Here is a 57413-nt window from a genome sequence, read left to right as displayed (position 1 = left end):
ATAGTTTGACCCCATCGATTTGAAGTGAGCCATATGTCAGCCGAGCTGTCCGCTCATTAACCTATGACATCGCGAGGCTGGAAATTTTGAAGTGTCGAACGGCTTCGCAGCACAAAGGAGATTGCTCGGATTCAGGTTTTAGCCGACGGAACACAGCCGCTCCGCTGCCGTTCTGGCAGTGATCGCAAGGTGCGCCAATGAACAGACCCATCCCCAAGAGAGAAGCTGCTGGGCAAACTTGCCCATCCAACGACCGCGTGGCGGAGGGAGAAGATGACGGCTCTCCGCCGGCAGCTGCGGTTGCGGCAGCCCTAGTCAGCGTTCTTGAAAACAAGGGGATCGAAGACTTGCTCCATATAGCCGGTTCGAACCGCGAGGCCGAGGATGTTGCGCAGGCCCTGCGGCAGTTCCTGCCTCAAGCAGAAATTCTCTTGCTACCGTCTTGGGATTGCCTGCCCTATGACAAGGTTTGGCCAACACGCGACAACATGGGAAGGCGGCTCCGCGTCCTGCACGCGATCACGCAAGCCTCCAAGCTCCGGCGCATTACCGTCACGTCGATCGAATCCGCCCTCCAGCGGGTGCCGCCGCCTTTAGCCATTGCCCGAGCCTTCACCACTTTGCAGGTGGGACAAACGCTTGACAGAGAGCTCTTCAAAACCACGGCAGAGCGAATTGGATACGTGGTCGACGATCGGGTAGACGAACCGGGCGAAATCGCCCTGCGGGGCGACCTCATCGATGTTTTTCCCGCCGGCGATGTCAGCCCGGTTCGCATCGTTCTGGATGCCCAGACCTCCATCTCTGAGCTCAAGACCTATGACCCGATCAGCCAAAGGAGCGAGCGATCTCATGACCTGGTCCTGCTCGGGCCGGCATCCGAGCTCATCTTTCAGGCCGGCAATCACCCTGAGGTAGCTGCGATGCGCACGACCTCGATGGAGGAGCGCCTCGTCTCCCTTTATGGCAGCCTGCCATCACTGTTCGATGTCGCGTGGGGTGCTTCGATCTCCTTCCTGGCAGGCCTTGAGGGCTCTCCACTGGCCCGCATTCTGGATCTGGTGGAGGACGCGAGCCGTGCCCGGCGGGAGATCGCTGGATCGGCGAAACCCTTGCCGGACCAATTCTATCTCTCGCGTGACGATTGGAAGGAGGCGGTTCGAAATCGGCAGTGTTTGAGGCTTTCGGCTGCTACGGCTCGAACTCCCAAATTTTTCCAGGCGTCGCGGTCAGGGCATGAATTCACTGAATATGTGAAGACTCAAACGAGCTCGGGCGTCAGCGTGGTGGTCACAGGACGCGCGTCGGAGCTGCAACGGGCAGACAAGCTGCTCGTGCGAAAGCTTGGCACACGGATGGAAAAAGTCGCCGACTGGGCGCAAATCCGTTCGGCTGCCGGAGGCTCCCTTCTCAAGGCCGAATTCAACATCGAGGAGGGATTCGCCGACCCGAAGTCGCGCCTTGCCGTGATTGCGGCGGCGGACATATTCGGGCCGGTCTTGAGAGCGCAAGGCAACTCGCCTCAGAGTGTGCTCGACCCCGAGCTGCGAATTGGCGATGTCGTTGTACATGAAGAACACGGTCTCGGCGTGCTTGCTGCGGTCGAGCAGGTCGATTTGGCCGGCCAGCGACAAGACATTGTCAGGCTGGAATACCGCGACGGCGCGTCCCTGCTAGTCCCGGTCAGTGACTTCTGCCGCATATGGCGCTACGGTTCAGATCCGGGTGCAGTACCGCTCGACCGGCTCGACGGCGATGGCTGGTCGAAACGGCACCGGGCTGCGCTCCTCGAGATCGGCAGACTTGGCAGGCGCCTAGTTGCCCTGTCGAACGCCAGGTCGAATGAGCCGGCCGAGATTATCAGGCCGCCGCGTGCCGACCTTGCTCGTTTTGCGGCGCGATTTCCCTATGCCGAGACCCCCGACCAGGCCGAAGCCATCCGCGCGGTGCTCGACGATCTGTCGTCAGGCAGAACGATGAACCGGCTGATCTGCGGCGACGTCGGATTTGGCAAGACAGAGATAGCGCTACGTGCATGCGCAGCCGTCGCGTTGTCGGGCAAGCAGGTTGCCGTCGTAACCCCGACCACGGTGCTGGCACGCCAACACTACGAGACGTTCAGCCGCCGCTTCGCGGGAACGGGTCTCCAGGTAGCCCATCTTTCGCGAGTGGTGGGAGCTTCAGAAGCAAGAAAGGTGAAAGAAGGTCTGCGCGACGGCCGCATCGCTGTGGTCGTGGCCACGCACGCCGTTGCCGCCAAGGGCGTCACCTTCGCAGATCTTGGACTGCTTGTGATCGATGAGGAGCATCGTTTCGGCGTCAAGTTGAAGCAGGCCTTGCGAAACCTGGCGCCTCGCCTTCACACATTGAGCATGAGTGCTACGCCCATACCTCGCACGCTCCAATCCGCTATGGCCGGCATACAGGAAGTCAGCGTGCTGAACACGCCGCCCGCCAGGAGGCGCCCCGTTCGCACGATGCTGGCGCCTTTCGATGCGGGATCGGCGCGGGCTGCCCTTTTGCGCGAGTACCGCCGCAGCGGGCAAAGCTTCTTCGTCGTTCCGCGGATCGAGGACATCGAACCGATCGCTCATCTGCTTGACAGTTTGGTCCCTGAACTCACGGTCAAGACGGCACATGGCAAAATGAAGGTGCGCGTGCTGGACGAAATCGTCGTGCGTTTCGCCGACGGTGATGGCGACGTGTTGCTCAGCACCGACATTGTCGAAAGCGGTCTCGATGTGCCTCGGGCGAACACCATCGTGATCTGGCGTGCGGATCGGTTCGGTCTTGCTCAACTGCACCAGCTGCGCGGTCGTGTGGGAAGAGGGCGGGTTCAGGGCGTTGCATTTCTTCTGACGGAGCCCGATGCCGTCCTGGCCGACGAGACGAGGGCCCGACTCTCGACGATGCTTGCGTTGGACCGGCTAGGTTCCGGTTTGTCCATCAGCCAAAGGGACCTTGACCTCCGCGGTGCCGGGGACATTTTCGGTGAGGAGCAGGCGGGCCACATGAAGCTGATTGGCGCAGGCCTGTATCTCCACCTCCTGGAGCGAGCAGTCTCGCGTGCTGCTGGTGCGCCCAACCCCGACAAGCAACTTGCCGAATTCAATGTGCAGGTCACGGCTGCATTTTCCGAGAGCTATGTGCCCGAGCCCGCGGTTCGTCTCAGCCTTTACACGAGGTTGTGCCGGATGAGCTCGGAGGCAGACATCAGCGCATTCGCCGATGAGCTCGAAGACCGCTTCGGGACCATGCCTGGTGAAGTGGCAACTTTGCTGAAACTGACCGCGTTACGAATAGCAGCGGCGGAAATGGGCGTCAGCAAGGTTGATGTCGGGCCGGAATCGATCGCAATGAGCTTTCGTACAAAATCGACGGCATCGCAGTGGCGCGGCATCAAAGCGGCCGAAGGGTTCGGCTTTCGGAACGGCCGCTTGATCTTCAGGCGATCTCAGTCCGCCGCTCCAGAGCTCGGGGCTGTTCGCTCGGCGCTGGACGCCCTGCGTTCCGCAAAGTCGAGCCATGACAGGTGATCCCTCCAACCCGCGTGATCGCGGGATGAGGAGAGTATGCGTGCTGCAGTGGCATTCGCGCTGGCCTTGTCGCCCGGTTATGGCTCGCACACATCGGCAATCCAGCCGGCCTTTCGCCGGATACGAAGATGGAGAAGCCGGGCGTTCCCGCGGGACGAATTACCAGGATCGGTGTTTGCCATGCTGGTCGCCGCCGGCGGAGTGTCGGAGGTGGAACTCGGCCGGTTCGCCGACGGCAGGCCGAGCCGGCGAGGACGCCGAAGGGTTTCCCCACCGCCAAGGTCCGCTCCTCGCCAGTGCCGAGGTGCCGAAACCCGCGACGTCAACGCTCATTTGAGAACGGATGCCTCCACGGCGGCCAACGGCGCTTCCAGCGTCCAGGTGATCCCATGCGAGGCGTTCTCAAGAGTCCCCTTGCCCCCAACTGCCTGGGGCGCAACTCGCTTCAGCACCACTGTTCCAAAGCCGCCTTCTCCGACGGTCTGCACCTGCGGCCCGTCTGTTTCGGCCCAAGTGAGATGAAAGAACCTCTCTGCTCTGGAACCCGTGATATCCCACGTGACGGAAATGTTGCCTTCATCTCCTGACAGCACCCCGTATTTGGCTGAGTTGGTCGCGAGTTCGTGAAAGGCAATTCCGAGATACTGGACCGCGTTGGGGCTGAGGACAATGGACGGTCCGGACATGGAAATGCGCCCCTCATTGCCGAACGGTTTGGTTTGCGACAGCAACAGTTCGAAAAGGGTGACGCCTCTCCAATCGCCCAACACGAGCAAGTCATGCGAGAGTGAAAGAGCCATGATCCGCTCGCGAACCTGCCGTTCGAAGGCCGAGGGATTTTCGGCGCGCTTGTTGGTTTCCCGGATCATTGAAAGGATGACAGAATACTGGTTCTTGACCCTGTGGTTGACCTCCCGCATCAGCAACCGGATACGATGCTCGTTTTCCCGCGCCGATGAGATGTCGCGTGCGATCTTCGATGCGCCGATGATGTGCCCGGCAGCATTGCGCACGGGCGATACCGTTAGCGAGACCGGAACCAGAGTGCCATCTTTGCGCTGGCGGATCGTTTCGTAGGTCTCGACCCGTTCGCCACGGCGGATGCGTTCCAGGATACGCGGCTCTTCGTCCTGATTGTCATCCGGGATCAGCATGGTCACCGACCGACCTATGGCCTCCTCGGCGGTGTACCCGAACAGCCGTTCGGCGCCCCGATTCCAACTCTTGATGATGGCATTCAGATCTTTGCTGACGATTGCATCGAACGAGGATTCCACGATGGCGGACAAATGGTGCCTGGCTTCCTCCGAAACCTGGCGTTCGGTCAGGTCAAACAGCATGTTAACGGCACCGATCAAATTGCCGTTCTCGTCCCGGATCGGAGTGGGATAAGGCTGGAACGGGAAGAAGGACCCGTCCGGACGCTGCGCTATGGCGTGCTCATTGCGCACAGCGCGGTTTTCTCTGAGCGTGATCGCCATTGGGCACTCGTCATGTGGCAATTCCTTGCCGTCAGGAGTGAAGAGCTTGAATGTCACGCACCATTTGTCCTTGCCGATCTCGGGCTCTCTACCTGCAAGCTCAGCGGCGGCGCGGTTGTAATAGGTGATCGTCCCGTCCTGGTCCGTCGTGTAGATGGCGACGGGGAGGTTATCGAGGATCTGGTGATAGGTGCTGTCTTGCCGCCTGAGCTCTGCCCGCGTCCGCTCGAGGTCGGTCACATCCATGGTGAAACATCGGATGTTGATCAGCTTGCCATCCCGGAAATGGCCGCTCGACGTGATTTCGACATGTTTGATTGAGCCATCGCAGGCCCTAAGTCGCGCCGGGTATCTCGCGATCTTCTCGCCACGGTTGAGGCGCCCCAAGATATCGTCGATCACCTCCCGGTCGGGATAGAAGTCGGCAATGTGGCGACCGACATAGGCTTCTGCGGAATAACCGAGAAGGTCGAGCTCAGCTTTGTTGGCACGCAGAATGACACCATCTGCGCTCAACAGATGAAGCGCAGCGGCACCATTCTCGAAGAAATCCTGGTAGTCGAATTCGCGACCATCCTCACGGGAGGTTTCCGGGTTCTTGTAGGCGATTACATTCGCCCGCGGTACTTCATTCATCCCAAGGCCTCAACTCGACCGCCCTCAACGCGGCCAAGGACGATTCGTTCCAGCCACTCGTCCCCGAAGCCCAGCAGAGGCTATCGGAGAAGCTGACGGTGGGCTCGCACCGAAGGCCGTGCGGCAAGCAGAGCAAACCGAGTGCCAGCGTCAGCGGATGGCTGCTGCGCAAAACACAGGAGCTGTTGGCAAAGCGCCGCGAGCGCGAGCGCAATGGCGCGACCGGCCAGCGCACGTAATGGACCACTCCACGCCGTTCGTACCAGCGGAACGGGTGGGAGCAAAGGCGAAGGCAGTTTGGGGGGTGTCGCATGGGCGACGATCCACCCGCCCAAAACGAAGGCGCAGTGAGTGCTCCCGGTATTCCGCCACCAGTTGGGACAGCCGTTCCTGCCAATACTCCCGAGCATGCGATCGTGGTACCACCGGTCCTTGGGCCATCCGAAGCCGGGATAATGACCCCACAAGGGACATCGCTTTGGATCTCCGGGACCCCTGAAAGCGAAGGCGGTCCGCCAGCCGCAGTCGTGCGAGCCTGCCGCGCGGCGATACCATCGGCTGCGGCGCCATTCGGCCCTGTGCGTTTACACGCATCGAGCGCAGGGCCCTTGCATCGAAGCGGGGTATACTGCACGGCGAAGATCGAGATGCGAACAGCTACGCAGGACAGAGTGGGATCGACGTTAGGCAATCGGTTGCCGCCTCGACCGCGCGGGCAGGGTCACTGGAGTAATTAGAGCTGTCCGTTGAGAGGGACACAGCGCCATCCGTCTGGGGTTGAGCGGACATTGCGGCGCGGCAGGCGCTCAAAGGCACACACGTCGACCAGAACATCCCCACAGGACAACTGGCAGTTCGATGATTGCATCGCTCCACCCAACTGGCCGGACGATTTTGCTTCGACTCGAAATCATTAATCCAAGTGGCGCTTGAGAGCCTAAATCAACCCGTTGCGCACGTTCAGGTGGGTGAACGCTGTCAGCAGAATGGCGCCGATCATAAAATACAGGGTTGATTCAATGTGGCCGCATTGGAACTGAATCCCAGCGCACAGCAGGGCCAGCACAACGGCAAGGAAAGCGATGATGCGCGAGAAGTCGTCGGACATGGGCGACCTTTGTGATTTGGCGGCCACCCTCAATCGGCCCGCGCGCTCAATATGACAAACTTTTCCTTTTTGCAACCTCGGCCCGTACAGACTCTTGGCCGGATGAACCCGCCGCTCCTAACTTTTCCAGCGCGCCTTGATCGCGGCAGGTGTGGCGTGGAAAGGAATCAGCGCTCAAAACGGGGACCTTCTGCTTCCTGCACATTCCTGCCGATTCTCAAGCAGCACAAACACTGCCGCAATTTTTCCCGAGACAAGGGCAGGGCTTCCGGGGAAATAGCCGCCCTAAGATGCGCTCAGCAGAGCGAAGCACTGCGGTGGCTGGACCACCTGCAGTCGTGTAGTCACATCATTTGGCCAACTGGCGCCAGGTACCTTGGGCGCCTGGCGTGGGACGGAAACTTCTGCTTGTCGCCGGTCTTATTGGACGAGACCGTGTTTGGAGACAGACTGTCGATGAGCCAATCAACTTGCGATGTGTTGCGAGGCGGGGCTGACGCTCTCGGGGAAACGAAGTGGGGAATTGCTACACAACATGCTCGTCTTCGCAGTGCTCATTTTGTGCAGCGCGATCTACCGGTTTCGAAAGTGCTTGGTAGGAGTACCACTCCGCGCTGGTGGACTGACAACTACAACAATACCAAATGATGGTGACGGCCAGCCACATCCAAAAGGCGGGCCGTCGAGGCTTACCCGGTTTGTCGAATGCGCTCGGTCACTTATTGCAGTGCTGCGTGTTCGATGTGACCGCACCGCTTGCAGTGTTGTTGTCTAGGTCATTGCCGGCCGAGTCCTTGCAACGGTCGCTCGCGCCGTTCGGTTTTCCAGTGGTCGAATTTGTCGTCGTAGAGTTGGTCGAATTCGGATCAGTTGTGATGGCGTGTCTTGTGCCTCAAAGCCGAGACGAACGGCTCTAGCCACCGCTCCAGACCGAGTTCGAAAGCTGACATTCGGGCCACCGCGCCAGAGAGCCGCCAATCACTCAATTGTCTGGGAATTACCAAGCCTCGGCTATCCGGAACAAATTACCCTACAGCAGCTTTGGGCAATCGAGTTAACGCTCGTGCGGCGGGTTCACCAATCGATGTATGCCGCCGCGAACGAATGCGGCCTCGGCCGGCAGGAGAAACCCGATGTTTGCAGATGAAATTGCAACAAGACGCCTGAAAATGCTGGTCGAGCAATATGTCGAAACCAGAAAAAGGCGACATGACGTCATTTCTACCTCGACGGCAGAATCTGCAATTCGGGAGGTACTCCCGAACTGCCCGATTTCCGGAAAAGCCTTTGATGACCTGATCGCAGCCAGCGCCATCGCACATGGTCTAGGCGTACGGTTTGACAGATCGATCTCAACGGAGAGCCCTGGCTGAGTAAGCTATTGAGGGGTTCACGCGGCCGCGTGGATATCCACGTTTGGTACGTTTCCGACGCTATTCAACATGCGTGCCGCATTTAAAAGTCGAGCAACGCGGAGCAGCCATGCCGAGATTCTTCTTTCACATTCGGACCCGGGACGGCCAGCTCCTCAAGGATCCAGAGGGGCAGGAGTGCGCAAATTTGCAAGTGGTAGAAGACGATGCCATGGCGTCCGCCAAGGAAATCCTGGCCGAAGGACTGTTGGCCGGGAAGCCGCTCCTCACCGGCAATTCGTTCGAAATCTTCGATGAGCGCGACGTCCTGGTCTTGGAATTCCCCTTTTCACGCGCGGCGGAGAAGCCGGGTGCCCGTCCGTAAATGCCTAACGTGATTAGGCGTTGTTGCCCGCAGAACCTATATGTGACCTATCGTTCGCACGTTTTCACGGGCGCGAACGGCTGGGAGATCACTGAGCTCTTGCCCTATGAAGGGTGGAGTCATGTCTAACCAGCCAAACATCACCTATCGCAATGCCCTGTTGAAGCGACTTTCTCGCGCAGACCTCGACCTACTCGAGCCACATCTGAAACGGGTGGATCTGCCGTTGCGCACTCCCCTTGAAACCGCCAAGTTCCCGATCGAATACGTCTATTTCCTGGAAAGCGGCATCGCCTCCGTCGTTGCTAAGATTCCGAAAGGCCGCGATACGGAAGTCGGCCTGATAGGTCTGGAAGGCATGACCGGCGCACTGGTGGTGCTTGGCGGCGATCTAGCCGCACATGACACCTACATGCAGATTGTCGGGGAGGGCTTCCAGGTGCCTGCGTCAGCGTTGTCGGCAGCCATGTCCGAAAGCGGGACCCTTAAAGCCCTGCTGCTTCTCTACGTCCAAACGCTCTTTATTCAGACCAGCTACACCGCCCTGGTGAATGCCCGGTCGAAATTGGACGAACGGTTAGCGCGCTGGCTGCTGATGTGCCAGGACCGGGTGAGGGATCACAGATTTGCTATCACCCACGAGTTCATTTCCGTCATGCTCGGCGTGCGGCGCCCCGGCGTGACCGTCGCCATCCAGGAACTTGAAGGCAAGGGGCTGATCAGAGCGAACCGTGGTGAAATTCTTATCCGGGATCGTGATGGCCTCTTTCAGATTGCAGACGGCACCTATAGCGAGCCGGAACATGAATACGAGCGGCTGCTCGGCAAAATCTAGCCATAGTCGGCAGCAGCGGCGAAGGTGACGATCGCAACGACCGTCCCGTCGTCGAGCGCGACCTCATACAGCATCACGTATCAAAGGTTTCCCCGCGCGCAACTGCTCCGCCATCAGGTCCTTGGCAGCCCAGCTTGTCCCTAGTACTAATAAGCTGTGCGAGCAGCTTTTTGAGCTCCGGCTTTGGGTCGGGAACTCTACCGCCGTGGTGTGGGGTATCACTTATGGAAGAGAACGCTATCAGGCTCGAAACGTACAAGTCCTTATCGCATGTTCTGATTACCGCGGCTGCGACGTCATCTCACGGCCCTAATTGTTGCCGACACTCGAAATCGGCTCCCTACCTGCGGGCGCAGCGATGAAGAGCTGATTTACAAGAAGACAGGCAACAGCCGCCGCGCAGCTGCTCCTCGGGCACAATAAGCTTGACAGCACCGTCCGCTATCTTGGCATTGAAGTGGACGACGCATTGGCTATTTCCGAACAGGTCGAATTGTAAGCCGTCGCGGAGCGGCGCTCCGTGACCGATCCAGACGCTACAGATCCGTTCGTGAACGTCCGGAACGGTGATGGATAGCAAGCGTTCGCGCCGAACGAGCGCTTCTGCAAACGCTGCGCTGGCACTTGGCTATCTCAACGCATGGAAGTTGGGCAACGGATATGGTAGCCTGATCTCGTGTCCAAAAAACCGTCATACTGGTGGACGGGGACATTGCTATGTGGCCAAACCGACGCATCCTTGATCTTTTCGGCATCGAGCTGCCGATCCTGCAGGCGCCGATGGCGGGTTCGTCCGGGCCTGAACTGGCGATCGCGGTCTGCGAAGCGGGCGGGCTCGGCTCGCTGCCATGCGCCATGCTGGCCGACGACAAGATACGCGCTGACTTCGGTATCGTCCGGCAACGCACCAGCCGGCCGCTAAACCTCAACTTCATGTGCCACGTGCAGCCGGTTGTCCATGCGGATAGCGAAGCGGCCTGGCGCAAGCGCCTCGCGCCTTATTACAGCGAGTTCGGCATCGACGCCGATGCGATTCCCTCCGGTCCAGCCCCTATTACCTTCAACGAATCGGGATGCGCCATCGTCGAGGAACTTTCACCGAAAGTGGTTAGCTTCCACTTCGGCCTGCCGGAACTGCACCTGTTGGAGCGGGTGAAGGCCACCGGCGCGAAACTGATTGCCTCGGCGACGACCGTCGAAGAGGCGCGATGGCTCGAAGTGCGCGGCTGCGACGCAATCATCGCGCAAGGCGCGGAGGCAGGAGGCCATCGCGGGGTCTTTCTTGGCTCGGATATTTTGAGTCAGCCTGGCACATTCGCGCTGGTGCCGCAGATCGCCGATGCAGTCGCAGTGCCGGTGATCGCGGCGGGCGGCATTGCCGACGGGCGCGGCATCGCCGCCGCCTTCATGCTCGGCGCGTCGGCAGTGCAGATCGGCACCGCCTACCTGCGCTGTCCAGAATCTCTGGCCAGCGCGGTCCATAAAAGCGCGCTGGCATATGCGCACGATGACGGGACGACACTTACCAACGTGTTCACCGGGCGTCCGGCACGGGCTATCGTCAACCGCTTCATGCGTGAAATGGGACCGATGGGCGCCAGCATCCCGGACTTCCCGCTCGCAACCTCCGCCGTGATGCCCCTCAGGACCAAGGCCGAGGCATCGGGGTCAGGGGATTTCTCGCCGCTGTGGGCCGGACAGTCGGCCGCGCTTGGCAAACAGTTGCCGGCGAGAGAACTGACGCTGAAATGGACCGCGGATGCAACACAACTGATGGGGCTGCAGGTGCCCGATCGGCTTGGCTGACCAGGCAGTCTCTAGGTTAGAATTCGGGGGGTCGCCATTGGTCAGATGGTGTGGCGTCTAGCGGCTGTGAGTAAGCTCCTGGCGCACTCAATCAGAGCAGTTAGAGCTACCACACCTGAGCGATATTCCTCGCCCTGACCCGAACTCACCACTGCGTTCCGACAGCCGACTGCGACCCCCGAATTCATGAACGCGCTCGAAATTACCCGATCTCAGGTCAACGCGACCGTGACAGGATCATCCGCTGGGCCAACATCGAGTGCACTACCGAGTGCTTGGCTGGGTGGGGAATTTCCTTCGGTCGATGAAGCCGCGCGGACGGGCGGCTGACAGCACTGCGGGGCACGTCGGGCCGCATAGGCGCGGTTTTAGCTCACGGGATTGGCTGCTCCCCATTTGTGCGACGTCCGGAAGCATCCACAGCGTATTTCCGGCTCAAGTTCACCGCATCGATGAGGCGAAGGCGGCTGACCAAGGGCGGCATAGGGCGGCATCACGCGTTTCGTAACGGTAACCCAAATAGCGCCGAGAGCGGCGTAAAGAGTGTCTCCGGGGTATCAAAGTTTGATTTCGCTCCCGCCGATCAAGCTCGCACCTCACGGTGTGATCAGCCTGCCACGGTTGGCGTTTGCTCAGCGCGCCGCTCTCCTGATTGTCGCCACATCTCGTAGGCCAGCGGCCACAGCGCCAGCATCGTCTGCGCTCCCGATGTAGAATAGGACCGCGCCGAGCGGCACAAAGCGCACGGCGGCCATAACAACAAGCGCTCCGAGCACCAGAGCACGCAGACGCTTAACCAGAATCCCGCTGTGAACGATCCCCAGCACAAATGCCAAGGCTGCAAAGCGGCTGATGCGCAAACTGCTGAAAAAGCAGAGTCATGCACCGCGCGTGATGATCACCGACAAGCTCGGCTCTTACGTGAAAGAGCGTGGCGGGGAAAGTGAAACAGGTGGCAAACGGATCGTGGATGGAAACGAACCGCTTAAGTTGGCCGGATGACTTGAAGCGCTTCATGATCCGCTGTGGCTGGTCGAGAGATCATGCCGCAGGTCGAACATCGCCGGCACAAGGGATTGAACAACCGAGCGGAGAACTCGCACCAGCCGATACGACGACGAGAACGATCCGCCGACCATCGTGAACTGCGCTTCGCTGCCACGGAAACTTGGCGCGAAATCACTCACGTCACTGCTGGCATGAAACTTGGATGAGGACGCCACCACTTTACCCTGCAAGCGATAACTTTACGGTGCCGTCGCATGCGTGAAATACTGGCGGGGTTCGAGCACCGTCACACGGGCGACACGCAGATGCTTTTTTCGTGTTATGATGGGCTTGCAACGCGCGTAATTTCGACCTCGGCGTTATGGCAGAGGCCGAACGCCATTTTGCCCGGCGCAGGAAGGTTTGCGCCCCCAGCACGGACTCAACACCGAAGCGCTGGGCGTGTTGCCTCTTCTTGACTGATCCGGGCGAGGAGGTTGTCCATGTCCACGAGTAATGTCGACCGCCCGCTGCAGCCGGGCGACCGGGCACCGAATATTATGCTCGACGCGATCTCGCGCGAAGGCAAGATCGCGCTCGATGATTTTCGAGGCCGTAGCCCGTTACTGATCGGATTGTTTCGAGGCCTGCACTGTCCGTTCTGCCGGCGCCATGTCGCGGCGATGGCGCAGCTCAACCCGGCCCTGAAGGAGAAGGGCGTCGAATGTCTCGCAGTGGTCAAGACGCCGGTCGAACGTGCGCGGCTTTACTTCCGTTACCATCCGCTACCCAATCTTCTTAGCGCATCCGATCCGGAGGGGACTTCGCATCGCGCCTTCGGTTTACCCATCGTCGAGTTGACGGAGAATGAAACCGAATGGCCGCACAAAGTCGGAATGGACCTGGTCACGACACTGCGGATCGATCTGCCGGGGGAGTTGCCCGAACCGATGAACCCGGCTGCGGCGGGCGACTTTCTCGAAAAAAAGGACGGGTATGAAATTACGGAGGCCGACCAGCAGATTATGATCGCCGGTCACATGCCGCTTATCGGCGAGTTCCTGCTCGATCGGGAAGGCGTTGTGCGCTGGAGCTTCACAGAAGCCGAAGAGGGAGGTCAAAATGTATGCCGGGCGCCGAATCCCGCGGAATTGATATCAGCAGCTTCCCAACTCACACATTAATCAGCTGCTGAAATGGGCTGCTGAAAACTCGTGTCGCTTGGCACTTAATTGTAAGAATGCGCCGGTTTGGTTCAGGATTGGCATTTAATCGTGAGAATATTGGACGCCAGATTCTCAAGTTAACTGCAATCGCATCAGCGGAAAGATCATTAATCCTTTGACCTTTATACACTGTCTTCTGGAAATTCGATCCCGTTACGCTGCAGACGCTGGTCAAATCAAATGCCGACGGCCGGCATGATTATCAACTCAAGTGCACGTTCTCAAATTAAGTGCACAGCTGACCAACTGAATTGATTGAAAAGCGATTCTCATAATTACTGTAAAGCGACACTATCCTCCAACTTTCGCCGAGGTGGCCTCGGCCGGACTGATCGCGGCCGAGCTGAAAATCAGCCAGCGCGCCCGCTCGACCTGGTCGCCGAACTCGGCATCCGGGAGGTGACGGGCCGGGGGCGCTACCGGGCGTGGGGGATCATGTAGGATCGCCCGAACTTGCTCCTCGGCAAATCCAAAATCATACACCATCATGCCATTGATGCTGCACGGCTTTCTCAAATCGGGATTTCGTCCGCGGACTCATCGTCTGTTCCATGCACCCTCGACGGTGGCGCCGGTGATCGGACTGGCGCTGGCTGGTTCGAAGCTGTGCAGGAATGTCCTCGTTATAGCGTCAGCGCCCGTTTGAGATCGTCGTGTTCGAAGGCGCTGGCCATGCGGTTGATCTCGGCTGGGCGGGCGCCGACCTCCTTGGCGGTATCGCGCCAGGTTGCGGTCACGGTCGCGACTTCTTTGATTATTGCGCGGGCTTGCGGCAGTGTGAGCGCGAAAAACTCCGACGCGGCTTCCAGCAGATCGAGCGAACAGGTGCCCTCATCGAGATCGATGTTCGTCGTCAGTACCCGGGCCTTGAGATCAGTCGGAACGGGATTGAGGTCGTATGCCGGCGAGAGAGACCAACCCGCCTTTCCAAGCCACAGGAAACCGTGATTACGGAGGTGGTCGTCGACATTGGAGATCAGCACGTTGAAGACGACACGCCGATATAAGGCATGGGCGTCCGTCTTTCCCTGAGCGCCGTGTTGAGCGAGAGCATCGACGATCTCCGGATAGCTGCCGCGCTCGCCGTCCCAGGCGCCCGTCATCGCCATCGCCGACAGGAACGGGGTGCGGATCGCCCCGTCACGATCGAAGCGTCGCGACAGCATGACCGCCTTGCCGGCGACGTCGATCAGCTCGTGCTGAGGGGTGGCGATACCTGCCTGTCCGGCCAGCCGCAGCGCGATCTCTTCCCAGGTCTCCATGCTGTAGTCGTCGGTCTCCTTCGGGAATTTCGCGATGGAGAGGTGACCATGTTGGTCGATGACCGACGCCTTCGGGCGGGCACCGCCAAGGGAGGAGCCTGGGGCAAAGATGAGCTGCAGGTCTTCATCCGTTTCTTCGTCCCGGAGAACCCGTTCGGCGATCTGGAGCAATCGGCCAAGCTCGATCAGGGCAGGAACGCCGGCACGGATCGGCGCTTGGAAAATCTCTTCGCCGACCCAGCGGAATCGGAGTGCGCCAAGCCGGGTCTCATCGGCCACTCCAAGGAGGTAGTCGCTTTCTACAAGCGTGCGAACCGCGCGGCCTTCCCGATCGGCGAGACGGCGTTCGGCGCGCTGCATGAGGCGCCGGCCCCAGGTGTCAGGCGCTGAGTCACCGATGGAGCCGAATGTCGCAAGACCGGCAGGAGGGGCGAAGGCGCCACGGGTCAGAGCAAGGGCTGGCTCCAGGGAGAAGCGGTCCGGGTCCTCAAGCCATGCGCCGTCATACTCGAAGAGGATGGTCTCGATGCCCCGGACGCGATTGCTCCTCGCCAGTCCGACCGGGCGTGTGCGGCCGTCCAAATCGACATGGACCTCGAAGTCAGTCATCGCGGGACGATCCGGTTGGCCGCCTGAGGTGGACATGCTTAGGCAGGTCGGCACTGGCGAGCGCCTGACCGACGCTGTCGTTGCTGATGTCGGCGACCTGGCTCAGGCCGTCGAGCAGGCCGAGCGCCTGCAGGACGCCGGCATAAATGCCGACGCTGACGTTGGGGTCGCCAGCTTCGACTCTTTGCAGTGTCGAGCGAGACGTGAAGGCGCGCTCGGCTACGACCGCCATCGGCAGCCGTCGGCGTCGACGGGCATCATGGATGTCCGCCCCAAGTTTGCGCAGCGCGCGCCGCACTGCAGCAGGAGGGTTGTGTGGAGTGGGCATTTGACACCTTCGCACTACAGATCGAGCGAATATGTAGCACGAAGATTACAATCTTTCTATACCCCAGTAGAGAGCGAAGGTTCGATCGTCATGACGGCATCCACCGGGGACCCCCCGAACGTCGGCGATCGCGGCGACCGTGGTTTTCACGTCCGCGGGCTCGCTGGGCGACCGTCAACGCGGAAGGCAGCGTTATAAGATTTCGGCAATTTTCTTATAACGTCGCTTGCATCGCTTGAGCTCATGCCGTTATAAGAGAAACTCATTTTTCTTATAACGGAGCCGACGCATGAAGACGGTCGATCTCGTTTATCGCACGATGTATGCGGAACTTGTTCAGCGCTGCCTTGATGCATCGTTCGAAACCGACTTCTCCACGGCGGGAAATTTTGTCCGGGTGCCGGTGAAGGGGCGGGGCTATTGGTATTTTGAGGAAACCCAACCCAAGAAAACGCGGAAGTATGTCGGCCCGTCCGACGACCCCGAGATCGCGAAACGCGTTGAAACCTTCCAAGAGATTAAGGAAGACCTCCGCGGCCGACGGAAACTCGTCTCCACGCTGACTCGCGAAGCAATGCTGACTGCTCCGGACCGGTTCACTGGCGATGTCGTTGAAGCCATGGGAGCAGCAGGAATCTTCCGCCTAAGAGGCGTGCTCGTTGGTACGGTTGCCTTCCAGACGTATGCAGGACATCTCGGTGTAAGGTTGCCAGGCGCTTCATTGCAAACCGGCGATGCCGATTTCGCGCAGCACTACTCGATCTCGTCGTCAGTCGAAGACAGCCTGCCGCCGATCCTGGAAATCTTGAGAGAGATTGACCCAACCTTCAGGGAAATCCCCCACAGATCGGATCCCGGACACACGACGCAATTCGAGAATGCAACGCGATACAAGGTCGAGTTCCTTACGCCGAACCGGGGATCCGATGACTTCACCGACCATGCCAGTCCGATGCCAGCACTAGGGGGAGCTTCGGCGCAGCCCTTGCGTTTCCTCGATTTCCTGATCCACGAGCCCATCCGGACCGTGATGCTGCATCGGTCAGGGGTGCCTGTAACCGTGCCGTCGCCGGAACGATATGCAGTTCACAAGCTCATCGTCGCCTCTCGCAGGCAATCAGATGCAAATGGCGTCGCCAAGCGCGAAAAAGACGTCTATCAGGCCAGCCTCCTTGTCGAGGCACTGGAGGCGACCCGGCGCAAGGACGACCTTGCAACAGTGTTCTCGGAAGCGTGGGGCAGGGGGCAGCACTGGCGCGAGGCGATGCTGAAGGGGCTGGGCCTGATGCCGCCGAAGAAACGACAGGAAGTTGAGGACACAGTCAGAAAGGCCCTTTTCGAGATCGGCGAGGAGCTGGACGGCTTCGACCCGGCCGCCGTGAAGTCGTAGCCGGAAAAAGGGCGAGGCCCGAAAGCCGCCCTTATCACTTGGGATTGAGGACGACCCTCGTGGATCAGCATCGGGTACGAGGGAGTATACCGTAGCTGTTAAGGTCTGTTCGCCGTGTGTCGGTCCAAAATCGCATAAAAGGCAGACTGGCGTGATGTCCGGAAACATTAGGCATTTCACGGGGTCGCCTGCGCTGAACGCACCGTCGAGCCGTTGGCCTTGTCAAGACGTCGGGATAATTGCCAAGCCGATTGCGGATGCGATCCTGGATGAGAGGCAGGCGTTGCGCCGCCCAAGGCTTGTCGCCTTCAAGGAACTTGGCGGTTACAAGTCTAAGGATCGGCGGCTCCAACGTGTTGAGCGCGGCGAATATCCAGGTGATGGCGCGCGCCCGGGCATTTACATCGTCCGGCAACAGGCCCGGATGGCGTTTCCGCGATATGGAACACGATCGACCCGGTCCCGAACAACCGGAGATCGCCTTCTTCGTAGGCCGGAATTTGCCCGAAAGGTTGAAGCGCCAGATGCGCCGGTTCCTTCATCGCCTTGAACGAATCGAGGCGAACCTCGTAAGGTTGGCCCACTTCGTCCAGCGCCCAGCGAACGCGCGTATCACGCGCCAGTCCCTTGCCGCCATCGGGCGACCGCTCAAAGACGGTAATGATGGCGGTCATCGCTTCTCTTGATATCTTTGTTTCGGTCCCAAGGACGAACGATGGCGCGTTTCACGATACTGACCCCCGAAACTTTGCGGCTCGCTGCGCCAAGCCTCCACCAGCATTTCATGGTGTGTCCTGTTCCAATACGTTTGGGAGGGCGACTTTGGGATGACCGCCCATCAACAGCTAAGACGGACCAGTCCAGCGAAAGGATACGTCGCCGGCATCAGGATCTGCGCCGCGTGCCTAGGCCCGAGGCGGACGGGAGCCGAAATTCCGGCGAGCACGGTTATGACCGAATTGCGGACGGATCCGATTTAATTACATTCAACTTGCCCCGAACGTGGTCCGGCATTTGGCAGTGGCCTCCTCGAGCCAGTTCTCCCGTTGCTCCTCGGAACTGCCGACAACTGGCCTGAACACATGTCGTTCATGTTCCAGAACCCCGCAATATGGGAGGACGCATCGTCCCCAGATCAGTCCGAGCGGATCACCGAGGTCATTCACCTCTCTCGTCGCATCGGTATCGGAAGTATTGAAAATAATGGCTTTCTTGATCGAGAGGAGGCCTTCGGGCAACCCATCCGCGGTTTTCAGGCGATAGGCAACACCAGGAACCAGAACGCGATCGAGCCATCCCGCCAGAATTGCAGGTGGCTTCCCCCACCAGTTCGGGTGGACGATCAGTAAACCATCCGCATTCGCGACTTGCGTCCGGTGCTGGAGCAAAACGCGATCTTCGGCGCGTGAAAGCGCTTCTTCCAGCGTGTCGCCGACCGTGTAGGCCTCTTCCGCGGTTAGGCACGGATCGAAGCCTTCCATATAGAGATCGTGATGTTCGATTGCGTGGCCGTCGCCGATCAGCGCGTTGCGAACGCGTGCAGAAATTGCGTGGCAAAAGCTGTTGGCACGCGGGTGGGCTATGACGGAGAAGATGCGCACCGTTTACTCCTCGGCTGAGAGGCGCAGGAATTGAAGGACGGGCAACCCGAGCTACCTCGCCTTGGTTGGCGTGCCGACATTGTCGATACCACGAGAGAACGACAGATAAATGTTCGTTGATGGCCGATGACGGCAAGGGTCAAGGTAGCGCTGCCGTTGTCGCCAGGATCGGATCGGTGCAGATCAGCGCATCTGCCGGCGACGTATCCTTTCGCTGGGTTCATCCGTCGGGCGATCTGGCGCCAGGCATAATCCCATTTCCTCCAGGCGCTGTCCCAGACATTTGGGTCGAACCGGTGCGATAGGTCGGCGACCTCGGAAAGCGTGATCTTGTAGGCGGCAAGGGTGGCGGGCGGGGTGATGCTGGCGCCCTGCTTGTATTCCTCCAACGCCGTCTGAGGCGCGCGGGACAGGTTAAGTGCTTCGACGCCGGGCCGATTGAATCGCCCGCCGTCGATCGCTGCTCCTGCCCCGCTTGTGGGCAGGAAAGCCCATTTGGGTGTCAGATAGCGATGGAATATCTCGTCCGGCCCGACTCGGGTGACTTTCACCCGCGCGCCCCATTCTCGAGATCCCGAATGAAGGCCAGGACTGCTTCGACCTGGCCGCCGGCGACGAGCTCGGCCGCCGTGCGATGGCCATAGTCGGCGATCGGTTCATTGCGATACCAGTAGATCGCCTTGTTGACGTCGCCGGTGAGCTCCGTCGCGGCTGAAATCACCTTCACCATCTCACGCAGCCGACCCTGCAGTCGCTCCGATGATGGATTGCGGAGCGTGTTACGGTGGACGCCGGTCAACTGCGCCAGGTTGGCTACCTTGACGCCCAGCGCCTGCGACAGGCGCCTCGGCGAGATATATGGGGTGCGCGGTTCCTGCAGGCTGTCGACAAAGCCCGAGATCATTGTGGAATGTGCTAGCTGTGCATGGGCCATGACAATTCTCCGACCTCTCATTGCACAATATATGCACATTTTAACGCATAGCAAATGAACGGAGGCCTGACCCCTTGCAGCGCACTGCTGTCCTTCCCCATTATTCAGCGGTTGCTAACCGCAGTAACGCTCCATCTCGGTCACTTTACTAGCGCTTTCCGTCTACCAGACGCGGATATGGCCGGGTCAACACCTACCCGACATTCACGGCACTCGGCACTGACTCCTTGCTGACCTTCTCCAAGACGAGCCCAAGGGCAAGTCGTAGCCCAAGTGGGGACAATCGACAGCTGCGATGACCGTATGTAGCTGCTTGGCGATCGAGCCTCGAAGTCAACCTGATAGACTTTTGAAATGGTCGGCATAAAATTCGCTTTTCTGCTTTCAATGAAAGCAACGCGAAATGGCCGAAGAACGCCCCCAACGCCGCCTTGCCGCCATATTGGCTGCCGACGTGGTGGGCTACAGTCGACTTCTGGACGTGGACGAGCAAGGAACGTTGGCCGCGTTAAGGAGGAGGAGGAAGGAAATTCTCGAACCGCTCGTGCGCGACCGTAAAGGCCGTATTGTAAAAGTGATGGGTGATGGCGTTCTGGTCGAGTTCGGAAGCGCCGTGAACGCCGTGTCATGCGCCGTGGACCTTCAGAAGCGGATGGCGGCCGCAAACGAGGGTGTGACCGCCGACCGGAGAATCAACCTGCATATCGGCATCAATCTGGGCGATGTCGTCGTCGAGGACGGCGATCTGTTCGGCGACGGCGTCATTGTCGCAGTGCGGCTCCAGGCAATGGCCGGGGCAGGAGATGTCTTTGTGTCCGGCAGCGTCTACGACCAAGTCAAGCGGAAGCTCGATTGCGGCTTCGACGAACTTGGTCCGCAAGCGATCAAGAACGTCACCGAACCGGTGTCAGTCTACCGGATCTCGTTGTCGACCGCGTCGGACGATGGCGGGCTCGCAGAGAAAGCGCCTCTGCAGCTCCCCGCCAAGCCGTCCATTGCCGTCCTCCCCTTTACGAACATGAGCAATGATCCGGAGCAGGAGGCATTTGTCGATGGCCTCACCGAAGACTTGATCACGGATCTGTCGAGGACAAGCGAGTTGTTCGTCATCGCCAGCAACTCGGCATTTGCATACAAAGGCAGGCACGTTGATGTGCGTCGCATCGCACGCGAATTGGGCGTTCGCCATCTTCTTGAAGGTAGTGCACGGCGGGCCGCTGGACGGGTGCGTATCAACGCCCAACTGATCGACGCGATCGCGGGTGACCACCTTTGGGCCGAAAGATTCGACCGCAGCCTAGAAGATATCTTCGCTGTTCAGGATGAGGTGACCGGCAAGATTGTCGAGGCTCTGGTTGGCCGCCTGACCACAGCGCCGGCGCGCAGCAGACCGAGCAACCTGGAGGCTTATGATATCTGTGTGCGTGCCCGGGCCCTTGGTCTGCAAACGGCGCTTACCGCGAAAGAGGCCATTTTGCTGCTGGACCGCGCAATCGCGCTCGACCCGGAATACGCGGAGGCGCACCGTTGGCTGGCACTCAACCTCTGGCTGGGCTGGGAGTTCTGGGATGAACCGATGGACCCCAACCGCGCAAGAGCGCTCGCCGAAGCGCAGCTGGCGGTCGAACTCGATCCGAACGACGCCGGGAACAGATGGGTATTGGGCGTCATATTGGGACATGAGAGTCGCTGGGCGGAATCGGATGCCGAATTCAATGCTGCCCACGAGCTGGATCCCAACCACGCCGATGCTTGGGCTATGCGGGCCGAATTGACGACGCAAAAGGGCCGACCTGCCGAAGCCATAGACCAGGTCCGCAGGGCACTGCGACTCAACCCTCACCCGCCCGGTTGGTATTATTGGATGTTGGGTCAGTCCCAATATGCCATGGGCGACTACGAATCCGCGATCCAAACGCTGCGCAGGCCCGAAACCTATCGCACGACTTCACGGCGCCTGCTTGCAGCAAGCCTTGCGCAACTTGGCCGTTTGGAGGAAGCGCGCTGGGAGGCGAAAATGTTCATGATGAGCAATCCGCACTTCACTATCCGGCACTGGTCGGAATCGCAGCCATTCCCGGCCGAAGACGTGCGACGGCACATCGAGGAAGGTTATCGCATGGCGGGCCTGCCAGCATGACTGTCATTAGTTATAGCTTCGGCCTGCTGTCGACAGGCGTCCCAAGCCTGTCGCAGCAGCGAACATTTGGTCTTCTGACGGAACGAAATTCGCCATATCAGCGTTTGTTTCGCCTCACGGGGGGCTTGAACATGGCTAGTGAAGACTTTCGGCACCGGATAGCACGACGCGAGGACCTCGCCTCCATGATTGCGCTCATGGACGCAGCGATCTCCGAACTCCAGAAACCGTTTCTCGACGATGACCAGATCCGATCCAGCCGCGCAATCATGGGGCTGGACACGCAGCTTATCGATGATGGCACCTATTTCGTCGTGAAGCACGACGGCGTCCTGGCAGGGTGCGGTGGCTGGAGCCGGCGCACGACCATGTATGGTGGCGATCAGTTACCGGTACGCAACGCGGCACTGCTTGATCCAGCCACGGACGCGGCACGTATCAGAGCCATGTATACGCATCCGGACTTTGTCCGGCGAGGCGTCGGCCGTCTTATCCTTTCACTTTGTGAACGTGCCGCTAAGGCTGAGGGCTTCCGCCGTGCCGATCTGGCAGCCACGATGGCAGGAGAGCCGCTCTATCGAGCCTGCGGCTACCAACCCGCCGAGAAATTCGTCGATGACCGTGGCGGCGCTCCGGTTCCAATCCTGATGATGAGCAAGACGCTCTGAGCCACGGCTCAAAGGTCACTCGCTCGCGGCCGGCACTCGCTCCGGCCAGTATGGCAGCAGGAGAATGCTGGAGATTGAACCAGGCCATCTCGAACGAAAGAGAACTTCGTCCGTGAACTATCCGCAAGCCATTGATGGCATCCTGATTTTCATTTTGGACACGGGCTCGCGAGGCGGGCCTGATCGCCAGCCAGGCAGTGCTGGTGGCGATCGGCGTGGATTGGGAGGGCCGGCGCCAGGTTTTGGGCGTTGAGCTGGCCAACCGGGAGAGCCATGGGCGTCGGAGACGACGAGCTTGACGCCGCGCAGGCCCGTCGGCTTGCGCAGGAACTCCGTCCAGGTCGGCTCGGCCTCAGACGTGCCGATCTCCATGCCCAGCACCTCGCGTCGGCCGTCCGCATTGACGCCGACAGCGATAATGACGGTGACCGAGACGATGCGGCCGCCGCAGCGCACCTTCAGGTAGGCGGCGTCGATCCACAGATATACCAGTCGCCGTCGATGGGTCTTTCGAGGAACGCTTTGACCTTGCCGTCGATCTCTTCGCACAGCCGGCTGCCTTGCCTCTTGGAGATGCCGCTCATGCCCATGGCCTTGACCAGGTCATCGACCGAGCGGGTCGAGAGACCTAGGTGTGAGCTTTCAGAGGGTTGTCCATTCGGACCGGACCGAGGAGACTGGAGTTACCAAGCTGCAGCACTCACCGGAAGGTCCGAATGAACATCCACAAGAATGCCCGTCTCACGCTTGAACATGCCGCAGCGGCCGGACGCCATGATGATCGCCGACGCGAAGGGCGCAACGCCCTATTCCGGCGTTCTGGCCCGACGCCATGAGTGCCGTAGCGACGAAACCGACCGGCAGCGCAACGCCGCCGGGCTTGCGGTCTGGGAAATGAGGGCGGGACATCGGGACGCGACTTCGCGGCTTCGAGCTTCTCGGTCGGATTGAACGTCGGTATAGCCTCCCAGAGGGGTACTTCAAAGGAAAGCTCCCGCATTGGGCACGATCAGCGACCGGACATATGGCTCGACGATATCGGTCCGGCTGAACGCAGACGTCTGGCGTGGCATCTTCCCGAAGATTTCAACTCGCGTCCGACTGTCGAACAGGAACAAATCTTGGAATGGGTGCGTCGCGTGATCATTTCGGGCTCAACCGACTAACGACGTTTTCAGGCGGCAGCCATTTCCAGGCGTGTCTTATGGCCAAACCGAATTAGCCGATCGCGATAACACTGAAAATTCGAGATTCGCGAGTTGGGCGAAGGAACCTTCGCAGATCCAGACTTGTTCGCGGTGTGATCGATGCGCCGCCTACGCCGGCAATGGAAATGGCGAGCTGATCCGCTTCAAGACGTCAACGCCTTACGGCGGAAGTCAAACAGCGTTTTCCGAGGAGCGGAATGCATAGCAGGAGCGAAGGAGAGATGGCTAATATACCATTGAGTTTCGCCGGAACAACGGCGCTGTCCCAACGTTGTGAATCGTGAAGTGCCGCGCCCGATGTCCCGCAGGGCCGCGCGGCCTATACGAAATCAGGCACAGGAGAGACTATCATGATTCGCACCCTTTTAGCCACCACCGCCCTCGCGACATTGATCGCGACAGGCGCGTATGCGCAGAGCACGAGCACCCCGACGCCTGCCGCCCCACCATCCGCGCAGGAGCCCGCGGTCACCGCTCCGGTACCCCGCGCCGAGGGCAGCATCGTCACCAACATCATCGGCGAAACCGTCTACAACGGCACCGGTGACAATGCCGAGAATATCGGCAAGGTCAGCGACGTCGTCTTCGACAAGAACGGCCAGGCGAAATCCGTCGTCATCGGCGTCGGCGGCTTCCTGGGTGTAGGGACGAAGAATGTCGCCTTCGATTTCGACAAGCTGCAGTGGGCCGAGAAGAACGGCGACCGCTGGCTGGTCGCCCAAACGACCAAGGACGAACTGAAGGCACGGCCGGACTTCGACAGCAACGCCTATGCCCCGCCGCCCGCACCATTGACGACCACGCAAGCTCCGTCGGCGTCCGCGCCGACCACCACCGCGCAGGCCCCCGCCACGAACACCGCCCCGGCAGAGCCGGTGAAGCGGGCCGATGGCAACCTTGCCACCAACATTCTCGGCGAGACCGTCTACAACGGTACGGGCGATGACGCGCAGAATATCGGCAAGGTCGAGGACATCGTTCTGTCCAAGGAAGGCAAGGCGCAGTCCCTGGTCATCGGCGTGGGTGGTTTCCTTGGTCTGGGCACCAAGAACGTCACCTATGATTTCGACAAGGCACAGTGGGCGGAGAAGAACGGCAACCGCTGGCTGGTGGCGCAGACCACCAAGGAGGAGTTGCAGGCGCAGCCGGATTTCAATCGCAAGGCCTACGACCCTGCACCGGCCACAACGGCATCCAATCAGCCGGCTGCAACCGCCCCAGCCGTGACCACGGCCCCTGCCGCCGCTCCCGCCAACAAGACGGCCGCGGCCCCTGCGGCCACTACGGCACCGGACCAGACAACGACCGGGGCAATCGACAAGTCCACGCTCAAGCAGATGCCGATTGGGGAAATCCGAGGTGACGATCTGAAGGGCACGACGGTCTACGGTGCCAATGATGCCAAGGTCGGCCAGATCGGCGATGTCGTGCTGACGCCGGACAAGAAGCCCGACGCGGTGATCGTCGATGTCGGCGGCTTCCTTGGCATAGGTTCGAAGGAAGTGGCGGTCGGCATGGACAATTTGAAATTCATGACCGACAAGAATGGCAAGAAGTATCTGTACACGACATTCACCAAGGAACAGCTCCAGGCACAGGCCGCCTATGACAAGGGCAGCTATGCACAGAAGCGTGACCAGCAGCGAATGGTCGTGCGGTAGCTAGAATAGGCGCCCCGGCGAGTACAGCCGCTATTTGGCTCCGCTCGCCGGATCTCTTACGCCAAGAGGGGTAGCAGTGCCGTGACTTTTCCACCGTCGTAGCACTTGCGGCATCCATTGTCCGACTTCTGCCAAGGACGGACGCGCGCGGCGACATTCACGGTCTGGCCGAAATAGTCGAGGTTGTCGTTGAGTGTCACGGCGATCGACCGTCCACGGTGGGCCCCGATCTTGAGGATGAACCCTGGCCCGTCATGCTCGTCGAACTAAACTTCGGGTCAGGGCCTGCCGCGCGGGATATATCCGGCGTTGCGTAAAGCGCCGATGAAGAGGCTTGCCGGGCCGGTGATACTCGTCCTGGCCTGCATGGGCAACGGCAGAGTGTTCCAGTCCGCCAACGGAGCGATAAAGGTGGAGAAAGTCCCATTGACCATGCAATGGCTGATCACCGAGCCCTGCTTGTCCAGCGCCAGGATGCCTGTCTGATTGCTCGGATATTCGATGGCGGCGATCCGTTGCATTTCCAAGTCGCCATCGATGCGCAAATCGAAAAGCAGGACGCCGTGGCTTCTGCTGGCGATTTCTGCGACTTTTTCGGTGAAGCCAACGGGAAGCGCACGAACGCCGTCGACCGCCATCCCGAAAACAAGCGCGTCCAGCTCTTCCGCCGCCATGCCAAGATTTGCTCCCAAGAAGATCAGGATTGCAATTGATCAGTTGGTTTGTGCACAACCATCCCACTCGCCTCTTTTCGACCAAACATGATCAAAGAATTACTCGATCGGCGGCGAGTCTCGACACCGGCTTGGGGCCAAGTTTAATACAGAGCGACCGCATTTGGCCGGTGCCGAATGTCGAGCGGACCCGCAAAACCGCCTGATCCAGTCGGCCCTCCGACCCCGACGTCCAGGCCGAACAGTCTTGCAAATCCATCGGCCGCAGTGCATTCCGGCTATCTGTCGACCGGAGTGGAACTGCTGACACAACTGCCTCGCATGCCGCGTCGGAGTGCTAACCGCCTTCGCCCTCGACCAGATCTCGCAAACCGATTGTGTTGGGGAATTGCAGCGGTCTTTCGGAACGATTCGGGCTTTCGTTCGTTGTTTCGGCGCCGACCGGCCAGTGCGCCACCTCCATCGCTTGGAAGGAGAAAGGGCAGCCGCAACGCTGGGAGAACAGCCGCCGGTCGGTAGGTCTGCGTAATCTTAGGGGCCGTTGTCGGCCGGCGAGGAAATCACCTTCACCATCCTGGTGGTATGGGTTCGTCTTCACAGTGGCAGTGGAGGCCTTTGTCGCCCGCCGCAGTGCTAGTGGGTGGGGAATTTCCACGAGAGCCAATCGCCGCCACAGTGCCAGTGGAAGCCCTTGTGAACTGTGGGGTAGATGCTAGTGGGCAACCTAACCCCATCCGCCCCTCACTGCGGACCAAATCGCCTGCGTAGTGCTAGTGGAGATGTTATTAAGCGGTTCTAATGTTCGACCGTCACAGCACTGGTGTCCCTATCGGAAAGAGCAGGCAGCGGCCAGGATTTGTGATAGTTGAGTCACCGATTGTGGCTAAGTTGGCTAGCAAAATCAGCAGGTTACTGCGAACCGCCAGGTCGATCGATTGCAGCAGCGCATCGGATGCGGACTGCGTCCTTCATCTACGACCTTACAGATTGTCAACAATCTGTAAAACTTTTGTTGACAAATAATAGATTCGAGCCTTCACTCACAAAAGTCGCGTATCGGTCGAGTTCTGTCGCAACAATGCGCGGCCTCCAAAGGGGAAAGAACAATGATCAATAGACGTTCAATAATCACATTCGCCGCGCTCGGCGCCGTCTCTGCGCTGGCAATCATGGCCGGCGGCACAATCACGGTGCACGCCGCCAACAAGGAACTCAAGATCGGCTTTGTCGGCGTCACGAGTGGCGCGGCCGCTGCGTGGGGCACATCCAACGTCCGCTCGATGCAGACGCGCGCCGCCTGGATCAACGAAACCGGCGGTGTGAAGATTGGTGACGAGACCTATGACATCAAAATTGTTACCTTCGACGATCAGAAGGACCCGAAGCGGGCGATCGCCGGCATGGAGAAGATGGCCCAGGAGGGCATCCACTATGTCGTCGGTCCGAATGTCGACGACGGCGCGGCGGCGGTGCGCCCCGTGGCAGAATCCAAGGGCATCATCTATTTTCCCTACGCATTCCCGAAGGAACTCTATACCCCGCCGGCGTCCAATGCCGTGCTCGGCATGATCGCCAACTACCAGTCAGCTCCGGCGGTCTACAAATATCTCAAGGAAAACAGGGGCGTGAAAAAAGTTGCCTTTGTCGCCGCCAACGAATCCGATCCGCTGAGCCAGCGGGATGGCGGTGTTGCCGCGGCAAAGGCGCTCGGGCTTGAGGTTGTGGCTGCCACGGACGTCTACCAAAACGATACCCGCGATTTCACCCCGGTACTGACGCCGATCGTTTTGCAAAAACCGGACCTGCTGGTGCTTTCGGGTGTCGCGCCCGGCAATGCGCCGCTGCTGATCCGCGCCGCGCGCGAGCTCGGCTACGAAGGTCTGATCTCCACCGAAACGGCGCAGGATGCCAAGGTGCTGGAAGAGGGCGCGGGCGAGTTGGCCAACGGCTTCATCTCAGTCGGCGGCGCATCGACCCCCGAAATCGCGTCCGACATGATGAAGGAGTTCGTCGACCGCTATACGAAAATGTTCGGCGAATACAATGACGAGTCCAACACCAAGGTCTACGCGCTCGAATACATCATCGAGACGCTGAAGGCGAACCCGGCCGCGATCAACAATGTCGAAGAGTTCAAGAAGACGATCGACACTTTCTCGGCACCCAATCCCTATCTGAAGGGCGATGCCAAGCTGACCTATGTCGGAATGACGTCGTTTGGCCAGAAGCGCCAGCTTTCGGTCCCGATGGTGGTCACGGAATACCGCGACGGCAAGTTCGAGACGCTCTTCGTCGCTCAAGTCGATTGACGCAACTGCACTGAAGCGGATTGCCGCAGAGGCTCGTGCATTCGCCTTGAGCCTCTGAATGGCCGGGAACCATCCTGATGGAACAAGTCATCGCCAACGGGCTTTATCTTGGCGCGCAATACGCCTTGATCGCGCTCGGTCTGACCCTGATCTTCGCTCTGATGAACGTGCTGAACTTTGCCCATGGGCAGATGTACGTTCTCGGTGGCTTCGTCACCTACACCGTCTATGGCCAGCTCGGCATGCCTTTCGTCGTCGCCCTCGTCGCGTCCGGGATCACGCTGCTGGTCATTGGAGCGCTGGTCGAGAAATTCCTTTTCAGAACGGTGATTAGGCGAAGCGTGCGGGAGGAAAGTACGATGCTTCTCGCGGCGGCAGTCGCATTCTTCCTCGACGCTGTGATCCTCCTGCTGTTCGGTGAAAAGCAGCGCGGCGTGCCGAAGATCGTCAGCGGCGTCTTCGTCTCCGACGGCCTCATAATGCCTTACGACCGGCTGCTGGTCGGCGCACTCGCCATACTGTTCATCGCCTCCTTCGTGCTTTTCATGCAGTATAGCAAGCCGGGACGCGCCATGCGGGCGCTGGCGCAGGACCGGATCGCGGCGCAGCTTATGGGCGTCGACGTCGACCGCTATTCGATGATCGGCTTTGCGCTTGGCGCCATGCTTGCCGGCATAGTCGGCGGGCTGCTGGTCGCCATCACCGGCGTCAATTCGGGCATTGGCGGGCCGATCTCGATCAAGGCGTTCTTGATGGTGATGATCGGTGGAGCCGGCGTCGTCAGCGGAGCGATCGCCGGCGGCTTGATCCTCGGCATGATGGAATCGGTCGGCCTGACGGTGCTACGCCACTATGGCGACGTCACCTATCTCGTCATCTTCGCCGCGCTGATGGTCTTTCTCAGCATCCGCCCCAACGGGCTCATGGGCAAACCGTGGGGATGATCGACATGAAGCGTACACGCAACATCTTCGCCGTCGCTGTCTTCCTGCTGGTCGTACTCATCGGCGTGCCCTGGCTGATCGAGGCGACCGGTCGGCTCGACCTCTACTACACGCTGACCTCGGTCGCTTTGCTGAGCATCGCCAGCGCCGGCGTGTGGGTGACCTTCTACATCGGCCGTATCAATATCGGCCAGGGTGCCTTCGCGCTTATGGGCGGCTATGTTTCGGCCATCCTGGTCGTCCAGCACGGTGTGTCGTTTTGGCTGACACTGCCGCTGGCCGGGCTGTTCTGCGCCGCTGCAAGCGTGCTGATCGGACTGCCCATCCTGAGGCTCCGCGGCGTTTATTTCGCGATGGTCACGCTGGTGTTGACCGAAGTGGCGCGGCTGCTGGCGCTGGCGCTGCCGATCACCAACGGCGCCAAGGGCATGGTGAGCATTCCGCTCCCCGGCGGCATTTCGATCTTCGGCCTGACCATCCTTCCCGATTTCGCATCGCTCGCCAATCCACGCCCGGCGTTCTATCTCGTTTCGGTGGTGCTGATGGTGCTGTGCTTTGCCGGGCTTTACCGCCTTGTCCATTCGCGCATCGGCAAGCTCTGCCAGTCGCTGCAGCAGAACGAGGAACTGGCCTCCTCGATCGGCGTCAACATCGCCTATCTGCGCGTCATCGCCTACGCCATCTCCTCGTTCCTCGGCGGTCTCGGCGGCGCAATGTTTGTCGCCATTTCGCAGTCGATTTATCCGTCCAGCTTCACCGTCACCGACTCGGTGAACTTCATGCTGAACTGCTTCCTCGGCGGGCTGAGCTACGTCTTCGGGCCGATGATCGGCACCTTCGTGCTCTATTTCGGCTGGGATTTCCTGTTCGAGACCGGCGAGTTCCAGTTGCTGATCTTCTCGTCGGTGCTGATCGCGCTGATGCTGTTCCTTCCCAACGGCCTGCTCAGCCTGCGGCTGTTCGGCAAGAAGCAGGGCTAGGACCATGACCGAGCTTCTCCAGATCAAGGCAGTGACCAAACGCTTCGGCGGGCTGGTCGCGGTCAACAACGTTTCCTTCGCCGTCCGCGAACGCGAAATCCTCTCCGTGATCGGTCCCAACGGCGCCGGCAAATCGACGCTGTTCAAGCTGATTTCCTCTTTCCTCAGTCCGAGCTCGGGCGAGGTGCTGTTTCGCGGACAGCGGATTTCCGGCCTGGCGCCGCATATCGTCGCCCGGAACGGCGTCGTCCGCACATTCCAGGAGACGACGATCTTCAAGGGCATGACCGTGCGCGACAACGTCATCATCGCACATCACCTGCGTTCCAATGCCACCCTTGCCGGCTTCTATCTTGGCACGACTACAGCGCGGCGCGACGAGGCCGAATTCGGACGATCCGCCGACGAGATCATCGATTTCCTCGATCTCGGCGCGCAACGGCATGAGATCGCGAGCACGCTGCCGCACGGGCATCTGCGCGCGCTGGGGATTGCCATCGGCCTCGCCACCAATCCGACCGTGCTCCTGCTCGACGAACCCTTTGCCGGCATGAACCACGACGAAACCGTGCGTGCGGTGAAAATGGTGCGCGGCGTACGCAAACGCGGCGTGACCGTGCTACTCGTCGAGCACGACATGCCCGCGGTGATGAACATTTCCGACCGTATCGTCGTCCTGAACTTCGGCGTCAAAATCGCCGAGGGAACGCCGAAAGAAATCCAAGAGAACGAAAAGGTCATCGAAGCCTATCTCGGCGCCGAAGACGAGACGATCGGATTTTAGCCATGAGCGAACTGCTGAGCGTCTCCAATGTCGAACTCTACTACGACCACGTCTATGCGCTGAAGGGCGTGTCGCTGAGCGTCAACGAGGGCGAGACGGTAGCGCTGATCGGCGCGAACGGTGCGGGCAAATCGTCAATCCTGCGCGCCATTACCGGCCTGAAAAAAGTCCGTAGCGGCGAGATTCATTTCCAGGGCCGCCGCATCGACCAAACGCGGCCTGACGAGCTGGTCAGGATGGGCATCGCTATGGTGCCGGAGGGCCGGCGCGTCTTTTCCTACATGACCGTGCGCGACAATCTGATGATGGGCGCATTCACCCGCACCAACAAGGCCGACATCGCCACGACGCTGGAGATGGTGCTCGGGCGTTTTCCGCGCCTGAAGGAACGCTATTCGCAGACCGCGGGCACGATGAGCGGCGGCGAACAGCAGATGCTGGTGATCGGGCGGGCGCTGATGGCCAAGCCGAAGCTGCTCTTGCTCGACGAACCCTCGCTCGGCGTCGCGCCGAAGCTCGTGCAGGACATCGCCCGCTCGATCGTCGCGATCAACCGCGACGAAAAGGTCAGCGTGCTGCTGGTCGAGCAGAATTCGCGCATGGCGCTGCGCATCTCGCAGCGCGCCTACGCACTGACGACCGGAACGATCGCGCTGGCCGGAGATTCGGCTGAGCTGCTTGCCGACGATCGGGTCAAGAAACTCTATCTCGGCGGCGAAATATGAAGGCGCAAATGGACATACTCGTCGTCAATCCCAACACCACTGCGTCCATGACCGAGAAGATCGGCGAGGCGGCACGCGGCGCGGCTTCGGCCGGCACCAGGATCATCGCGACCAATCCGAAGGATGGGCCGCCGAGCATCGAAGGCTATTTCGACGAGGTCTTCGCCATCCCGGGAATGATTGGCGAGATCCAGAGACATCCGGCGTCGAGCGCCTGCGTCATCGCTTGCTTCGACGACACCGGCCTCGACGCAGTACGCTGCGTTGGCGAGATGCCGGTGATCGGCATCGGCGAAGCGGCGTTTCACATGGCCAGCCTGATTGCCGGCAAGTTCAGCGTGGTGACGACGCTGTCGCGTTCGGTGCCGGCGATCGAGCACAATCTGGTGCGCTACGGCCTCGCCAGCCGCTGCGCCAGGGTACGAGCCAGCGACGTTCCCGTTCTGGAGCTCGAAGTGCCCGGCTCCAACGCCCGCCATCGAATTTCGGAGGAGATCGAGCGCGCCATCCGCGACGACCGGGCCGAAGCGATTGTGCTGGGATGCGCCGGCATGGCCGACCTCGCTGCCGCGCTCAGCCGCGAACATAGCCTTCCCGTGATCGACGGCGTCGCCTGCGCAGTAAAACTCTGCGAGAGCCTCGTCGGCCTTGGCCTGTCGACCTCAAAGCGCGGCGGCTACCAGGTTCCACTCGAAAAATCCTTCGCCGGAATCTTTGCGCCCTTTTCGCCCACCGGCCGTGCATCCTGATGCGTGCAAAATTGTTGACATTCCCACACAGGATGTTTGATGTGCGGCCGGAAACGCGGTGTTCGCGCCGCTATGCGATCCGGCCGCCGGGACAATGAGACGATGGACCTGCTTGGGCCAAAGCCACGGGATGGCGACAAGCCGACGATGCGCTGGTTTCCGGTCTATGCCGGCCTGCGCGACGCCATCGTCAGCCACCGCATCGCACCGGGCACAAAACTACCCGAGGACGAACTCGCCTCGATCTATTCGGTGAGCCGCGCGGTAATACGCGCGGCGCTGCAGGCACTGTCGCATGACCGCTTGGCTCGGCTCGAGCCGAACCGCGGCGCGTTCGTCGCCCAGCCGACCAAGCAGGAAGCGCGCGAGGTGTTCGAAGCGCGGGCGCTGATCGAGCCCAAGGTCGCGGCGCTTGCCGCCGAAGTGGCAAAGCCGGCCGAGGTCGCGCAACTGCGGCTTCATCTCGAAAAAGAGCACGAGGCCCTGCATGCCGGCCGCGACAGCGACGCCATTATGCTGTCGGCAAAATTCCATATCGGCATCGCCGAAATCGCCGGCCATTCTATCCTGACCGGCTTCGTCAAAGACCTGCTGTCGCGGTCGTCGCTGATCATCGCGCTCTACTGGCGCCGCCGCGACACCACCTGCGAAAGCCACGCCCATCACGCCCTCGTCGATGCCATCGAAAAGCACGACGCACAAAACGCGTCCGACCTGATGCGAAGCCATCTCGTCGAACTTCTGTCGGGCCTTGATCTGTCGCTTGGCGAGAAGAAGCCCGAGAGCCTGTCGGACATCTTGCGCTGATCTGCGCTGTCAAACTCTTCGCCAAGCTTCGCATTCGGTGCGCGTGCTCGGCAAGCTGTTCCGCCGCCTGTTCCTCTCCCGGTTGGTCGCGCTGCACGACGCTAGCCGGCTCGCCTTCTTCGGCGCAATTGCTCATCTCGCGGAACGGGGGCATTCCTGCGCCACCTGTCGCCGGTCCGGAAGAAGTGCTGGGTGGTCTACGCCAAGGCGCCCTCCGCCGGCCCGGAGGCGGTGCTCGCCTAGCCTCCATAACCAAAGTGGCGGAACTCGGGGGCGGCTATGGGATCGAGTTCCGTGGACCGGCCCAAGTGGGGCCGATTGAGCCGGAAGTTCCCATGAGAAGGTAGCGCAGTGTTCCCGCGCCGCTTCTTCATGCGGCTCCGGAGGGGCGCTCGATATTTCGCAACTGCTTGAAATCGGCGGCCGATGGCCTGACTTTTATGCTTTGAGCGACTGAGAACTGGGCCTGTCAGGCCCGGCGCGATGCAACGACCGCTTCGGCCAAGACGGTGCTGCTCTTGTGCCCGCCGAGCCGGCGCAGCGGTTCGTTTGAAATAGTATCTCATCTCAGTGTGTGTGTGCACGCCGGGATTTGTTCAAGGCCATTGCCACGCTACTCAGATTGGTGGGAGCAGGAAGCTTTGTCTACATAGGCTTGCTTGCAGGGTTTCTTCGCGGCATCGAGCGGTCCGAAAATGGCTGTCTCCTCATCTGACTTCGCGGAAACAGTTTCGTGGTTGCGAGCAGGAACATCTCCAATCTCCGGGCGCGGAATTGTGAGGGCGGTTGGTCACCTGGTGCCCTCATGAAGCAACTCTGACGTTTGATCCTTATCATTGTGCGATGCCAAAGCCGCTGCGTGAGCCAATGCGGGCGACGCTAGCAAGGTGGAACAATCCGACAGCCGGCGAGTTTCTAAGACGAAGGGCGATCTGTTTCGGAGGAAACGGGATGAAACGCGTCCTTGCCCAAAATGCGGTTCGACTGATGCTGAGCGGCGTAGCCGCCTGTCTACTCACGGTCGTCGAGATTCCAAACCCGATTACGCCATTGTTGCTTGTGTCCGAGGCAAGGGCTGCCACCGTTTCGATCAGCACATTCTACCAAAACTTGTCTCCCTATGGTGATTGGGTTTCGTACCACGGTGCGACCGTTTTCGTGCCGGTTCATGTACGTGACGATTGGCGTCCGTATACCCTTGGACACTGGGTCTATACCGAGCAGTATGGCTGGCTCTGGGTATCCGACGAGCCATTCGGTTGGGCGACGTACCATTACGGCCGGTGGGGCTATGCCGACGATATCGGTTGGTACTGGGTTCCGGGGACTCGTTGGGCGCCAGCATGGGTGAGTTGGCGTCGTGAAAGGGAGCACATCATTTGGGCTCCGCTGCCGCCGCGCCGCGATCCGGATCTGATTTCAATCGAGGTGACCTTCGACGCGACGCCGGATTTTTACTGGGTTGTGGTCCCTACCCGCGAATTCCTTGCTGCGGACATTTCTGTCGTCGTTATCCGTGATGAGCCGGAGTTTGTGCGCATTGTCGAGGCGGCCGAGCCGGCCGGCGACGTGACGATCCAGAACAACGTGGTGATCAACAAAGTCGTTGATGTTGATGTGATCGAAAAGGAGACGAACCAGAAGGTGACTGCCGTCAAGGTCAGCAAGACCGAAGCACCCGAGCAGTCCGGCAAATTGGAAAACGATACGGTCGCGGTCTTTGAAGGTGAGGTGAAAGCCGACCCCAAGGCCAAACCAGCCAAGCTCAAAGACATCGAGGAGGTGAAGCAGGTTCAGGCTAGCCGGAAATCGAAGCCGACCGAAGGCGCAGCAAAGACCGAACAGGCCCAGCCGGAACAGGCGGCCAAGCCTGAGAAGCCGACAACCCAGGAGCAGCCCGCGGCCGAGCAGCAGGCCGAGCCCGGCAAGGCGGCCAAGCCTGAGAAGCCGAAGGCCAAGAAGCAGCCCGCCGCCGAGCAGCAGCAGGCCCGGCCGGAACAGGCGGCCAAGCCTGAGAAGCCGAAGGCCAAGAAGCAGCCGGCCGCCGAGCCGCAGCAGGCCGAGCCAGAGGAAGCGGCCAAGCCTGAGAAGCGGAAGGCCAAGAAGCAGCCCGCCGCCGAGCCGCAGCAGGCCGAGCCAGAGCAAGCGGCCAAGCCTCAGAAGCCCAAGGCCAAGAAGCAGCCCGCCGCCGAGCAGCAGCAGGCCGAGCCCGAGCAGGCGGCCAAGCCTGAGAAGCCGAAGGGCAAGAAGCAGCCGGCCGCCGAGCAGCAGCAGGCCGAGCCCGAGCAGGCGGCCAAACCCAAGCCACAGAAGCAAAAAAACAAGGCGTGCGATCCGCAGACTGACGCGAACTGCTAGCTGTGCGCGGCACCGCGATTATTCCATCGCGGTGCCGCTGAATGCGCGAAAAGCCGCGATCCTCGCCACTTTCCTTCGCTGCCGCCTGCTCTCCTCTATATCGGCTGGAAGCGCGGAACGCCCGTCAACGAACACAGGGTAAGCATGCAAGCCGAAGAGGGTGAGACGTCACCTCGCGCCCGAGGCTATTTCGAAAAGCCTGACATTGTCTGTTACCCATCCTAGGTTTGTATCGGCAGAGGTCCTTATCCAGAAACGGCCATGAGCACCCGCGGTGCCGACTTTCTATACAAATGGATTTCCGAACATATGCCGGAAGGGCCAACCGACGACCCGGGCCGGCTTGTGACCGATATGGCCGACCAGGCCCTGCGGCGGCCGCCATCGAAGGCATCCCAATTCAGGAGATCGATGAAGAGATCGGGAGCGTTTATGAAGCGATCATTCATGCCGTTGAACATCGCGACGGCGGTCTCGCGGATTAAAGATTTTGTGGTTGCCTCAGGCGGTTCGCGGTCGCGACGAGGCTGCAGATATCGACTATTGAGTTTTGAGCAGGTCGCAGCAACGCGCCTGTCTTTCCCCCCGACTCGCCATATCTAAAATTTTCTAAATTAGCTAAGCCTTATGGAACTTTGGTGCGGGCGTTTCATTTTCATCCGCATGCGAGCCTCTGTGATCCAAAGCGTCGGGACGGGAGTGAACGCGTCGCCGCGCTACTCGCTGGTCCTGCCGATATATAATGAAGAACAAGTGCTGCCGCGACTGATCGAACGGATCAGGTCACTGATCAGTCGGCTGGACGGAGAGACCGAGGCGATTTTTGTCGATGACGGTAGCCATGACGGCAGCGTCAAATACCTTCGGCAGGTGGTCACCGCCGAACCTCGCTTCCGGCTTATCGAACTTTCCCGTAATTTCGGACACCAGATTGCGATCACGGCTGGCATGGATGCTGCTGCGGGGGATGCCGTCATCGTCATGGATGCCGACCTGCAAGATCCACCGGAGGTCGTTCTTGATCTCGTGGCAAAGTGGAAGGAAGGTTTCGAGATCGTCTACGCCCGCCGTGTCAAGCGCGAGGGCGAATCCTGGTTCAAGCGGCTTAGCGCCGATCTTTTCTACCGTTTCCTGGAGAAGATGACGCCGGTCAACATCCCGCGCAACGTCGGGGACTTCCGCCTGGTCGGCCGCCATGCGCTGGATGTCTTCAGACACATGCCTGAACACGATCGCTTCGTCAGGGGCATGTTCGGCTGGATGGGATTCAAACAAGCGGGGGTGCCATTCGAACGCCCCCCGAGGACCATCGGCCAGACCAAATACCCTTTCTGGAAGATGATGCACCTTGCCATCCACGCCGTTGTCAGCTTCTCGGAAAAGCCGCTTCACTTTGCGCTTTGGGGCGGATCGGCCATTTCTGCACTTGCGCTGGCCTTTGGCGCTTATGCCGTCTTCGCCTGGATTTTTGAAACCGGCGTCATTGCCGGCTGGACGTCCACCGTTGTGATCGTATCGTTCCTGTGCGGCATCAATCTTTTCATGACCGGCGTGGTCGGCCTCTATGTCGGTAGCATCCACGCCGAAGTGAAACGCCGCCCTCTTTACGTGATCGATCGGCTTACCGGTTTCGACGAGCCGGTGCGTGCCATCGCTGGTGGGAGCCGGAGATCGTTTCGCAAGCCTAAGAACGGAGCCGCTCCCAGTGTCCGAACTCTTCGACAGCTATAGATCCAGTTATGGAGAGACGATCGATGCGTCGATCCGCTTTTCCGGACTCAAGCACGCATTCTTTTTGGTCGCAAAGGCCGACCTGCTGCGACGCCTAGTCGCCGAGCGAGGACTTCGTCGACGGGGAGCCATGCTGCGGGCGCTTGATGTGGGCTGCGGTGTCGGTTCGCTCCATCCTTATCTAGACGGCGCTTTCGAGCGCCTGGATGGCTGCGACGTCTCGCAGGAGTCGATCCAGCGCGCCAGCGAGGACAATCCGGGCGTCGTCTATAGGACATGCACCACGACGGCCCTGCCTTATGACGACTGCGTGTTCGACCTGGCTTTTGCCAGTTGTGTTGTTCATCATGTTTCGCCCGCATCCTGGCTCGATTTTTTTCGCGAGATGCGACGCGTCGTGCGGCAAGGCGGCGTCGCCTGCATCATCGAGCACAATCCCTATAATCCGCTGACGCGCCTGGCGGTGCTCCGATGTCCGTTTGACCAAGACGCGGTCCTGCTCAACGCGGTCAAAGCAGCGGCCCTCTTTCGACAAGCAGGCTTCAGGGAGGTTCGATCGGAGCATTTCCTGCTGCTCCCGTCGGCCGGCAGATTCGCCAGAAAGGTTGAGCGTGCCCTCGCGCCGCTGCCGCTTGGCGCCCAGTATGCGTGTAGTGCCCGTGTCTGAATTTCGGCCTGCCGCTGGCACCGTCCTGAAGCTTCTGGCGCGCTTCGGCCTGGTCGGCGTCGCCGCCACAATCCTGTATGCCGCCTTGGCGGATGTCTTTGTCAAATCGGAACGGTTCGGCTTCAGCCCCGTTCAAGCGTCCCTTGCAGCATACGCAGCCGCAGCCTTGTTTTCCTATCTCGCGCACAGGTCAGTAACCTTCATGTCGCGCGGATTGCATAGATCAGAGGCTCCGCGTTTTCTCTTGCTGGCGGGGATCGGCTTGGCCATCGCCTATGGCGCGCCGGCGCTCTTGACGGCGAAGCTGGGCCTGCCGCTCATCTTTCCCATCACGATTACCTGCTTGCTTGTGCCCGCGATCAATTTCGTCGTGCTCGACCGATGGGTCTTTGCAGAACACATTCCCGATCAGTCCGGCGATGGCTGATGCGTGATCCGCCAGAAAGATTCGTTCTAAAGCAGTTCACCGTTTCACGGAAACGATGAACTGCACCAAAGCCGCTTGCTGAAGCACGGCTTCCAGTTACGATTGGATGATGCCGGGCTCGGTTCAACCTTGATCGCTTTGCCTTTAAGCCGTTGCTGGCAGCACATGTTGAAGAACCATCCAAATCGCAGGATCGGTCGAGCGCCATGCCCGGGAGGGCCTGGCTGGTGTCACCACGCAGGAAGAGAGGCAATGAAGGCGGCACTTGAAACCTGCGGGTGCTCACATTGACCAGCATGTGGACGATGAGCTGGCCTTGGCGCGCTTCGTACCGGCTCGCCGACATGGACGCCCAAAGCGTCACGGACATAGCCATGGATGCAGGTTACGATGCGCCCGATGTGTTCGCCCGCGCCTCTCGGCGAGGGTTCGGGCGATCGCCGCTCCGAATATCTCCCAGCTGTGGGTCGTGGCTTATGGCCTTCGGGGCCCCTCGACAACGCAAGCAACGAGCCCATGCAGATAATCATTGACCACGACGATCCGTGATGTGCCGCCTACGCCGGTGGTGGTGATCGAGCATCGCGGGGACCGGGTGACGCCCGAAGACACCTTCCGGCGGTTCAGGGCCTGGCCCAAAGCGAATGGCTCGTCGCCGCTGACAAGCTCTACTTTCATGGTCTTCCGTTCCGAAACGGAGCCGGCCGTCCCGGACCGATCAGCCGATCGAGGCGAACGACGCGCAAATGAAAGCTGGCGTGATCCCGGCGGACTCTGCGCGGTGCTACGCTATCCCGGTAATACCGAGCCCGCCGCGCTCTACCTCTATCGCGATTGGCTGCCGGGCAGCGGCGAGGAGGCACGCGACTTCCCGATCTATTGCCAACGCCGGCTGCTCTCCATCCGGGAGGTGCAGGCGCATGAGATAATCGCGGAACTGTTGTGCTGCTGAGTAGGACAACTTCAGAAAGTTGTGAAGCGGCTTTCCGTCCGGAATTGCGTCAATACAAAGAGCTAGGGCACTTCGCCGTTTCAGCGGAAAAGTGAAGTGCTCTAGCCGGCGTCCAGCCGGAACGACACCAATTTAATGGCGCGTTTGTAGATCTTGCTGGCGGCGGGGCTTGGCGGAATCCCGTCGCGATAGTCGAAAGTCACTTCGAGTACCTTTGCGCTGGCAAATGCTGCGTGCGGGATCGCGAACGAGATCGTCGTCGGGTCTTGGCTCGACAGTGTTACCTCGTGTACCCGAACTCCGTTCACCGAGATCATTACCCTTTGTATGGTTTGTGGTGGACGAATGACGGCAGACATTTGTAGCGTGGCTGTAAACCCGTCGCGAAGCGAAGGTATTTCCAGCCTCAGCCGAGAGGTCTCGCCGAGCGAATGGGTTCCGTCGGCTACCGGCCCCGACCAACCGCAGACCATCATGCCGGCTGCTTGTTTGGCACCGTCGGACCGGAAAGATACTGTCTGCCCAGGAGTGTAGCTGCCAACCGCATCGCGATTGAGGCACGTCGTCGTGCGATCAATGTAATAGGCCCGATAATCAGCGTTGACATCTGGATTGAGAGCGAGTGCGAGGATGATGATCTCGGACACGGCCAAAACCACCGCCAGCGCGTAGCCGCCAGTCGAGGCAGCACGGCCATAGGATGACAGGCCGTCAGACCAGGGCAAGATAGCCTCCAATCCATGCCACAGTCATGAAATAACATGCGCTCAGGAAAAGAGCCAAAGTCACGAGATAGGTCAGCTTCGATACGGACAGCAGCTCGGCAATCAACATCATCAGCGGCGCAAGCCCAATGACGTATCTGATCATGGAAGCCAGGTTGGTGATCAACGGCAGGATGATGCTGCTCGCACAGAAGAGCGCAGCGCCATATCGCCTGCGAGCCGCCAGAACGACCGATAGGGTCAGCCCTATAATCGCTGCGAGCGCGCTCCATTGCGGCGCCGTGGGCAGCCATCCTTTTGTCGGAACAGCAGAGAGACCGTCCCATAGAAAAAGGAGCGGATCGCCAGCAACCCGTCCAAACGCGCGCTGGACGTGCAAGAACGCAAACCCGTCCCCGACAGTGAGATACAAAAAGAGCATGTAAGCAAACAAGCCGGCGGGCGAGATGAAGATAGCTACGAGCATATCCGGGCGACCAAGCACCCATCGCGGGAAAGACACCGCCGACCCGCCCTGCTGGCGGTGCTGCTCGAACATTTGGATAACGGTTGCAAACACAGCAAGGACCCCGACCACCCTCGTTGCCGACAGCAAAGCGCATGAAACGCCAGCGGCCAGGTAGTTGGAGCGCTTGAGTGCCAAAAAGACGCACGAAGTCAGGAGCACGAAAAGAGGTTCGGTAAGGAACGTGGTGAAGTGGAAGGAGAACGGGCCGCTAAGCAGGAAAGCGCAATACAGTGTATAAGCGCGCATGTTCTTCTCCAGCAGTGGCCATGCCACAAGACAGGCGGCGTAGCTGCAGGCAATCGAGGTGATCGTCGCGATCAGAATCGTGGGAAAAGGGAAAGCAAACCGAAGAGTCGTCACGAGCATGGGATACAATGGAAAGAAGCCCCAGCGTCCGACGTTGCTTTGGCCTGGAATGGGAAAACGCTCGTAGCCGTGTTCGGAAATGTCCACATACCACGCGCAATCCCACCTGCAGAGCGCACGCGCATAAGCTTCGAAGCCTGGTACTGCCGAGACTGAATGGAATGCAGCATACCGAATGACAAGCCCGCTGATCATGAACAGGAGCGGAACCGCAACGGCGATGACACAAAGGCGACGGCCAGCGTTTGCGCGAGCCATGTCTCCAAGCGCCAGTTGTGTCTCCACAGGGGATGGCGCCAGAGTCTGCGATGGCGAGCCCGAGTTCGCCGGCTCGATGGCGCTGCCAGCCATAAAATCGGTCCATCGGAAGCATCAAGATCATCAACCGACTTGAAGCCCCGTCCGCGACTTGATCTTGAGGATCAACGATGCCGCGCCGCTTCGGTTCCTTCTGCAGCAGGAGTTCGTTGGGGTCAGGTCGATCGATCACACCAGCCGAAGCAGGGAGCGATATTGCGCTTCGACGGCACCGGTTCCTCGCAACGGGCGGCCTTCTCCATCGACGGTCTGGCCCGCATCTCCCAGTCGCGCTCGCGACAACGGGTTCTTCTCGCCATAGGCGGGCGCCGATGGCGGCCCCAGCCTCCAGCTCGAGCGCGCGCAGGTTCATCATGTCGTCAGTCATCGATGGTCCTTCGAATCAGGAAGGTGTCAGCAACCTGGCCTTGCCGGCGAATTGTCGATGACCACCGCAAAGCCGCTCGCTCGCTACAGCGCTATCGAGACCGCTCTCGCCAGCGGCTTCGCTGCCGCCAAGCTACACCACCTGCGGGCACGCGAAAAAACGGGAATAGCGTGGTTCAATCCTTGCCGCGGCGCGGGTCTTTGCCGGCCGCCTGGCTGCTTTTCTTCGGCTGTTCGTCGCGTTTGTCCTGATTGCCTGCACGGTTGCCTCCGTGCGCCCCTTGGGAAGATTTTGCGGTCTTGCCGTCTTTGAGATTCGTAGCCATGATTTCCTCCTGGGATCCTGATATTTCCAGAACCCTCTCGCCGCGTGAATGTTCCGCAGCATTTACTATCCACGCGCAACCGAGCGGCCGTGGAACGCAAGCTCGAATTCGGCCCGCAGTTCGTCCTCCCGTCCGAGATAGCGCGGCGAGAAATGCATCTGGTGAGCGAAGTCCACTGCCGCCAGGCGGGCGATCTCGCCCGCCTGCACTGCTGTCAGGTGCTTCTTTGAAGCGGCGAGTGCCCGATCCTCCTGCAAGAATCCACCTTCGATAAAGAGTTGATCGGCGCCGCACGCCAAGCTGCAAAGCCGGGTTATGTTCAAGGAATGGAAGGCCAGGTCAGTGGCATAGGCAATGCGCTGGCCCGGCGCGCAAACGAGCGCTTGGCTTTGCAGCAGTTCTCCCAGAACTACCTTCCTGTCCTTGGTGGGCATGAACTCGGTTGCAGGCCCGGCACCGCTGCGAACGGCCCGTTTGGCTTCGGCCAGCCAGGGACCAACTGGAAGGCGGAGCTCGTCGAGACGCGCCTTGTGAACGTTGACCCTGATTTTCTCCTGGAATGCGAAGGCCAGGCAAGGAATGCCATGATCAAGCGTGACCGCAACGACCTTGAATTCCGGGTCGTCGAGCGGAAGCCGCGCTTCCGACGGCTGCTGGTTTTCGCGAACAAAAGCGTTACGCGCCCTGAAGACGGCCTCGGTAATGAAGCCTCCCTCCGCCCAGTCGGAGGCGGCGATCTCCAAATCATGGGACCGCTCGTCCAGCAGGTTCCAGGTGTAAGCCCGCAACTTGGCCTCGACGGCGTCAGTCAGACCGGGCGGTCCGACGATATGGACGCGTCTGTCCCGGTAAAGCGACAGCCTGAGCAGGCGATCGAAACCGCTGAAGTGATCCATATGCATATGCGTCACGAAGACATGCGAGATCCGCAGGATTTCACGCGGCGAAAGGGTCGAAAGATCTCCGAGATCGAACAGCAAGGCCCTGTTGCCGAAGCGAAAATCCAGTAGCACGCCCGGATCGGAAAAGGGTTCGTTTAGCAAGCGTGGCTGGACGAAGAGCGTCACTGCGAGAAGACCGCCGCCAGCGATGCAGGCTTCATCCGTTCAGCTTCTCTTTGCCCGGCCGGCATATTGGTCGACCGCTCCGGCCATCTGGAGCATGAGTGTCGCCATAGAGATGGAATTCCCGCCATAGGGGTAGAAGTCGGATTTATCGCCTTTGTTCCATTTCTCCCGCAGCTCGGGTTCGGTGATGTCCCAGTCGCGGTAGGTTCTTCGCGCCAGTTCGCGCAGCTCTATGTGCAATTCGGCGGTGGAGGGGCGGCCCCAGTAGTAATAACCGTTGTAGACCTTGAAGACTTCGAGCTCTCGCCCCAGCACGATGGTGTGCGGGACCATCACGTCGTGCGTGGTGTCGGTGTATTCCTTGATGTCCAGGTCCTTCTGCACGAGCCGTTCCTCGTCATACAGAAAGGGCCAAGGCGCCGAGGTCTGCTGGCGGTAATTGTTGGTTGTATGCCAATCGTCCGTGGTGATCGTGACGAGCTGGGTGTAGCCGACGACCAATTGCGGGTGAAACCGCACCAGTTCGAGCACTTGCTGCCGGTCTTTCGGGCAGAAGAATCCACGCGTCAGCATCACGATCATCAGCTGGTCGCCCTGCAGGTCCGACAGCCGCCGTGGCGTCTTGGTGTGGTCGGGTAGAACGTAGTCGGGGAACTTCGCGCCAGCCACAATATCTTGTCTCATTTTCAGTCGCTCCATCAATTCGGTTCCTGTAACTCCCGAACAAAAGACTCCTCCCCATGTTCCTTGATTCCAGGCAAGCCGAATGAGACGACCAGGTCTAAGGGCCGCCTGCCGTAGCACCGACGACCCCAGCCCATCCAACTCGACTTCGCCATCGATGATCGTCTTGCCGTCCTTTTTTCGAACCTTGAGCTTCGACGGGTTTTCGGCGGCCTGTCTTTCGAGTTCGTCAATCACTCCCGTGATCGTCGCTAAGCGGTCTTCCGTGATATCCGCGTAACCGCCGTGTAGCGCGTGATGGCACCCTCATCGGGATCCTCTCCTTGAAAATGCACGGTAGCGTTGGCCGGCGGCTGACACTTCATGCCAAAAGCTTTGACCGCCGAAGCGCATACGAACTCGACATCGGGGTGCTGTTGCATGACATTCATGGCCGCAAGTTCGGCGGTGCTACTGCCGCCGATCCGCCAGCAGGCTTCGAGCACTCCCGACTTCCACTTCCCAGACCAGTCGGTCCCTTGGCCGATGTCATAGTTGCGCCGCGATGCGAAAAATCCGGGACACTCGGTCATCGCTGCGTCGTATGTTCTCGCCTGCGCGACCGCCAGCGCTGAAGTAGATGAAAGACTGAGGCCTGCGAGTGCCTCCCATCCCCCGCGTACGGCGATGATATCGGACCCGCCATAAACGGGTTGTCCCGCATTATCCGCCGTTATTCTCTGCGTGCCGACGTACGCAATGGCGATCTCGCCTGCATCCGCGATTCCGACGCTTAGCGTGGCGATGTCAGCTAGATTCGTCTCTAGAACGAGTCCGTTTTTTTCTAGATTTGAGGCTTGATAGCGTTCCAGGAAAGCTTCGACTTCCGACACGGAAGAAGCGATCTGTTGTTCGCGTCCGCGCGATGCAAGCGGAGGCTTAAGACGAACTGGTCCTTGCCGCAGGAGCCGATCCGCCGCTTGCAAAGTGTCCGTTCGGGAGAATGTGCTGTAACCCGGCAAAACCGCACCGCTGACCCGTTCAGGGAATTCCGCTGGCCAGTCATCAGGCCGAAATGCGGACGCGCCGATCACGTCATGCGTGATGACTTTGGTCATTGCCAGCCGCGACGGAAGCACGCCGCCAAAAAAGTCTTTTGGTCCTGCGATCCCCATTCGACTCGCATCGGCGAGAAGCAGGCTGTCGTCCGGGACGTAGTACAAGTATTCTCCGTCCAACTTGAACGCGCTAAGATCGCCCTCGAATGCAAACCCTTTGAGTACAGCGATCTGGCGGGCGACCGCATTGATCGCGTGCCGTTCATGGGCGAAGAGAGCTTCGCTGCCTGGCGCGGAGCATGCGATCACAATTCCTTTTGGCCCGTCCGGGCATGTATTGCTTGTCATCCTCAATCCACAATCCTGTTTACGTCCGTGCGGCCGCACGTCTCCAACTGCGAAAACGGCGGGGCGGAGAAAACGTTCTGTTCCGGTTTCAGTTAGCGAGCTTCCCTGGAAAGGGAGCGTGTCGGAACCCGCGCAATTGCCCGCGTCGAGGGGATTTGGAAACTGATCGAGAGATCGGTTATTGCGTGCTCGCCGCCGGGCAGGGGTCGGCACATTCGGGCGTGCCTAAATGTGCCGACGATCCCAGCCTCTGCGAAGATGTGCGGCTTGGCTTTCAATTCGCGGACGGCCGGTTTTTGCCCTTCTTTTGCGGCTCGCGCGCCTGTGTCTTGCGGACCCGCTCCATCTGATCCTTATCGGTGAACGGGTTACGAACTGCCATTGGGCAAACCTATCGAGGCATCTCGCGGGCCGTCGTTTGCGCCAGTGGTAATCTTTCTGTTCCTGGCCATGGTCGCCTCCATGGAAGTTTGGAGAGAAATGGCTAAGACCGTATCAGAGTTGTAGTGGCGCCAAAAAATCGACGGGCGGCTTTTGGCTGGAGCGTTCACAGAGCTCAGTGTCGGTCACCATCTCCCGGCAGAGCGCCAAGCCGAACGGTCCGCCGTGTCACCGGCCATTCTTCTCCAATACAGAAGCGAGCATCTGATCGAACTGCGACCGTTTGGGATAAGACGCCTGCGTGCCCTTCCGACCAACCGAGAAGGTTGAAGCCGCAACGCCCCAGCAGGCGGCTTCATATGCCGATTTGTCCTCCAGGGTCGCGGCAGCGAACGCGGCAATAAAGGCATCGCCGGCCCCCGTCTTGTCCACGACATCGACAGCGGGCGCTCGTATTGCGGTCGTCTCATTCCTCTCACCGAGGATGCAGCCACCGTCGGAGAGCTTAACGCATGCAATTTCAACCCCCAGGGCGTTGAATTCGGTTGCCGCCTGGCTGGCCTGACTTTCATTGGCCACTTCAATTCCTAAAACATCCGCTGCTTCCTTTTGGTTGGGCGACACCGCATAGAAGCGTTTTAGATCGGTCTTCTCGATTTGATCGGCAAATGTTGGGTCGACGATGATCCTGAAGCCGCGCCTTTCCGCAGCTTTAAATGCGGCCTCAAGCACAATGCGAGGAACCTCGAAATCGGCGATCAGGACGGAGGATGCTGGGGCGTTGTCGATTGCCTGCACTACTTTTTCGACAGCGGGAGTTTGCCAGTTCATATTGGCGTTTGCGACTGAAAGGATTGACTTGTTGCCATCTGCTGGAACGACGACGACCGCTATGCCTGTCATCGAATTTGGAGCGACAAAGACAGCCTCCAAATCGAGATTCTCTTGCATGAACGGACCAATGGCCACCGTCGCGAGATCGTCGTCTCCGACTTGGCCGAGAAGCTTTGTTGGAAATCCGAGCCGCTGCGTAAAATAAGCCACATTGGCAGCCTTTCCGCCGCTCTTTCGAGAAAATCCGGATGCTCTGACGGTCGCGTCACTGCTGAACGGCTTGTCGACCTCGAACCTCAGGTCGGCATTAATGCTACCCAGAGATAGAACCGCCGGCTGTGCCAAACTTCAAACTCCGCTTTTCGGATTATTCGCTGGTGTGATCTGCAACCCAGCTTGCTTGGTCCCATACGCCTTGCTTCGCGGTCCGCGAGCCTCCGGGGCAATCGTCGACCGAACGCCGCAGTTTCGGACGCGTTGAACACGATAGTCGTTGCCAAAACTGGTCCGGGCAAGAATGGTTCCGGGACAAGGCTCTCGGAGATCGCTTCACATCCCAGGCGACCGTCTTATGGCCGGATTCTGGACGAGTTCGTTAGCGGGTTCAGCAGAAAGTGCTGGGGAATACGGCAGAGGCGACGAGCAAATAAACGACCATCTTCAGCATTCAAGTGGACGCAAGCGCGTCCGCGACCTGCCGATCAGGATCGAGCAGTTGCTCGTTTGAAATCTATTCCTTCAATCCGGCTACGCGCTCGAGCAGAGGCTTTTGCAGAATGGGGAAGGAACCGATCGTCAACATGACGAGATTCCTGCATGTCTGGACGAAGCTGTTGGTCGACTGCGCCGTGGACAGAATACGTTCGCTCAAATCGATCCAGCGACCTCCCACCGGTCGACGCTCGTCCGTGTAGCCTGCAAGCGTGCCATCGTTGAAACGCCGGGCGAAGCAAGCTGTATCCTCAATACCGAGATTCATACCGCGCGCGCCAAGCGCGAGTGCGCATGCGCGGCATCGCCGCCGAGGAAGACGCGGGCGGTTTGATAGCGGGACGCCTGTTTTGCCGGAATGTGGAAATGATCGGTCCGCAGCAGCTGCGACACGCTATACCTGCCCGGCACATGCGCCAGCGCGTCAGGTGTGTTTGAGACCGCGCGAAAGCGGTTGCCGCCGATCGGTATGATGAAGCCGACGTCCCCGTCTCGATGCAGGAAAGCCTGTGCCGCGTCCACCTCGTAGGGCGGACGCGATCTCCGCATCGGTGATGCTCCATCGCCGCCTCGATTGTGACGAGCTCACGGGTTCCTGCATGGAAATGCGCGTGACGCACCTTGAGCCCCTCTGCGAGCAGCTTGCTGCTCACCCCCGCCGCTTCGAGAACATCCAGGCTATGTGAACTGATGCCGACGGCCTTGCTGAGCGGCGTAGGTCCGTCCTTCTTGTCTATGACGCGGGGATGGGCGCCTCTTCGCGCAAGCTCCAGCGCCGCTGTCAGCCCCGTTGGGCCCGCGCCGACGATCAGGATCGAAGCTTCTTTTCCGGGCACGACCGCCGCCTTCTCCTAGCCTGTCCGCACCGTTCGGCACTTTGTCGTAATGGAGCGCATCCCAGGAACAGAGGTTGCGCGCCAATTGAGCCACCCAACGTCAGCTCGTGCCCTCCGGTTTTCACGCACTGAGCGACATGGCCGGCACGACAGGCTCCTCATCGTCGGCCGTTTCCTCCAAGTCGCAATCGGCTTGCCGAATGGATAAGCCGACAGGCGGACAGATCGCAGCAGCTCGAACCTTGGCTGGGTTCACCCAACCAGAACTAGCCGAGCGATCGAAAGTCTCGGTGCCGACCATCAAACGAATGGAAGGCAGCGACGGTCCTGCAGTCGGGATGGTCAATAACGTCGAGGCCGTGTGCCGCGCCCTCGAATCTGCCAGCATCGAGTTCATCGCCGAGAATGGCGGCGGAGCCGGGGGTGAGGCTGTGGAAGAAACGACGCTGAGGATGCCCAACGGTCGTCGGGCCCGCTGGCCGCCCACATGGTCACGCCGCAGGCGTAGCAATCCCTTCTAACGCAATGATCCTGGTATTTGCGGAACGTTTGCGGATCTCGATCAGCCGGGCATATTCAGGAGAATTGTACCAGCCCATCAATGACGCCATGTCGGGGAATTCAACAATGACCAGTCGGTGTGGATCCCAATCACCTTCCAGAACCTTGGTCGCACCACCACGACCCAGGTATCGCCCACCGTAGCGCTCTTCGGTGGCCGGAACGTCCCGCCGATATTCCTCGAATAAGGCAGCGTCTTTTATGTCTACATCCGCGATCAGATAGGCGGCCATTTGTGTTCCTCCCTTTGACCTAGCTCGCGCTCCTCGGCTCCGGCGTGATTTCCACGACCCGCACTTTCTCGCCGTTGTCTCTGTGCACGCAAAGCCCGCGCCACTTGCGGGAGGCGCGGGCCGATCAGGAGCCGGTGAAGGTCGTCCCGATCATCAGCAGCGATGGGGTGAGCATCGTCTGCCACTGCACAAATAGTTAGAGGTCGCTAATGTTCCGTCAAGCCGGTTTGCCCGGTGTTGGCTGCACCGGTCCTGTACCGTGCCACCTAATGAACGACGCATCCTTGCCGGTGATATCCTTGACCGTCTTCAACAGCGCCTCATGCGTGTTTTGCAGCGAGCGGTAATGCTCGCTGCTTGGCGCAGACGCAGCTGGACGATGCTCTTATGCAGCCGTTCTGCCTCGGCCAAAAAGTGGTCAATCTCGGCTTGTGAAAGGTGCTTGGATAATTTGGTCCCGGCCATTGGCGATCTCCGTTGAATGGGCGCCGCAACGGGAGGATTATATTCCTATATCCAGCGAACCGCCAAGACCGTTTTTAGGACTCTTCCCTGAAATTCTGCACCGACGCATGGCGCAGCTTGCGCTCACCGCGTAGCGTCCTGACGCTCGCCTTGATGGGCTTGACCCATTCGACGTCCGGAGTGACTACCGCACTCGGCAGGCCCTCCTGCTGGGCTGCTGCGGGCCTGCTGCACACGTTTCCGTAGCCGGTCCTTGATTGTTTGGTCGTGGCGATCACAGCCTTGCCAACATACTTCCCGTCCCGTGCAAACAGCCCCTCGGTCCACTTGCCGGCCTGTCGCTTCACGCCAATCAAATCAAACTCGGCGATGTCCCAGCACTTGATTTTCAGCCAGGCCTCATTCTTGGCGCCGCTGCGGTAGGAGCTTTCCCGTCGCTTCGACACCATACCTTCGAGGCCCATTTTCTCGGCTGCCTCGAAGAACTCGGCACCGCCACCCTCAACATGTTGGCTGTACTGAATGATGCCTTGTGCCGGCTTGATCAAATCCCACAGGATCGCCTTGCGCTCTCGCCGTCGAGGATGAAGGATTTCGCCTTTAGCTTCTCGGCAGCCGCGACAAATCGGCCAGTAGCGCTTGGACCAATCGATCCCGGCGCGGGTGAATGCCCGAGCGCCAGCCCAGTCGAGAATGATCTGGGTGCGAAAGCCGTCTATCTCGTGCAGCCAGTCGTCGCTGACCGGCGGCGTCTCGACCAGGATCGGTTCCTGCGGCTTGATGAACTTCAGCCGGTCTGCGGCGTTACGGATGCACTCGATCCTCCAACTGCCAGACAAGGCGCCCGGGCTGATTTGGTTGCATTTTAGCGAAATTGAATGTGAGAACCGTCGATGAAGGAAACAACACGTGATAAGGTGTCATCGGGACATTGCCTATGCGGGGGAGTGCGCTACGACATCGCAGGCGAGCTTGCCCCGCTGATAGCCTGTCACTGCTCCCAGTGCGCGCGAACAAGTGGCAATTTTGCGGCCATGGCGGCCTGCCGCTCGGCCGATCTCATGCTGATGACCTCGTCCACGCTCAGGTGGTACCGCTCGTCGCGTTACGTCGAACGCGGCTTCTGCTCGCGCTGCGGCGGCAACCTGTTCTGGAAGGCGGCGCCTGGCCTGCAGACCTTCGTCGCGGCTGGTACTCTCGACCCGCCGACCGGCCTTCGGCTTAGCAAACATATTTTCGTCGGCTCGAAATCCGACTTCTATGATCTGACTGACGGCCTTCCAAAGGAGCAGGCAGGTTAGAGGGGTTAGAGAACGCACGATGGCCCGGCCACGCTGCCGGTATGATAGCTAGGAGCGCCAGGGATCGATGCGCCTCTTTCGGGTTGTTGGCCTGGTTATCGACCACGGATCCCCCGCGATCTTGCCGGCAAGCTGTTCCCCGGCCTCGCATGTTGGCTTGGGCGTAGGGCTTGGGATGGCAATCGCAGGTCAGTGAGGGGGTAGCTTCTATCCGACGGGCAATCCGCGCCGTACGAGCCGTGTTCCCGCATCTGCGCGACTTCCGCATCCCCTAGTCGCCCTATCACCAACCCGGCATCTCGTATGTAACCAGACGAGATAAAATATTCCTCGCACCAAATCAGATTTTTCCGCTTCTAGGGTCTCTAGGGCAAAGCGCGTTGGCTTGTGCAGCCCGCACCGTTTGAAAGCCTCCGGTCCCTGAGAACCAAATCATCCTGGCACTGCTGCTCTGTAAACTGGCCAAACCCATAGCCAACTTCATCGAGATCGGAGCTGGCGTTGGCAAGACAACGCCGTGCGACAAGAGATAGTCAGCGACTTCGCGTTGCCCCGTGAATTTTGCCAGATGGAGCGGTGTCTTGCCATCCTTTGTCGCCGCATTCACGTCCGCGCCGGCCTCGACCAGTGCCTTCACGCAATCGAGACAACCGGATCTGACAGCGATGTGGAGGGCGTTTTCGCGGGTGCGCTGCGAATTTGGATTTGCGCCCCCATTCAGCAACAGATTGACCAAATCGATCCTGCGTTTTGCCAAAGCCGGCATGAGGGCAGGACCCAAACGCGAGTCCGTGACGGCGTTGACGTCGGCACCGCGCGCCATAAGCAGTTTTGCCGCCGCAAAATGCCCGTCCCTATCCGCAAGATAAAGTGGTGTCGCGTGCCCATCGCTCTCATCGACGCTGGCCCCTGCATCGAGCGCCGCCGCGATCGCCGTGACATCGCCCTTCATGGCGGCGTCGTGGATGGCAGCGGCATGCGACACAACCGGGATGTGTGCAAGCAGTAGTGAAATGAACAGCAAGGACATGCGCATTTGGCATCTCCCAAGGCAAAACGCGTGGGCGCTACGCTTTCGAGGGAGTCAATGCCACGAATGCCTGATCGCAGCCACTCCCACCGTGCCTAACAACAAGGTCGTAAGGTCCCCATCATCCGGGTCATGAGACTTGTTGCGCTAGAGGTCCGCTTTGAGGCCGCTAACTTTCTTGCTTTCATCAAGGTCGTGGCCATCCGGCTCGGCTCTGGCTTCGGGTAATCCACGAGCTAGGTGGTGAAAGCCTGACGCTTGGTCCCCGACGCGTAGGGCATCTCAGGGTGGAAGTTACCGTTCGACCCGTCAGTTGGAACGAGCAAGTAGCGCCATTTGCTACCCTTCATGGCGCTTCTCCAGACCTGCCGTTCGCGGTGCGGCTGATGCGACTCGATGGTGCCATTCCCGGGGATCGCGGCGGGGCCACCCTTCCCGCCGCTATCGGTCTATCTGCTGCCAGCACCGGCTGGAACCGAAGAATGCCTATTTTGCTGGATTGTCGTTCCAGATGTCGCGATAAAGCTCCCAGTTGCCGTTCTGTGCTTTCTTCCAGACGACTATAGACTTGCCAGCCCCGTCCACCTGTTTGGAGTCTTTGCCGGGCATCTTGAACGAAACGGCGCCCTGCTCAAACGCGAAATCTCCGCTCTCCACCACCTCAACAGTTGTGATTTTAAGATCGGAAACGCCATAATCAATTACGCCCTGCCAAAACTTCTGAATATTGTTTCGCCCGTCGACTCGCATCGCATTCGGCGGCAATACCATCGCGTCCTCAGCATAATGCGATGCCACGCCAGCGGCATCCTTGCTGTTAAGCGATTTCGCGAACGCGGCATTGCTGGCTTCAATGGCGTCTTTGGCCGACTGGGCATTGGCTGGTCCGAGACATAGCGCGGTGATGGCAACGACCAGCATGCAGTGCTTCAATGTCATTTTATCCTCCCTTGCTTTGTTCTAATTGCCCCCACCGAGGTTATTTTCAGCGTACTGCGGCGGCCGCGCGCCCGACAGGGCGCATTGAGGCATGCCGGTTCATCAAATATGATACTGTCGATCCTTGTCGGATGAGTCGTTCTTCTGAACGGTCTGTCGCTCGGTGGTCGACAGATCTGCCCACCAGCTGACGTACTCAAGGAACTCTGCGACGGTCATCTCATCGAAGTTGGCAGGCACGCGGACGCCCACAACCTGACCCCCGGACCGAACGACTGGTCTCGGTCTTCGATGATTCAACTTCCCTCGCTCGTATGCCCACTTGGAATGTCGGTCCCACGCGATCGTGAGCCCGAAGCCAACCGCCGGTTCCGGTAAACGTCGGCTATCGGGGCGGCGAAATGGGCTGATGAAGGTCGGCTTCGCGTCATGAGTGTGAATTCAACCGAAGGCGAGTGAACTTCCGCTTAGGGTTCGGATCTTGTCGGTCATCGCGGGGTACCAAGCGTCAGGCTTTCACCACTAGGAAGCTGGAGCATTGATCAATACTCCACGACGTCGAACTGCGAGCCGATCTGGTTGGTGAGACGAGCATGGCCGCCTGCGCCCCGTCCTGGCCCGAGCAAGGGCTGGGACGGGTTGCTGTTGGTGTTGCTTAGGTGGAGTGGGCGGTGGCGCGGAGCGTGGCCAACGCAGGTGCTGGGGCACCACCCACCACCTCCCGCGTCGGCCACTGCGGCGTTTTGAGGGGGTTGCCGCAAGAACGGAGTTAGAGCGTGCCAACCAGCCGGCAATTCCGCTATTGCCTTTAGTTAAAAACGTACCGGAGAAACCCGTTGTGGTCAGGCAGGATGCGATTAAGAATTAAAGGCGTCACCGGCTCGGCTGTTAGGACGTCGGTGTTTGAGAGTTCTGTGTGCTCCCGCCCTTGATCGGATTTGGCGTTGACGGCTGGGTATCGGCTTTTGACTGCGACATCCTGCGCAGCGCCTTCATAAAGTGCGTCATCGAAGAGAACATTCCCGAAGATCAGTGGCGCGCGCTTGCTGCGAACCTGATAAGCGACTTCACGGATAGTGATGATATCGATCCTAAGTTGCTGGAATGGATCGTGAGGAAGTAGCGGCGGTATCAGAACCCGCTCGCGCGGCGGCGGATCTCGGCCTGGACCTGGGGCTCGAATTGGCCCGAATCCTCGTCCTCAATCTCGTTCGCGAGCAGCATTTGGACCGCATCGGCGATCTCAGCCATTTCGCGATCGGTGAAGGCCAGTGGGTCGCGCGGGTCACGCCAAGGGGTGGTGGGCACGTCGTCGTACTTGAACCTACGCTCTAGGATCACCCTATAGTGGAACGGGTCGATGCACCGGGGTTCGTCGCAGACCGTATCGTCGCGCCGGATCTGGTAGTCGGGGTGGTTCGTGAGGCCGAGCTTCACACGGGCCGGGTTGCCGGTCGGGAAGAGGTGGGGGCGACCGCCACGCATCTGGCCGTGCCAGATGAGGTGGCATTCCCAAACATCGAAATGGTCAACTTTCATCGGCTTTAGTAGAACATGGTACTATGAGTACAATATTTTGCAGTGAGCTTCGAATGAGAACCTGATTGATGTTTTGGAACCTTTTTCCCTCTACGCAAAGGGGAAGAAAGAAAAAAGAGAGATATTCAGATGTGGAAAACCGTCACCATAACGGTTTCTGCATCACTAAGTAGAATGCGCTAGCTGCTTGGCTCTTCACGCGAGTCAGGGACAAGTACCGAGACTGGTACAACTGGCGAACTAAAAAGGTCTATGGCGCACCCAAGCTGGCGCTGTACGTCTACACCTTAGAAAACCCAAATGGTCAGGCTCATGCCAACTGGGTGGTCTACGTCCCTCCGGCGCTGAGGGCCGAGTTTCTGCATAAGCTGCCGGGGTGGGTGAGAAAGGCGCAAGGCCGTACCCCAGGCCAGTTCGACGTTCATGCACAAGATGTCGACGAGTCGACTTACAAAAGCCTCGGTAAGTACATCAACAAGGGCATTCGCGAGAGGTGTGGGCGATATCTTCACATCATCCCCAGCGATCAGGGCCGCATCTTTGGGCGACGAGCCTGCTCAAGTGCGGCCATCAACAAAGCCGCGCGCTCGGCTGCTGGTTTTGTCCCTAAAAGAGACCGCATCCAGTGGCCCAACGCCGAGAACAGGAACTCGACGGAAGATGTCGCCTAGACGAGGGTCCGGCTGATGTAAGCGATCAGCTTGCCGGCCTTGGTTGAGGAGAGATCGGTGAACCCGCACCAGTAGCAGGGCCCGATCTGGAAATAGGTGGCGGCGATCTCGCCGGTGAGGCGCTCGCACGAAGTGGAGCGTGCGGTCGTCACGGGCGCTAGGACGTGTACCCATAAACAACGATCAGTCGATCAACGTTTTCGATCAACCTCGGACATTGATCTGCCGAGCGGGCAGTGGGATCGGCTTGTCACTGAGTGTACGCAAGTAGGCGATCACGTTGACCCGTTCGGTCTCGTCCGGGACACCAGGCGTCTCCATCTTTACGCCCGGCGTGGTGAGCATGGGCGCGAAAAGATATCTGTTCAGATCCTCGTACGTCCATTCACCCTGCCAGCCTAGCAAGGCGTCGGAGTAACGCATATTTGTCATAGATGCCTCGTCGCGGCCGACGACACCCCATAAGTTCGGTCCCGTTTTGTTTGCTCCCTGTGGCTCGGCATTGAGGCAGCCGTGACACACATGTGTGAAGTAGGTTCGGCCTTTCTCGACATCGGCAGCAGGCGATGACTTCATCGCCGACCTTCGTCTCCATGAAATGACCCCTCCTGGCGCGATGACGATGTATTGCTTGCCGTCGACTCATTGGTCATCGGCGTCGTCTGGCCGCCGGCCGGAAGGTCGTCCTGCCAGACCTGCCTTCCGGTCTTGATGTCGAGCGCGCGCAGCTTGTTGTCGGTGCTCGCGGCGATAAAGATCAAGCCGCCGGCCGTCACCAGCGGACCGCCATTATTCGGTATTCCGATGGTTGTTAGCGGGCTGCATGGACGGGATGCCGAACGGGCCGTTGTTGTTAGCGCTGCCGAGCAGCTTGTCCCACAGGGTCCTGCCTGTCTTGAGGTCGATGACGGAACCGGCGCAGGTCGTCGGTGGTCGCTGTGTCCGGCGAGCGCCCGAGAAACGTCGCCAGGGCGCCGATGTCGCGGAGATAGTTGCGCTGCGTTTCCCCTGAGAAACGCCGTCTGTACATGTCGTCGATCAGCCGCTGACGAAGTGGACTTCAGTCTCCCGCCCGCTTTTGCGTAACAGCGGAGAGCAATTCGTCATCTTGCGGCGGGTTGACAATCCGGCCTCGGCCGCCATGCTGCACTGCAACATTTCTATCTCGGAGTCCGCAATGACAGATATCAGGTCATCGCGCATCGAATGCCTGGACGGGCTTCGCGCGCTCGCGGCGATCTGGGTGCTTGTCGGGCATTGCCTGCTTCTGACTGGCTGGCGTGTTCCCATCGTCGGCGAGCCGGATCTCGGCGTCGATCTCTTCATCATGCTGTCGGGCTTCCTGATGGTGTTCCATTATCAGTTGCGCCAGGACAAGGAGCCTTGGCAAAGACCGGGAACATGGCTGAAATTCTGGACGCGCCGCTACTTCAGGATCGCGCCGCTGTTCTACGTCATGCTTTTGCTGGCACTCGTGCTTGGCCCCTATCTCTACGACTGCAGGATGATCATCGACGATTTCCTGTCGAGATCGCATCAGGCGCCCGAGCGCTATCTCGACAGCGGCCTGAAGAACATCGTCGCACATCTGACGTTCCTGTTCGGCCTGGTGCCAGATTTCGCTTACCGCACGCCGCTCCCCGACTGGAGCCTGGGGCTGGAGATGCAGTTTTACGCAGCCTTCCCGGCCATCATGCTGTTGGTGCGCAGGTTCGACTGGATAAGAAGCGCCGGGCTGGTCGCCGCGGTTGGCTGCATCATCGTGTTTGCGCTGGATCGATTGTCGGTCCATTTTCCGATGCCGTCGTTCCTGGCGCTGAAGATGCAGATATTCCTGTGCGGCATGCTGCTGGCGGGCGTCGTGCACCAGAGCCAGCCACGGCCGATCCTGTACCTGGCCTTGGCGCTGCTGCTGGCGGCGCTGCCCTTCGGCGGCGACTACGGATTGGAAAAGCTGCTGGTGCGTGAAGTGCTGGTGGCGGGGTTCTTTGCCCTGGTTCTTTACCGCATGCTGCCAGGGGCGGCGGGAACGCTGGCGAGGGCGATAGCCATGACGCTCAGCAACCGGTTCTTTCATCTCATGGGCGAGCTTTCCTTCAGCATCTACCTGATCCACCTGCTGGTGTTGCAGCCTGTCGCGGCATTCGTCATCAGCGAATACGGCCACGGGCTGGCGGCGCCGCTGCGTTTCGCGATCGTCGTTGCCGTCGTCCTGCCGACGGTGACTCTTTTGTCCTGGGTCACCTACAATCTGATCGAGGTTCCCGGCCAGAAGGCGGGTCGCTTCGTCGTCCGGCGCTTTGGCCGCAAGGGCGGCGCGCCGGCGCTGGAGAGCGTCAAGCGTAGCGCGTGATCGTGCGCCGCCGATCGCAATCGCGTCGGCCAAATCGGCACGCTGCCATCACACGACCGGCGGCGAACCAAATCCAGCTAAAACTGTGTCACGCCCTCTCGTGCGCGCCAAAGTGAAAGCCACTGCCGCAGCAATGTCCGGATGTTCTTGTCGTAGACATAATGCGCGAATGCAGAGATCGCGATGATGACGAGGGATGTTCCCAGAATGAACGGCAAGCCGTGCTCGTTCCACGAGGTCCCGGTCACGGATTCGACCACGGCGTTCGAAAGGCGGATGAGCGGAGTGTGAAGAACATAGAGGGCATAAGAGATATTGCCGGAGAAGAGCGCAATCCAGCGCCAAAACCCGGATAGCCGCAAACGGGAGGCGACGAGAACGAGCCAGGGCCAGACCAGGGCTATGATTGCCAGACTGTACAATTGCACATGTTCGACGGGTCTGAAGATCATGAGCAGGCCGCATAGCGTCAGGAGAAACGGCATATAGAGATTGCCATCCCGACTCTTTCCGGTCGCATATCGGTTGAGAAAGACCCCGAGAAAGAACGAGAA

General features: G+C 59.7%; 51 protein-coding genes and 9 pseudogenes. 30 read left to right on the top strand and 30 right to left on the bottom strand.

What is annotated here, in order from left to right; all coding sequences use genetic code 11:
* The first annotated feature begins 197 nt into the window (after positions 1-197).
* A complete protein-coding gene (locus tag NKH57_RS17095) occupies positions 198-3536 on the top strand; it encodes a DEAD/DEAH box helicase (protein ID WP_352945620.1) in 3339 nt (1112 codons plus the stop codon).
* Positions 3537-3865: 329 nt separating this feature from the next.
* Here the strand turns inward: NKH57_RS17095 and NKH57_RS17090 are convergent, their stop codons facing one another.
* Positions 3866-5653 carry a PAS domain S-box protein gene (locus NKH57_RS17090; RefSeq protein ID WP_352486203.1) on the bottom strand — a complete coding sequence of 596 codons (1788 nt, stop codon included), beginning with the start codon at positions 5651-5653 and terminating at the stop codon, positions 3866-3868.
* 937 nt (positions 5654-6590) lie between these two features.
* Positions 6591-6761 carry a hypothetical protein gene (locus NKH57_RS17085; RefSeq protein ID WP_352486204.1) on the bottom strand — a complete coding sequence of 57 codons (171 nt, stop codon included), beginning with the start codon at positions 6759-6761 and terminating at the stop codon, positions 6591-6593.
* Positions 6762-7894: 1133 nt separating this feature from the next.
* On the opposite strand from NKH57_RS17085, the gene NKH57_RS17080 reads away from it, so the two are divergent.
* The 8 genes and pseudogenes from NKH57_RS17080 to NKH57_RS17045 form a co-directional block, all read left to right on the top strand.
* Positions 7895-8134, top strand: coding sequence for a hypothetical protein (locus tag NKH57_RS17080; protein WP_084025654.1), 240 nt, complete (start codon positions 7895-7897; stop codon positions 8132-8134).
* A gap of 109 nt (positions 8135-8243) precedes the next feature.
* Positions 8244-8498, top strand: coding sequence for a DUF6894 family protein (locus NKH57_RS17075; RefSeq protein WP_023761978.1), 255 nt, complete (start codon positions 8244-8246; stop codon positions 8496-8498).
* A 121-nt stretch (positions 8499-8619) separates the two neighbouring features.
* The gene (locus NKH57_RS17070) at positions 8620-9333 is read left to right on the top strand and encodes a Crp/Fnr family transcriptional regulator (protein WP_352945617.1); all 714 of its coding nucleotides are present in this window, start codon (positions 8620-8622) and stop codon (positions 9331-9333) included.
* A gap of 369 nt (positions 9334-9702) precedes the next feature.
* A pseudogene (locus tag NKH57_RS17065) lies at positions 9703-9832 on the top strand (tyrosine-type recombinase/integrase); the annotation flags it as partial.
* 218 nt (positions 9833-10050) lie between these two features.
* Entirely contained in the window at positions 10051-11139 is a 1089-nt protein-coding gene (locus tag NKH57_RS17060) for an NAD(P)H-dependent flavin oxidoreductase (RefSeq protein ID WP_352486205.1), read from the top strand.
* Positions 11140-11967: 828 nt separating this feature from the next.
* Positions 11968-12353 (top strand): annotated as a pseudogene (locus tag NKH57_RS17055) (hypothetical protein); the annotation flags it as partial.
* 276 nt (positions 12354-12629) lie between these two features.
* Positions 12630-13310, top strand: a complete 681-nt coding sequence (locus tag NKH57_RS17050) for a peroxiredoxin-like family protein (RefSeq protein ID WP_023759940.1) — start codon at positions 12630-12632, stop codon at positions 13308-13310.
* Between the two features lie 355 nt (positions 13311-13665).
* Positions 13666-13793 (top strand): annotated as a pseudogene (locus NKH57_RS17045) (helix-turn-helix domain-containing protein); the annotation flags it as partial.
* A 182-nt stretch (positions 13794-13975) separates the two neighbouring features.
* On the opposite strand, the gene NKH57_RS17040 reads toward NKH57_RS17045, so the two are convergent.
* Together NKH57_RS17040 and NKH57_RS17035 are read right to left on the bottom strand one after the other, a co-directional pair.
* A complete protein-coding gene (locus NKH57_RS17040) occupies positions 13976-15223 on the bottom strand; it encodes a type II toxin-antitoxin system HipA family toxin (RefSeq protein ID WP_352945614.1) in 1248 nt (415 codons plus the stop codon).
* Positions 15216-15551 (bottom strand): helix-turn-helix domain-containing protein, encoded by a 336-nt coding sequence (locus tag NKH57_RS17035; protein ID WP_352486208.1) that lies wholly within the window; start codon positions 15549-15551, stop codon positions 15216-15218. Before NKH57_RS17035 ends, NKH57_RS17040 begins: the two co-directional genes overlap by 8 nt.
* A gap of 289 nt (positions 15552-15840) precedes the next feature.
* Here NKH57_RS17035 and NKH57_RS17030 point away from each other — a divergent pair, with 289 nt between their 5' ends.
* A complete protein-coding gene (locus tag NKH57_RS17030; protein ID WP_352945613.1) occupies positions 15841-16941 on the top strand; it encodes a nucleotidyltransferase family protein in 1101 nt (366 codons plus the stop codon).
* Between the two features lie 183 nt (positions 16942-17124).
* Here NKH57_RS17030 and NKH57_RS17025 read toward each other — a convergent pair.
* The 4 genes and pseudogenes from NKH57_RS17025 to NKH57_RS17010 all read right to left on the bottom strand — a co-directional run.
* Positions 17125-17615 (bottom strand): annotated as a pseudogene (locus NKH57_RS17025) (glutathione S-transferase family protein); the annotation flags it as partial.
* Positions 17616-17927: 312 nt separating this feature from the next.
* Positions 17928-18542, bottom strand: coding sequence for an NAD(P)H-dependent oxidoreductase (locus NKH57_RS17020; RefSeq protein WP_352486211.1), 615 nt, complete (start codon positions 18540-18542; stop codon positions 17928-17930).
* Positions 18521-19093 (bottom strand): RES family NAD+ phosphorylase, encoded by a 573-nt coding sequence (locus tag NKH57_RS17015; protein ID WP_352945612.1) that lies wholly within the window; start codon positions 19091-19093, stop codon positions 18521-18523. The genes NKH57_RS17020 and NKH57_RS17015 overlap by 22 nt, the downstream gene beginning before the upstream one ends.
* Complete coding sequence (locus NKH57_RS17010) at positions 19090-19476, bottom strand: hypothetical protein (RefSeq protein ID WP_023759945.1); 387 nt, start codon at positions 19474-19476, stop codon at positions 19090-19092. Before NKH57_RS17010 ends, NKH57_RS17015 begins: the two co-directional genes overlap by 4 nt.
* 403 nt (positions 19477-19879) lie before the next feature.
* Between NKH57_RS17010 and NKH57_RS17005 the strand changes: the two genes are divergently transcribed.
* The 3 genes and pseudogenes from NKH57_RS17005 to NKH57_RS16995 all read left to right on the top strand — a co-directional run.
* Positions 19880-21616, top strand: a complete 1737-nt coding sequence (locus NKH57_RS17005) for an adenylate/guanylate cyclase domain-containing protein (RefSeq protein ID WP_352945611.1) — start codon at positions 19880-19882, stop codon at positions 21614-21616.
* Entirely contained in the window at positions 21613-22284 is a 672-nt protein-coding gene (locus NKH57_RS17000; RefSeq protein WP_352945610.1) for a GNAT family N-acetyltransferase, read from the top strand. Before NKH57_RS17005 ends, NKH57_RS17000 begins: the two co-directional genes overlap by 4 nt.
* A 155-nt stretch (positions 22285-22439) precedes the next feature.
* Positions 22440-22556 (top strand): annotated as a pseudogene (locus tag NKH57_RS16995) (transposase); the annotation flags it as partial.
* Position 22557: 1 nt separating this feature from the next.
* Here the strand turns inward: NKH57_RS16995 and NKH57_RS16990 are convergent.
* Positions 22558-22913, bottom strand: a pseudogene (locus NKH57_RS16990) (transposase); the annotation flags it as partial.
* Positions 22914-23842: 929 nt separating this feature from the next.
* On the opposite strand from NKH57_RS16990, the gene NKH57_RS16985 reads away from it, so the two are divergent.
* Positions 23843-25153 (top strand): PRC-barrel domain-containing protein, encoded by a 1311-nt coding sequence (locus tag NKH57_RS16985; RefSeq protein ID WP_352604664.1) that lies wholly within the window; start codon positions 23843-23845, stop codon positions 25151-25153.
* Positions 25154-25431: 278 nt separating this feature from the next.
* Here the strand turns inward: NKH57_RS16985 and NKH57_RS16980 are convergent, their stop codons facing one another.
* Positions 25432-25827 (bottom strand): hypothetical protein, encoded by a 396-nt coding sequence (locus NKH57_RS16980; protein ID WP_023759950.1) that lies wholly within the window; start codon positions 25825-25827, stop codon positions 25432-25434.
* A gap of 1106 nt (positions 25828-26933) precedes the next feature.
* Here NKH57_RS16980 and NKH57_RS16975 point away from each other — a divergent pair.
* The 13 genes and pseudogenes from NKH57_RS16975 to NKH57_RS16915 form a co-directional block, all read left to right on the top strand.
* Entirely contained in the window at positions 26934-28136 is a 1203-nt protein-coding gene (locus NKH57_RS16975; protein ID WP_352945607.1) for an ABC transporter substrate-binding protein, read from the top strand.
* 77 nt (positions 28137-28213) lie between these two features.
* Positions 28214-29080 (top strand): branched-chain amino acid ABC transporter permease, encoded by an 867-nt coding sequence (locus tag NKH57_RS16970; RefSeq protein WP_352945605.1) that lies wholly within the window; start codon positions 28214-28216, stop codon positions 29078-29080.
* 5 nt (positions 29081-29085) lie between these two features.
* Entirely contained in the window at positions 29086-30060 is a 975-nt protein-coding gene (locus NKH57_RS16965; protein WP_352833050.1) for a branched-chain amino acid ABC transporter permease, read from the top strand.
* Positions 30061-30064: 4 nt separating this feature from the next.
* A complete protein-coding gene (locus tag NKH57_RS16960; RefSeq protein ID WP_352833047.1) occupies positions 30065-30844 on the top strand; it encodes an ABC transporter ATP-binding protein in 780 nt (259 codons plus the stop codon).
* A gap of 2 nt (positions 30845-30846) precedes the next feature.
* Positions 30847-31569, top strand: coding sequence for an ABC transporter ATP-binding protein (locus NKH57_RS16955; protein ID WP_352833045.1), 723 nt, complete (start codon positions 30847-30849; stop codon positions 31567-31569).
* Between the two features lie 8 nt (positions 31570-31577).
* Positions 31578-32318, top strand: coding sequence for an aspartate/glutamate racemase family protein (locus tag NKH57_RS16950; RefSeq protein ID WP_023759957.1), 741 nt, complete (start codon positions 31578-31580; stop codon positions 32316-32318).
* Between the two features lie 102 nt (positions 32319-32420).
* Positions 32421-33125 (top strand): GntR family transcriptional regulator, encoded by a 705-nt coding sequence (locus NKH57_RS16945; protein WP_023759958.1) that lies wholly within the window; start codon positions 32421-32423, stop codon positions 33123-33125.
* A 37-nt stretch (positions 33126-33162) separates the two neighbouring features.
* A pseudogene (locus NKH57_RS16940) lies at positions 33163-33365 on the top strand (IS91 family transposase); the annotation flags it as partial.
* 711 nt (positions 33366-34076) lie between these two features.
* On the top strand, positions 34077-35483 hold the full coding sequence (locus tag NKH57_RS16935; protein ID WP_352945602.1) for a DUF6600 domain-containing protein: 1407 nt from the start codon (positions 34077-34079) through the stop codon (positions 35481-35483).
* Positions 35484-36146: 663 nt separating this feature from the next.
* Positions 36147-37214, top strand: coding sequence for a glycosyltransferase family 2 protein (locus tag NKH57_RS16930; RefSeq protein ID WP_352833065.1), 1068 nt, complete (start codon positions 36147-36149; stop codon positions 37212-37214).
* Positions 37189-37881, top strand: a complete 693-nt coding sequence (locus NKH57_RS16925) for a class I SAM-dependent methyltransferase (RefSeq protein ID WP_352833035.1) — start codon at positions 37189-37191, stop codon at positions 37879-37881. The genes NKH57_RS16930 and NKH57_RS16925 overlap by 26 nt, the downstream gene beginning before the upstream one ends.
* Positions 37826-38308, top strand: coding sequence for a GtrA family protein (locus NKH57_RS16920; RefSeq protein WP_352945600.1), 483 nt, complete (start codon positions 37826-37828; stop codon positions 38306-38308). The genes NKH57_RS16925 and NKH57_RS16920 overlap by 56 nt, the downstream gene beginning before the upstream one ends.
* Positions 38309-38628: 320 nt before the next feature.
* Positions 38629-39260: pseudogene (locus tag NKH57_RS16915) on the top strand (AraC family transcriptional regulator); the annotation flags it as partial.
* A 101-nt stretch (positions 39261-39361) separates the two neighbouring features.
* Here the strand turns inward: NKH57_RS16915 and NKH57_RS16910 are convergent.
* The 12 genes and pseudogenes from NKH57_RS16910 to NKH57_RS16850 form a co-directional block, all read right to left on the bottom strand.
* Complete coding sequence (locus NKH57_RS16910; RefSeq protein WP_023759965.1) at positions 39362-39985, bottom strand: hypothetical protein; 624 nt, start codon at positions 39983-39985, stop codon at positions 39362-39364.
* Entirely contained in the window at positions 39972-41210 is a 1239-nt protein-coding gene (locus NKH57_RS16905) for a putative hexosyltransferase (protein ID WP_352833026.1), read from the bottom strand. Before NKH57_RS16905 ends, NKH57_RS16910 begins: the two co-directional genes overlap by 14 nt.
* A gap of 509 nt (positions 41211-41719) precedes the next feature.
* On the bottom strand, positions 41720-41869 hold the full coding sequence (locus NKH57_RS16900; RefSeq protein ID WP_352486220.1) for a hypothetical protein: 150 nt from the start codon (positions 41867-41869) through the stop codon (positions 41720-41722).
* Positions 41870-41934: 65 nt separating this feature from the next.
* Positions 41935-42936 (bottom strand): ribonuclease Z, encoded by a 1002-nt coding sequence (locus NKH57_RS16895; protein ID WP_352833024.1) that lies wholly within the window; start codon positions 42934-42936, stop codon positions 41935-41937.
* 39 nt (positions 42937-42975) lie between these two features.
* The gene (locus NKH57_RS16890; RefSeq protein ID WP_352945597.1) at positions 42976-43857 is read right to left on the bottom strand and encodes a redoxin domain-containing protein; all 882 of its coding nucleotides are present in this window, start codon (positions 43855-43857) and stop codon (positions 42976-42978) included.
* A 14-nt stretch (positions 43858-43871) separates the two neighbouring features.
* On the bottom strand, positions 43872-45005 hold the full coding sequence (locus NKH57_RS16885; protein ID WP_352945595.1) for a DUF3182 family protein: 1134 nt from the start codon (positions 45003-45005) through the stop codon (positions 43872-43874).
* Positions 45006-45614: 609 nt separating this feature from the next.
* Positions 45615-46565, bottom strand: coding sequence for a PfkB family carbohydrate kinase (locus NKH57_RS16880; RefSeq protein WP_352945593.1), 951 nt, complete (start codon positions 46563-46565; stop codon positions 45615-45617).
* Positions 46566-46950: 385 nt separating this feature from the next.
* On the bottom strand, positions 46951-47199 hold the full coding sequence (locus NKH57_RS16875) for an FAD-dependent monooxygenase family protein (protein ID WP_352833013.1): 249 nt from the start codon (positions 47197-47199) through the stop codon (positions 46951-46953).
* Positions 47196-47480: an FAD-dependent monooxygenase gene (locus tag NKH57_RS16870; protein ID WP_352833010.1), complete on the bottom strand. Its 285-nt coding sequence runs from the start codon at positions 47478-47480 to the stop codon at positions 47196-47198. Before NKH57_RS16870 ends, NKH57_RS16875 begins: the two co-directional genes overlap by 4 nt.
* A gap of 80 nt (positions 47481-47560) precedes the next feature.
* A pseudogene (locus tag NKH57_RS16865) lies at positions 47561-47767 on the bottom strand (FAD-dependent oxidoreductase); the annotation flags it as partial.
* Between the two features lie 491 nt (positions 47768-48258).
* On the bottom strand, positions 48259-48561 hold the full coding sequence (locus NKH57_RS16855) for a DUF1330 domain-containing protein (protein WP_023759977.1): 303 nt from the start codon (positions 48559-48561) through the stop codon (positions 48259-48261).
* Between the two features lie 539 nt (positions 48562-49100).
* Positions 49101-49865 (bottom strand): ATP-dependent DNA ligase, encoded by a 765-nt coding sequence (locus NKH57_RS16850; RefSeq protein WP_352833005.1) that lies wholly within the window; start codon positions 49863-49865, stop codon positions 49101-49103.
* A gap of 54 nt (positions 49866-49919) precedes the next feature.
* Here NKH57_RS16850 and NKH57_RS16845 point away from each other — a divergent pair, with 54 nt between their 5' ends.
* Entirely contained in the window at positions 49920-50327 is a 408-nt protein-coding gene (locus NKH57_RS16845) for a GFA family protein (protein ID WP_352833002.1), read from the top strand.
* Positions 50328-50667: 340 nt separating this feature from the next.
* Here the strand turns inward: NKH57_RS16845 and NKH57_RS16840 are convergent, their stop codons facing one another.
* Together NKH57_RS16840 and NKH57_RS16835 are read right to left on the bottom strand one after the other, a co-directional pair.
* Positions 50668-51363 (bottom strand): ankyrin repeat domain-containing protein, encoded by a 696-nt coding sequence (locus NKH57_RS16840; protein ID WP_352945590.1) that lies wholly within the window; start codon positions 51361-51363, stop codon positions 50668-50670.
* 480 nt (positions 51364-51843) lie between these two features.
* The gene (locus NKH57_RS16835) at positions 51844-52296 is read right to left on the bottom strand and encodes a YybH family protein (RefSeq protein ID WP_352945588.1); all 453 of its coding nucleotides are present in this window, start codon (positions 52294-52296) and stop codon (positions 51844-51846) included.
* Between the two features lie 928 nt (positions 52297-53224).
* Here NKH57_RS16835 and NKH57_RS16830 point away from each other — a divergent pair.
* A complete protein-coding gene (locus NKH57_RS16830) occupies positions 53225-53419 on the top strand; it encodes a hypothetical protein (RefSeq protein WP_352832993.1) in 195 nt (64 codons plus the stop codon).
* 8 nt (positions 53420-53427) lie between these two features.
* Here NKH57_RS16830 and NKH57_RS16825 read toward each other — a convergent pair whose 3' ends face one another.
* From NKH57_RS16825 to NKH57_RS16805, 5 genes are all read right to left on the bottom strand, one after another.
* Positions 53428-53835 carry a hypothetical protein gene (locus NKH57_RS16825; RefSeq protein ID WP_352945586.1) on the bottom strand — a complete coding sequence of 136 codons (408 nt, stop codon included), beginning with the start codon at positions 53833-53835 and terminating at the stop codon, positions 53428-53430.
* Between the two features lie 667 nt (positions 53836-54502).
* Entirely contained in the window at positions 54503-54658 is a 156-nt protein-coding gene (locus NKH57_RS16820; RefSeq protein ID WP_352832988.1) for a hypothetical protein, read from the bottom strand.
* 52 nt (positions 54659-54710) lie between these two features.
* Positions 54711-55082, bottom strand: a complete 372-nt coding sequence (locus NKH57_RS16815; protein WP_352832985.1) for a c-type cytochrome — start codon at positions 55080-55082, stop codon at positions 54711-54713.
* Positions 55079-55282: a hypothetical protein gene (locus NKH57_RS16810; RefSeq protein ID WP_352832982.1), complete on the bottom strand. Its 204-nt coding sequence runs from the start codon at positions 55280-55282 to the stop codon at positions 55079-55081. The genes NKH57_RS16815 and NKH57_RS16810 overlap by 4 nt, the downstream gene beginning before the upstream one ends.
* Positions 55283-55359: 77 nt before the next feature.
* Positions 55360-55536 (bottom strand): hypothetical protein, encoded by a 177-nt coding sequence (locus NKH57_RS16805; protein WP_352832979.1) that lies wholly within the window; start codon positions 55534-55536, stop codon positions 55360-55362.
* 147 nt (positions 55537-55683) lie between these two features.
* Here NKH57_RS16805 and NKH57_RS16800 point away from each other — a divergent pair, with 147 nt between their 5' ends.
* Entirely contained in the window at positions 55684-56859 is a 1176-nt protein-coding gene (locus NKH57_RS16800) for an acyltransferase family protein (protein ID WP_352832976.1), read from the top strand.
* A 77-nt stretch (positions 56860-56936) separates the two neighbouring features.
* Here the strand turns inward: NKH57_RS16800 and NKH57_RS16795 are convergent.
* On the bottom strand, positions 56937-57413 hold a 477-nt coding region (locus NKH57_RS16795; RefSeq protein WP_352945583.1), incomplete at its 5' end, for a hypothetical protein.

The sequence above is a fragment of the Mesorhizobium sp. M1050 genome, assembly GCF_040318715.1.
In the GTDB taxonomy this organism is placed as follows: Bacteria; Pseudomonadota; Alphaproteobacteria; order Rhizobiales; family Rhizobiaceae; genus Mesorhizobium.
Note: the sequence above shows the minus strand (reverse complement) of the source record. Positions and strands in the feature narration are given on the sequence as shown.

What these genes read in the sequence shown, in the direction of transcription:
- NKH57_RS17095 (WP_352945620.1), top strand. Translation starts at nt 198, where the DNA reads ATGAACAGACCCATCCCCAAGAGAGAAGCTGCTGGGCAAACTTGCCCA.
- NKH57_RS17090 (WP_352486203.1), bottom strand. Translation starts at nt 5,653, where the DNA reads ATGAATGAAGTACCGCGGGCGAATGTAATCGCCTACAAGAACCCGGAA.
- NKH57_RS17085 (WP_352486204.1), bottom strand. Translation starts at nt 6,761, where the DNA reads ATGTCCGACGACTTCTCGCGCATCATCGCTTTCCTTGCCGTTGTGCTG.
- NKH57_RS17080 (WP_084025654.1), top strand. Translation starts at nt 7,895, where the DNA reads ATGTTTGCAGATGAAATTGCAACAAGACGCCTGAAAATGCTGGTCGAG.
- NKH57_RS17075 (WP_023761978.1), top strand. Translation starts at nt 8,244, where the DNA reads ATGCCGAGATTCTTCTTTCACATTCGGACCCGGGACGGCCAGCTCCTC.
- NKH57_RS17070 (WP_352945617.1), top strand. Translation starts at nt 8,620, where the DNA reads ATGTCTAACCAGCCAAACATCACCTATCGCAATGCCCTGTTGAAGCGA.
- NKH57_RS17060 (WP_352486205.1), top strand. Translation starts at nt 10,051, where the DNA reads ATGTGGCCAAACCGACGCATCCTTGATCTTTTCGGCATCGAGCTGCCG.
- NKH57_RS17050 (WP_023759940.1), top strand. Translation starts at nt 12,630, where the DNA reads ATGTCCACGAGTAATGTCGACCGCCCGCTGCAGCCGGGCGACCGGGCA.
- NKH57_RS17040 (WP_352945614.1), bottom strand. Translation starts at nt 15,223, where the DNA reads ATGACTGACTTCGAGGTCCATGTCGATTTGGACGGCCGCACACGCCCG.
- NKH57_RS17035 (WP_352486208.1), bottom strand. Translation starts at nt 15,551, where the DNA reads ATGCCCACTCCACACAACCCTCCTGCTGCAGTGCGGCGCGCGCTGCGC.
- NKH57_RS17030 (WP_352945613.1), top strand. Translation starts at nt 15,841, where the DNA reads ATGAAGACGGTCGATCTCGTTTATCGCACGATGTATGCGGAACTTGTT.
- NKH57_RS17010 (WP_023759945.1), bottom strand. Translation starts at nt 19,476, where the DNA reads ATGGCCCATGCACAGCTAGCACATTCCACAATGATCTCGGGCTTTGTC.
- NKH57_RS17005 (WP_352945611.1), top strand. Translation starts at nt 19,880, where the DNA reads ATGGCCGAAGAACGCCCCCAACGCCGCCTTGCCGCCATATTGGCTGCC.
- NKH57_RS17000 (WP_352945610.1), top strand. Translation starts at nt 21,613, where the DNA reads ATGACTGTCATTAGTTATAGCTTCGGCCTGCTGTCGACAGGCGTCCCA.
- NKH57_RS16985 (WP_352604664.1), top strand. Translation starts at nt 23,843, where the DNA reads ATGATTCGCACCCTTTTAGCCACCACCGCCCTCGCGACATTGATCGCG.
- NKH57_RS16980 (WP_023759950.1), bottom strand. Translation starts at nt 25,827, where the DNA reads ATGGCGGCGGAAGAGCTGGACGCGCTTGTTTTCGGGATGGCGGTCGAC.
- NKH57_RS16975 (WP_352945607.1), top strand. Translation starts at nt 26,934, where the DNA reads ATGATCAATAGACGTTCAATAATCACATTCGCCGCGCTCGGCGCCGTC.
- NKH57_RS16970 (WP_352945605.1), top strand. Translation starts at nt 28,214, where the DNA reads ATGGAACAAGTCATCGCCAACGGGCTTTATCTTGGCGCGCAATACGCC.
- NKH57_RS16965 (WP_352833050.1), top strand. Translation starts at nt 29,086, where the DNA reads ATGAAGCGTACACGCAACATCTTCGCCGTCGCTGTCTTCCTGCTGGTC.
- NKH57_RS16960 (WP_352833047.1), top strand. Translation starts at nt 30,065, where the DNA reads ATGACCGAGCTTCTCCAGATCAAGGCAGTGACCAAACGCTTCGGCGGG.
- NKH57_RS16955 (WP_352833045.1), top strand. Translation starts at nt 30,847, where the DNA reads ATGAGCGAACTGCTGAGCGTCTCCAATGTCGAACTCTACTACGACCAC.
- NKH57_RS16950 (WP_023759957.1), top strand. Translation starts at nt 31,578, where the DNA reads ATGGACATACTCGTCGTCAATCCCAACACCACTGCGTCCATGACCGAG.
- NKH57_RS16945 (WP_023759958.1), top strand. Translation starts at nt 32,421, where the DNA reads ATGGACCTGCTTGGGCCAAAGCCACGGGATGGCGACAAGCCGACGATG.
- NKH57_RS16935 (WP_352945602.1), top strand. Translation starts at nt 34,077, where the DNA reads ATGAAACGCGTCCTTGCCCAAAATGCGGTTCGACTGATGCTGAGCGGC.
- NKH57_RS16930 (WP_352833065.1), top strand. Translation starts at nt 36,147, where the DNA reads ATGCGAGCCTCTGTGATCCAAAGCGTCGGGACGGGAGTGAACGCGTCG.
- NKH57_RS16905 (WP_352833026.1), bottom strand. Translation starts at nt 41,210, where the DNA reads ATGGCTGGCAGCGCCATCGAGCCGGCGAACTCGGGCTCGCCATCGCAG.
- NKH57_RS16900 (WP_352486220.1), bottom strand. Translation starts at nt 41,869, where the DNA reads ATGGCTACGAATCTCAAAGACGGCAAGACCGCAAAATCTTCCCAAGGG.
- NKH57_RS16885 (WP_352945595.1), bottom strand. Translation starts at nt 45,005, where the DNA reads ATGACAAGCAATACATGCCCGGACGGGCCAAAAGGAATTGTGATCGCA.
- NKH57_RS16875 (WP_352833013.1), bottom strand. Translation starts at nt 47,199, where the DNA reads ATGAATCTCGGTATTGAGGATACAGCTTGCTTCGCCCGGCGTTTCAAC.
- NKH57_RS16870 (WP_352833010.1), bottom strand. Translation starts at nt 47,480, where the DNA reads ATGCGGAGATCGCGTCCGCCCTACGAGGTGGACGCGGCACAGGCTTTC.
- NKH57_RS16855 (WP_023759977.1), bottom strand. Translation starts at nt 48,561, where the DNA reads ATGGCCGCCTATCTGATCGCGGATGTAGACATAAAAGACGCTGCCTTA.
- NKH57_RS16845 (WP_352833002.1), top strand. Translation starts at nt 49,920, where the DNA reads ATGAAGGAAACAACACGTGATAAGGTGTCATCGGGACATTGCCTATGC.
- NKH57_RS16840 (WP_352945590.1), bottom strand. Translation starts at nt 51,363, where the DNA reads ATGCGCATGTCCTTGCTGTTCATTTCACTACTGCTTGCACACATCCCG.
- NKH57_RS16835 (WP_352945588.1), bottom strand. Translation starts at nt 52,296, where the DNA reads ATGACATTGAAGCACTGCATGCTGGTCGTTGCCATCACCGCGCTATGT.
- NKH57_RS16825 (WP_352945586.1), bottom strand. Translation starts at nt 53,835, where the DNA reads ATGAAAGTTGACCATTTCGATGTTTGGGAATGCCACCTCATCTGGCAC.
- NKH57_RS16815 (WP_352832985.1), bottom strand. Translation starts at nt 55,082, where the DNA reads ATGAAGTCATCGCCTGCTGCCGATGTCGAGAAAGGCCGAACCTACTTC.
- NKH57_RS16805 (WP_352832979.1), bottom strand. Translation starts at nt 55,536, where the DNA reads ATGTACAGACGGCGTTTCTCAGGGGAAACGCAGCGCAACTATCTCCGC.
- NKH57_RS16800 (WP_352832976.1), top strand. Translation starts at nt 55,684, where the DNA reads ATGACAGATATCAGGTCATCGCGCATCGAATGCCTGGACGGGCTTCGC.